This is a genomic window from Verrucomicrobiia bacterium, from assembly GCA_035946615.1.
Lineage (GTDB): Bacteria > Verrucomicrobiota > Verrucomicrobiia > Limisphaerales > UBA8199 > DASYZB01.
Window position 1 is genome coordinate 1 of record DASYZB010000108.1, and the last position, 54920, is coordinate 54920.

Here is a 54920-nt window from a genome sequence, read left to right on the forward strand (position 1 = left end):
TTTCCTTGGCTTTACTGTTCGGCGCATATTGGGTGCGCCGAGCGTGGGGAACAGGGCATTGATTATGATCTTACCAGAACGTATTGCTACTATCGTGGTTTGCTCGTTTGCGGCCCTCATGCTGGCCATTTTGGTGATGTATGGATGCACCTTTTTTGCGTGGAACTTGAGCCCCGCATTTTTGGCGCGCCTCGACACAATCCTGGAAAAAATGACGTGGGTGAATTTGCTCGTTTGCATCGCCGCAGGGATAATAATCGGGCTAATCACGCACAGGTTTAAATGGTCGTTAAGGACTGCGCCATCGTGGGTTCAAACTCTATGGGCAATTGCTTTCGTGGTCGCGATTACGCTTAATGTTGTGTTGATGTTGAAGGGCAAACCGGTAGCGGTTCGTGTTCAAGATCAAACCGTCGAAATTTCCGTGGATGGAAAATGGCAGGCCGTTAGCGCCTCGATGTTCGAGCAAACCATTCGACGAAATGCAAGGAGGCATCTTGCTGGCATCCTCTTTGGGGTTGTCCTGTGGACGGGCTTCACCGCCGCCGTATCCGCGTATGATCCGAAGCAACCGCTTCCAGGGGGGCAAGAAAGACCGCCAGTTGCTCCAGCGTGATAAAAGCCGTCATCGTCAGCGGTGCGAGCGCTCCGCCAAAGTTGAAATGTTCGTTATTGAAAATTGAAATTGAAAGGAAATTGCTTTTTGGCACGCGAATTGTTTTGTACGCTGCGCGGGGTGAGGGAGAATTGGTTTTTCTGTGTCCGGGCGCATTTTCGAGCATTTTCCGCCACTGGTGAGGAAACCATAAAGCCAACCGGCGGCAGTTGTCAAGGCAGAAGCGCACTTTAGCGTCTGAAGCGGCTCCGAAAGCGGGTGGAATTGGGGTGGCAGGACGGCAGGAGCGTGGTTGAGCGGCCAGAGGGCCCAAAAAGTGCCTGACGCAACGACACCGATTCGGAGGCTGGTGTTTCGGCAAACCCAGTTCAGTCGGTCAGGACATTTTCGTAATCGGGCGTCGGGTCCACGTCTAGGCAGGCCTCATAGGTCCAGGGGCCTGCGGACGCCGCCGGCGGAGGGCGAGCCGGCGGGTCGTGCCAAACGCCCAGGTGACGCAGGATTCTCTCGACGACGCGGGGGTCGTCAATGACGCACAGCACTCGCATTTCATGCTGGCAGACCGGACAACGGAGCGGATCGACATGCCAGACGCGCAGGATCAGGTCGCGCCACTTTTTGGAGGGCAGCTTCAAAGGCGGGGGCGGGGACAAGCCGGGCCGGCGCGCCACTGACGCGGCAGCCACCCCGCGGTGGCGGATGCCGCGCATCTTATTGCTGTACCAGCCGTAGTAGCGGACCAGTTGCACGCCTTTGTCGGGAATATGCTGCGTAATGGCCGCCAAGAAGTCGGTGGCGCTGAAGACTCGAAGTTGCGGTTGATCTTGGCGTTGAGCCGGGAGCGGTAGATGACGGTGTCGGTGGGGGATTCCAGTGTCGTCTAAACGGCACAGGTTTTTAGTGATGAAAAGTGCTACGCGACCCCGATATTACCGGCTCCGGCGCATCAGGTTCAGGCGCGAAGTCCGCTGGAAGCCGAAACCCGAAGCTAGCTTTTTTAAAGGCGCCTGGGCACACTCTTGAAACCCGCTCATGCTGCAAACATTCGAAACCACAAAGGTCCGCAATTGGTTGGCCGGCGCATTGGTTCTTGTGCTGGCCACTGCGCAACCCACCCTTTCTGCCACTTCGCCCGCCTCGGGCTCAACCAACTACGTCAGCGGTGCCCTCATCCTGCTCAATGATAATGGCGCGTGGTCCTGGTTTATGGATAAACGCGCGATTGTGGACCGTGGCCGCCTGCTGGTCGGTTCAGTGCGCGCCAACGGCAGTTTCACAAATTCGGATGCCGCCGGCTGGGGCAACGTTGAACTCTCCGTGCTGAGTCTCAAGAGCCGCACCGTTCAGCACGTCCTGCTTCATGAGCACCTCGAACAGGACGATCACGCTGCGCCGGGTTTGCTTGTCCTGCCGGACGGACGTTACCTGGCCGCTTATTCCAGGCACAACCAGGAACCGCGCTTCTGGTTCCGCATTTCCACGCGCCTGGGTGCCCCCAATGCTTGGGACCCCGAAGTCGAAATGACCACCCCCGGCGTTAAGGGCAATTGGCGCGGCGACAACTTCACCTACTGCAATCCCATGCTCTTGAGCGCCGAGGCGAACCGTATTTACCTTTTCCACCGCGGTGTCTCCGAAGACCCCAACTACCTCTTCAGCAATGACGGCGGACGCAGTTGGACTTACGGAGGAAAGCTCTTTGATGGGCGCCACGGCTACAGTCCCTATACCAAATACGCCTGCAACGGGCGCGACACCATCCACTTCGTCGCCACCGAGGACCACCCGCGCAATTTTGACAATAGCCTCTATCACGGGTTCATCCGCAGCGGAAAAATCTATCGCACCGACGGCTCCTTTGTCGCCGTGCTCTCGACTTCCACCAATACACTTGTCCATCCGTGGGACCTGACGCGCCTCTATCAGGGCGGTCCCTCGAATGTCGCCTGGATGTGCGACATCGAACTGGACAAGCACCAGCGCCCTATCGTGCTCTTCACGGTGCAGGTGGACGGGGCCGGCCTGCCTCCGGGCCGGGGCGGTATGGACCATCGCTTCCACTACGGGCGCTGGGACGGCGCCCGTTGGCGCGAATCTCAAATCGCGTTCGCGGGCAAACGCCTTTACGCGGGCGAGGACGATTACACCGGCCTGGGCTCAATCGACCCCCAAAATACCAGCACCCTCTGCATCTCCACAGACGCCGACCCGCGCACCGGAGAACCGCTCATCAGCCGGGCCGATGGATTGCGCCATCACGAGCTGTTCCTCGGCAAAACTCCTGATGGCGGCCAATCCTGGGCCTGGACTCCCATCACCGCCAATTCCACAATGGATAACCTCCGGCCACTCCTGCCCTCGTGGAAAGACGCCCGCCTTTTGGTAGTCTGGATGCGGGGCGCTTACCTTGCCAATCGCGGCCAATGGACCACCAAAGTCGTCGCTACCCTCCTCTCGCCATAGCGACGTTTAGCAATCGCAACCGATCGCAACCGCTCCCGGGAGCGGTTGACACTCGTCACGCGAAAAGCATTACTTACCGAAAGTTGCCGGCTTAAAACAGGCTGCAACAGTCCTGCGCATTTGCAATCCCGGCTTCGCTCGGCCATGTTGGGAGGGGCGGGGGCCACCGGATTCTCCCCAAACCGGCTTTGAGCGCGGCCCGCTCCGAACGAACATTGTTGCACGCATGCATATTCTTGAATGGCTCTACGTGATTGTGGCGGTCGTGCTGCTCTTCGGCGCATCCGTGTTTGTGCATGAATTTGGCCATTTCTGGGTCGCCCGCCGCCGCGGCCTGAAAGTCGAGGGCTTTTCCATCGGCTTCGGCCCCAAGCTCTTTGGCTGGAGACGCGATGGAGTCAATTATGCCTGGCGGCTCATCCCCGCAGGGGGATTTGTCGAACTGCCCCAAATGCTTACTTCGGAAATGATCGAGGGCAAAAGCGAGACAAGCGAAAAACTTCCCAACGTTTCGCCCTGGTCAAAAATCGTGGTCGCTTTGGCAGGACCGGTGATGAATGGAGTTTTTGCCTTTGTGCTGGCAACGGCGATTTATTTTGTGGGACTTCCCGTGCGCGTTAATCCCGCCATCATCGGCGGTGTCGAAGCTGGGTCACCCGAAGCGCGGCTGGGTATTCGTCCCGGTGATCGCATTGTCGCGGTGAATGGGAAAGCGGTGACCTCGTGGGAAGATGCGCAAATGACGGCGGCGATGGCGCCGACCAATGTCCTTCCGGTGACTATCGAACGCCATGGTGTGCGGACCACGTATCTGCTGACGGCGAAAATGAATCCCGAGCTGGACCTTAAAATCCTGAATCTGGAGCCAAGCGACCATCCCGTCATCGACGAGGTCATGGCCGGCAGCGCGGCCCAAGAAGCGGGATTGAAAAAGGGCGATGAAATCATTTCGTTTGCCGGGGTGCCTGTGCTGGGCCAGCAGCAATTGGTCAACCTGATTCAAAAACACCCAGGCCAGCCCACTCTTATCGAGATCAGGCGGGGGAAGCGGCGCCTGTCCATCACCGTGACGCCCAGGCTTAACTCGGAGAAAAAAGCCGGTATGCTGGGCATCCTGATCGGCCCAAACGCCCTCAGCGTTTATGACGTGCAAAAACCCGGACCGCCCCCCTGGCGGCTTGTGGCGCAGGTTTGTGGGCAGACCTTCGATACCATTGGCGCCCTGTTCCATTCCCGGCAGACGGGTGTTGGGGTCAAGGACCTCAGCGGGCCGCCCGGCATCCTGGCCATGCTCGCTATCGAATTAAAAACCGATTACCGCCTGGCCTTGAAGTTCATGGTCTTGCTCAATATCAGCCTGGCGATACTCAATCTCCTGCCTTTGCCCGTGCTCGATGGAGGCCATATCGCCATGGCCATGCTCGAAAAGCTTCGCGGACGGCCTTTAAGCCCTCAGATTCAACAATACGCCACCACCGTTTTTGCCGCGCTCCTGATTTCTTTCATGCTCTACGTTTCTTACAATGACATCGTCCGGCGCTTTTCTCTGTTTAAATCGATGTTGGACCAGCAAGTGCAGGTTGAATCCGGCGGAACCTCAAACGCGCCGCCTCAATAAGAGGCTATTTTTAAAGCAGGCTCTTAACTGTTGTCGCTGGGTTAATACCCCGATTGAGTCCCTCATCCGTTAGTGGAGGATTTGTTGAATTTCCTCTCCCGCAAAGCCGAGCTCGAAGGCGTCTAACAAACAAGCATCTCAGCGGCTCTCGGGTTGGCTCTCGGATGGCTTTTCCGGGGCCGGTTTGTCCGGCTCGCCACGGTAGCTGGCCACCACCCACTCGCTGAGTACCTTGTCCGGGTTGCCCACGGCGTCGGTGTCCAGGACGAACTCTTGTTTGCCGGAGTTTTGGGCCAGGAGCTTGAGGCCGAAGTGAAAATCTTTGAAGCGCCGGGCGCACAGGTCGCGAACGGATTGGCCTTTATCGAGCGCCTCCTGGACCAACAGGTCAGCCGCTGCGCTGGTGAAAGTGATCTTCATCCCATGATTCTCCTGGAACCGGCGCGCAAACTCCTCGACCAGTTGTTTGGCGACAATCCGTTCCTCCTGGCGCGGGTCGGACAGAATCTTGGCCAATTCGGCGGCTGGATTATCGACCAGTTCACGAGTAACAACGAAGCGCTTTACCTTCGAGGAAGGCAGCTCGAACTTGATGTCGCGAAAGGTGCGCTCGCAGACCGTCATCAACCCCCGCGCGCCGGTCTGTTCGCCCTGGGCCCGCTCGGCTATCCGGCGCAGCCCTTCATCGGAGAAGAGCACTTCAATGCCGTAGGCGGCGAAATCCTGTTCATATTGGCGGATAATGCTGCCTTCGGAATTCTTCAGGATCAGAAACAGGTCCTCGACATTCAGCGACTGGCAGACCACCCGCACAGGCAGCCTCCCAATAAACTCCGGCTCAAAGCCGAACTCGATGAAGTCACGGGTCTGCGATTGAGCCAGCACCTCGGCGGCGTTGTCCGGCGGGCGCTCTTTGGCCGCGAAGCCGATTGTCGCCTGGCGCAGGCGGTGGTGGACGATCTTCTCAAGACCCCCGAATGCGCCGCTGACGATAAAAAGGATATGTTTGGTGTTGATGGTCGCAGGGGGCTTCTTCCCGCGTTGGGTGAAGTCCATCATGGCCTGGATTTGTCCGGCGATGTCATTGGGCGACCGGGCGGGCACCTCGGTTTCTTCCATCAACTTGAGCAGGTTGGTCTGAACACCCCGGCCACTGACGTCTCGGCCACCCGCGTTGCTTGCGGCGGCGATTTTGTCGATCTCGTCAATGTAAATAATCCCATACTGGGCGCGGGCCGCATCCCCCTCCGCCAGGCGCACCAGGTCCCGGACCATATCTTCGACATCCCCTCCGACGTAGCCCGTTTCGGAGAACTTGGTCGCGTCCGCTTTCACGAAGGGCACTCCGATCAGGTCGGCTGCATTGCGGATGAGGAATGTTTTGCCCACACCGGTAGGGCCGATGAGAATGATGTTTTGCTTGGCATAATTGGGCGACTCTTTGCCTTCCAGCGCCAAGCGGACATGGTGGTAATGGTCGCAGAGCGCGACGCTCAACACCTTTTTTGCCTCATCCTGTTTGATGACAAAACGGTCCAGATAGGTTTTGATCTCCCTTGGCTTGTAGTTGAATTCGAATTGGTCCGCCTTGTGCTCCTTGTCGCCGGTCCCGGTGTCATTTGGGCCGTCGGTTGCAGCTTCCGGGGTTGGCATCGCCCTCGCCGCCTGGAGATGCTGGCGGACAAATTCCGATAGCTGCCGCTGAAACTCTTCCGGGGAAGGCGGCCCGCTCAATGGTGGCTTATTCATAAAAAGTAACTTTTGGCCCTGAGGAACCAGCCCTCCGAGGGCGTTGCACTCTGCTCGCGCGGCCAATCGCCTTGCCACCTTACCCCATTTGTGCCATAAGACCAACCATGCCCGAGGAAATTCCAACACCAAATCGCGAACGGTTTGAGGCGGCTTTGCACCGGTTCGATGAGGAAAACAGCCGCGACCCCAACATCGAGCGGGCGGGAGGGGCAGGGCATCCCCGGGAGTTGCTCTATGCGCGGCGGCTAAGCCAGTGGGTGCTGCGGTTGTGCCCCCAGGCCTCCGAGGCGCTCCGGTTAGCGGCTCGCTGCCAGCACTTGTGCCGCTGGACCATTCCGCGTGAGACCTATCCGATGACGCGCCGGGGCTATCTCCAATGGCGCGAGGCACTCAAAAAATTCCATGCTCTCGAGGCCGGCAAAATCCTCAAGGAACTCGGCTACCCTGAGGAGCTTATCGAGCGCGTTCAATCTCTGAATTTGAAGCGGGGCTTCCCACGCGATGCCGAGGGAAGGGTGCTCGAAGACGCCCTTTGCCTGGTCTTCATGGAGTATCAATTCGGGGAATTGGCCCAAAAGACCAGCCGGGACAAGATGATCAATGCGCTTCAGAAGGCCTGGAAAAAAATGACCCCCGCCGGCCAGGCCCAGGCGCTGGCGCTCTCTTATACTCCGCAGGAAAAGGACTTGCTCGATGAGGCTCTCTCAAAAGGCCCGTCAACAAAAGAAAGCGGCGACCCGCCTGAAGGCTGAATCGCCGCTCAATGTTGTAATCAGCCTGCGCCCACCTCAGTTCAGGCGAAGGCTTCAGCAGCATTCTTAACGGCCTGTAGGCTGCACTTGGCTTGCGCCACCCTGGAACCAGGCCTGCTTCCCGTAATGTTGGTAAATCTGAGAAGCGTACGCGGGGTCCGCAAAATTCGGCCAGCTACTGTTGGTGAAGTGCGGCGCCGAGGCAAGCTGTTGCTGGTTCAAGTTCGACACCAGCGTTTTTTGATTCGATGCCAAGGTCAACGCGTCGGGCGGCAGAGCGTAAAGGTTGCTGTCCAGGTTCAATCGCGACGCAGGGGCCAGAATGACGAACAAAATGCGCCCGGCAGGCAGGTCCACAATCTCTGTGCTAACCTTGCCGAGCGGCGTATTATTGACGTCTTTGACTTGAGTGCCGCTGAGCTGTGTCAACCGGTGCACGTTATGGAAAGACCCTTGGTTGACCGGCGCGCTGCCCTGCCACCAGGCCGGTTGGCCGTAGTATTGACAGACCTGGGCTACAAAACTCGCCTGACCCATTTGGTTGGGTTGGGCAATCGTGCTGGTAAACTGCGGTGCGGCATCGAGTTTCGCCTTCGTCTCGTTTACCATGAGCGACGGCCCAGTCGTTTGGGTGAATACTCCCGGCGCAACGGCTATTTTACCGTTCGATGCGCCTACGACGGCGTATAGAATATGACCAGATTCGAGATCAACTACCATCTCATCAAGCGTCCCGATTTTCTGATTGTCCGAACTCATGACCTGTTTGCCAATAATCTGATGGGCGCGCTGCGCCTGTGTTAGCGAGGTATCTTGCTGCTGCCCTATAACAGGGGTGGCGAACATCCCCAGCGCCAAAGCGGCAAGCGTCGGCCAAATTGTGAATTTTGATTTGATTTTCATAACTACTCCTCTTTCGTTAGGGAAAATATCGGATGTAACTCCGGCGTGTGCCACTGGGGTTTAGACCCAAGACCTACCTCAGGTCCACGCCGATGTGGTCTTCGACTCGGCTGACGCCAGGCACACTAGAGACGATTTGCACGATTTCGTCACGCTCATGTTCGGCGGCCACCTTGCCTCGCAACGTCACAACTCCCCCATCGACGGTTGCTTCGACCCGTCTCGATGCCCCTGCCAGGTCAGGGTCGCTTTTCAACCCAATGCTGATCGACCGGGCAATGGCGATGTCTGCGGTTTCAAGCGGTACGGGTTCGTTGTCATCCCGACGAGCGCGAACGGCAAGCGGTGCTGCAGGACCGGGATAGACACGGACCACGTCGCTTTGAGAGGTGGGCGTGGGGACAGTGACTGCTGGTGTGTAATACACAAGGGCCGGCTTGTGGCTGCTGACGCAACCGGTCATTAGCGACGCCACGACAAGGGCAGCTAAGCGAGAGATTTTCACATCACGCGATGCTTAGGGAATAAATTGATTGAACCAAAATGAGAAAGGCGGCGAGGGACAATCTCGCCGGTCGTGAAGACTTGGCGCGCAGGGGCAGTTAGATTCGCCCGAGCAAGACCAGGACAATGATGATGACCAGGATCAGCCCGACAGTGCCGCCTGGAGCATAACCCCAGGAGTTGCTGTAACCCCACGTGGGCAGCACACCGATCAATGCAAGCACCAGCAGAATGATGAGAAGTGTTCCAAGGCTCATATCTTTTCCTCCGTTCAACCGCTATTTGTTTCCATTGAGGTCCCGGTTTGCAAACCGCCGACCTCACCGGCAGTATAGATGAGCCACTCCAGATTACCATAGGGTCAAACCCCTTAAAACTCTTCCTCTAAGGCTGCTTTTGTATTGTTTCTGCGACCGGGCGCAGCCCTGCCTCGGTCTCGATGATGCCTTTGGCAATGGCGTGCCGGGTCAACCCGGCGACATCGTGAATCCCCAGTTTGTTCATCACCTGCTGGCGGTGTTTCTCGACTGTCTTGATGCTAATGCACAGTTCAGCCGCAATTTGTTTGTTCGCCCGCCCTTCGGCAATCAGTTGCAGCACCTCGGCCTCGCGCGTGGTGAGATAATCCGTTCGTCTTTTGACCGGCTGCCCTGTAACGAAGGCGTCGCGGCATTGGTCGCGCAAACGTTTGGCAATGGCCGGGCTGAAAAAGGCGTTGCCGCGGAAGGTTTCACGGATGGCTTTGAGCAAGTCATTGGCGGCGGTCTGCTTGACCAGGTAGCCCACAGCGCCCGCTTCCGTGACCTGCTGAACGTACTCATCCTCGCAATACGAGGAGAGGATGAGCACTTTGGTCGAGGGCGCGGCCCGGGTGATTTGGCGTGTAGCCTCCAGGCCATTGAGCACGGGCATGGCAATGTCGATGACCGCTACGTCGGGCACAAGCTTCTTTACCTCCTGGACAGCCTGCCGCCCATTATCGGCCTCGCCAACAATTTCGATATCCGGCTCCGCTGCCAGCAGGGCGCGGAGCCCTTGACGTACGACGATGTGGTCATCAGCTAATAAAACCTTGATTTTATGCATAAATCGCTCTCCTGGGTTCGTGAATCTTTTTAACCTCATTCGAACCTAATGCCATTTTCTTTATGCGCCACCGATTTTGCCAAAAATTTTTTGCAGACGCGTAGTCAATGAGCCAATTTAATGAACATGGGAAATTCCCGTCTGCTAACGACCGGTGTCGCGCTGATGCTGGCCCTGAATGGTTCCGGCGCGGCGCCGGATTTTGATCAAAGCCAACTGCTTAGCCTGCCTGCGGTGGGATTTTCACGGTTGCGGGTTCTTTCACCCACGACCCTTGAACTGCTGCTGGTCACCACCAAAACACCAGGCTCGCCACCCACGGTCTGGAACTTTATCGATGCCAAAGGCCAGGCGCATCTGCCCGCCCCCGGGCAATTCCTTATCTCGGCTGCGGGCAAAACGCTCGGGGTCAAAGCCGTGGGTTTTAAGCGCCGTGTGTGTTATGCTCCATTCAAGCACTGGGATTTGCGCATCGCCAATTGGCTCTACTTGCAACTCGCCGAGCCAATCCAGGAAAATCAAACCGTCTCGGTCAGCAACCCCGGAGGCGCGCTTTGGAAGGAGCCCGCCCGATTTGTGGCGCGCAACGATCCGTTCCGGTGGTCGCCGGTCCTGCACGTGAATCAAACGGGCTATCTGACCGCTTATTCGAAGAAAGCCATGGTCGGCTATTTTCTTGGGAGCTTGGGTGAACTGGAATTGCAGCCCCAGACTGTCCAGCAGACGCGAACCGATCCCATGGCCTTTGAGGTTCTCGATTCCGCTTCCAATCGAGAAGTGTTTCATGGGCTACTTGCAGCGCGGCCAGACCACGGATTTCCCTTTAACTGCTATCAGCGTGTGTTCGAGGCTGACTTTACAGCATTAAAAGCACCAGGTGACTATCGGCTGTTCGTGCGTGGCCTGGGCACTTCCTTCCCGTTTCGCATTGGGGATGAAGTGGCTGGGGCGTTCGCAAGGACGTATGCGCTGGGCATCTATCATCAGCGTTGCGGCACGAGCAACGCCCTCCCATACACACGTTTTGTCCACGGCGCCTGCCACACCGCCCCCGCCGAGGTGCCTACAATGAGCGCGCGGTTTGAGTCGGTGAATGATTCGCTGGCTAAAGAGAGCGCGAACTATAAAGACAATCCGCGCCACACGGCGCCGCAATTGAAGAACGTTGCCGCCAGCCTCTATCCCTTTGTCAATCCCGGGCCTGTGGACGTGAGTGGCGGCCATCACGATGCCGGCGACTACAGCAAGTACACCATCAACAGCGCGGCATTCATTCATCATCTTGTTTTTGCAGCCGATGTCTTTCCTGGGGTTGCCGCCCTCGACAACCTGGGCTTGCCCGAAAGCGGAGACGGCAAGAGCGATGTCTTGCAGGAGGTGAAATGGGAGGCTGATTTCCTGGCCAAAATGCAGGACGCGGATGGCGGCTTTTATTTTCTGGTTTATCCGCGAGACCGTGAATATGAGGACAACGTTCTGCCCGATCACGGCGATCCGCAGGTGGTTTTCCCAAAAACAACAGCAGTCACCGCAGCCGCCACCGCAGCCCTGGCCCAATGCGCCTCCTCGCCGAAATTCAAAGCCCTGTTTCCCGAGGCTGCCGCGCTCTACCTGAAGAAGGCGCGGCTGGGCTGGTCGTTCTTGATGAAGGCCATTGCCAAATACGGCAAGGATGGCACTTACCAGAAAATTACCCATTATGGCGATGAATTCATGCATGACGACGAGCTGGCCTGGGCGGCTTGCGAGATGTACCTGGCAACGGGCGACAAGGATTGTGAGAAAAGGCTCAGCGACTGGCTGAACCCGTCGGATCCCAACACGCGGCGATGGGGTTGGTGGCGTCTCTATGACTCCTATGGATGCGCTATCCGCAGCTACGCCTTTGCGGTAAAGAGCGGGCGGGTCAAACCCGGGCAGCTCAATCCGCTGCTGCTCGAGCAATGCCAGGATGAAATTGATGCCGACGGCCAGGACCAACTCCAGCGCGCCGAGGCCAGCGCCTATGGGACCAGTTTCCCTATCGAGACCAAGCGCGCTATGAGCGCGGGTTGGTACTTTTCAAGCGATGCGGCGTTCGATTTGGCGGTAGCCTATCAACTGGATTACCCGGTTAAGAGAGACCCACGCCCAAAACTGCTCGAGGCGCTGCTGAGCAATCTCAATTACGAAGAAGGCTGTAATCCGGTGAACGTCACCTACCTGACCGGCCTGGGATGGAAACGGCAGCGGGAAATTGTGGACCAGTATGCCCAGAACGATCGGCGGGTGCTGCCTCCCACGGGCGTTCCCTTGGGCAATATCCAGGCCGGATTCGGTTGGAATTCAACTTACAATTCCGAATTGGATGAGCTGAGCTTTCCACCCGACGGCGCCCAGGACTCCCCGTATCCGTTTTATGATCGATGGGGCGACGGGTTCAACTTAAGCCAGGAGTTTGTCATTGTGAACCAGGCGAGGGCCTTGGGTTACCTGGCGTGGCTGATGGCGCAGACCCCTTTGAAAAGCCAACCCTGGAAACCGATTCCGGGCCGCATTGCCGGCGTGCCCTCTCTCCCATCCAAGGCTGCCAAGGTCGTGGCGAGCCTTTCAGCCTCGGGGATCGATCTTTCCTCGGCTCGCATCGTATGGGAGGCCAATGATCAGCAGCCGGTCTTAGGCCAAACTTTCACTCTCCATCCTGGCCTCTCCGGTCTGCAATGGCTTGAAGCCGAGGCCCAACTGCCCGATGGCCGGCGAATCTTTGCCGTTCGCGACGCGGCGCATCCGCAATTAACACCGGGGCTTTAGCCCTTTGGGGTCTCGCGCCAGATAGCTCTGCTGTATTCACCCACTTTCTCCTGCTGTGGGCGCAGCGTACGGTCTTCATCGGCGAAAGCTTAGTTGCACCGATTTAACAAACAAAAGCCGCTCCTGGCAGGGCGGCAAAGAGGAGTGCGACCAAGCGGAGCCATCAAACGATGGAACGGAACCGAATCGGATGAATGGGAGTGGGATTAGTCCTGCAATGAAACTGCTTTTCGTTCATCAACACCTCGGCGAATTCGGGGGTGCCGAGACTAATATTCACCTGACTTCGGGTGAATTGCGCCGGCGGGGGCACTCACTCAGCCTGCTCTATGAGAGCGGCACAGGCCGCGATGAAGCGGCGTGGCGTGAGATTTTTTCTGATTGCTATGGTTTGGCCAGACCGGCCAATCGCGAAAAGATCGAGGCGGTTTTAGACCAAGTCCAGCCGGAAGTGATATACCTGCACAAAATGGCCGGGCTGGATGTTTTGGAGCTGTTGCTCGACTCTGGCATTCCCATCGTGCGGATGGTCCACGATCACTCCTTGTACTGCATGCGCGAGTACAAATACAATTACTTCACACGCAACATCTGCACTCGCCCGGTATCGGGTTTTTGTATCTTTCCCTGCCTGGGGTCGCTGGTTCGAAGCCGGGAGCGGTCCGGATTGCCGGTTGCCTGGCGCAGCTATGCCGCCAAAAAACGCGAGGTGCGCCTCAACCAGCAATGCGCCCGGTTGATCGTCTATTCCCACTATCTGAAAGGGGAATTGGTTCAAAACGGATTTGATCCGGCTAAGATCGAAGTGTGTGTTCCGATGAGAGTTCGAGTCAATGAGCGGATGACCACCAACTTCAGCGAGCGCAACCTGCTGCTGTTTGTAGGTCAGATCATCCGGGGCAAAGGGGTTGATGTCCTGTTACGGGCCTTGGCGCGGGTGCGCACGCCCTTTCAGTGCGCCATTGTCGGAGACGGCAATCATCGGCGGTCTTGCGAAAAGCTATGCGCTAAACTCGGCTTGAATGGCCGGGTCCAATTTCATGGCTATGTGCCCCCCTCCCAACTGCGGAATTATTACCTCAACGCAAGCGTGTTCCTGATGAGTTCGCTTTGGCCCGAGCCCTTCGGCATGGCCGGCCCCGAAGCGATGTGTTACGGCGTGCCAGTCGTGGGGTTTGATGCCGGCGGCATCCGGGAATGGTTAATCGATGGCCACAACGGCTATCTGGTCCCCTGGAACGATACGGCGGCCTTTACTGCGCGCATCGACGAGTTGCTTGTCAATAAAGACCGCGCCAGGCAATTGGGCAACCGGGCCAAGGACTGGGTCAAACGCTACGATGCTCCAAAGCAAATTGATATTTTGGAGAACGCCTTCCGGCGCGCCGCGCACCAGGAGCAGACCTTGTTGCCGAATTCGATGCCGGCGCCAGTTTCCCTTTGTTTATGAATGATCCGATTCAAGATTCTCTTTTGCGGCGCTACGCCGCCGCCCAAACCAGCCGTGGCCGCCTCTTGCTCAAGCTGCACCTGCTCCAGCAACGCCTGCGGGCGCAGTGGTTTATTTATGGCGCGGACCTGGTAAAGCGCGGCTTTGACGTTCTGGTTAGCGCGTTTTTCCTGCTCCTGCTTAGTCCGCTTTTTGGTCTGATCGCCCTTGCGGTTTGGGTCGAGGATGGCGGCGCCATCTTTTTCGCCCAGACGCGAGTAGGCCGGTATGGGCGCCCGTTCAAGATGTATAAAATCCGCTCGATGTGCCTCGATGCCGAGCAGCGGCTCGAGGAGGTCTGGAAGCGCAATCAGCACAAAGAAGGAATCACCTTCAAAATCAAGGATGACCCGCGCATTACGCGGGTTGGAAAGTGGTTGCGGAAATACTCCTTTGACGAGCTGCCTCAGCTTTATAATGTCCTCATTGGCGACATGTCGCTGGTCGGCCCGCGCCCGCCCGTTCCCCGCGAGGTGGCCATGTACTCGCTGGCCGACCGGCGCCGGCTCGCCGCCCGCCCGGGCATTACCTGCGTTTGGCAGATCAGTGGCCGCAGCGAAATCGATTTTTCCGGCCAGGTCAAACTCGACGTGGATTACATCGAAAAGCAAAGCTTTTGGATGGACCTACAGATTCTGGCCCGAACGGTCCCCGCAGTTATGTCAGGAAAAGGCGCTTGCTAATGAAGCCACTATTGATTTGTCCCACTCAACGTCCTCCAGTGAAGCTCCTATCGGATTCAGGTCCTCTGGCGGCCTTGCCACTGCTGGGTCAAAGCCTGCTGGAATATTGGCTTTCCTACTGGGCGCTCGCAGGAGCGCGGGAGGTGCTTCTGGTGGTCCACGAGTGTCCCGAAACAATCTGCGCTTTAGCTGGAACAGGAGCGCGTTGGGGCTTAAAGCTCAAGACAATTGTCGAATCGCGCGAGCTGACCCCAGCGCAGGCCTTATTAAAATTCGCACCCGAGTTGGACCCAGCCCCGGCGCCAAACAGCGTTGTGACCCTCGACCATTTTCCGGGGGTTCCCGAGAGGCCGTTGTTTGCGAGTTACGACAGTTGGTACAAGGCGCTGGTCGAGTGGATGCCCTGCGCGCTCACCCCGGACCGAGTCGGCGTACACCAGGCGCGCCCTGGGGTTTGGGTCAACGCCCAGGCCCATATCGCCCCCCAAGCCCAATTGCGCCCGCCGTGCTGGATCGGACGGCACGCCTTGATTGGCGCCGGAGCAACAATCGGTCCCGGCAGCATCATCGAGGACGGGGCGTTCGTCGAGCCGGGCGCTGAGATCATCCAAAGTTGGGTCGGGCCGGACACATTCGTCGGGAAGTTTGCGCGATTGGCCCATTCCTTGGCCCGGGGGAACACTTTAATTGACTGGCAGAGCGGCAGCTCGACGATGGTGCCCGACCCGTTTCTTTTGTGCGCCTTGCGTACACCCAAACAGCGGCGCACTGCCGGCTGGCTCGCCCGGCTCAACCAGCTTTACGCGCGCGGTAAAGGTGAGAGCGGTCTGGCCTGGAAAGGCCTCTTGCTCAATAGGAGAGCTGACGGATGATTATCTCCCCGCATGCACTGGGCGTGAGGCTCAGCCAGGTTGCCGAGCCGGACAGCGCCAATGTCGCAGCCTTTGAGGAGGCGATTGGCAGCTTGCTCACGGCCGCTCCTGTTCAAATCGACATCGGGCATGAACTGCAGCTCGCCCGTTCGATTCAAGAGTCGTTTCTGCCCATAAATTTTCCCCCATTGCAGAGCTTTGACCTGGCCGGCTTCTGCCGGAATGCGCATCAGGTGGGCGGTGATTTTTACGATGTGTTGCCTGTTGCTTCTGACTCCCTCCTGTTGCTCGTCGCCGATGTGATGGGCAAAGGAATCCCCGCTGCCCTTTTTGCAGCAACACTCCGCGCTTTAATCCGCTCCCTGGCCGAGTGGACCCATAGCCCCGCCGAGTTGCTGGCGCGCGCCAACCGCCTGATGTTCCAGGACCTCTCCCGGGTTGATATGTTCGTCACAGCCCAGGTTGCTCTGCTGGAAACCTCCGCGCGGCGTCTGACCATCGCCAGCGCCGGCCATTGCCCATTGTTGGTGGCAGATGCCCTGGGCGAAATCAAGGCCCTCTCGCCCGATGGCATTCCCATCGGCATCGATGCAAACGCCGCATTTAAGGAGCAGAGTCTTTTACTGACAACCGGAGGCTGCGCCCTTCTTTATAGCGACGGTGTCACTGAAGCTCAAAATCCGATGGGTGAGTTTTTCGGCCAGGCCGGCCTCGAGCAGCTTCTTCTCGAAGCCGTCGGCCAGACGCAAAGCGCGGCCAGCGTCAAAGAGAACTTGCTCTCCATGCTGACTCTGTTCCAAGCCGGAACGCAGCCAAGAGATGATCAAACCTTCCTGGTTCTGGCCGGTTGATAGCCGGAGGGCCCTTCACGGCCAATGGAGATGTTCGTGCAGGAAAGCGAAGGTCCCCTGGCCGTGAATCGTATGCGGCCCTGTAAACCACTCGATGGCGCATTGACCCTCAAGCCCCAACCGCGCCTCATACAGATACCGCACCTTGGCGAACTCGTATGCCACCGTTTCATCAGGCGCAACGCCGTCGAAATGCCCGCGTTCGACCATGAATGGGCGTGGGGCAATTAAAGCCGCCATCTCCGCATAATTGAAGGTGCGGCCGAGGTCGAACTCGAAAATCTCGTACTCGGGCAACCAAACATAACTATAGGGACTGAGAGTCGAAGCGCACTTCCATACCCAGTCGTTGAAATCACCCGCGCAGATGGATAGGCAATAGTTTGTCACCAGGGCCGGCACGCGCATCGCCGTCTTGCCGCCGTAGCTCAAGCCGTAAAATCCAATCCGGGCCGGATCGACGAATGGCTGCGTTTTGAGCCAGTCGGTGATCCGTTGATGCTGCGGCGCCATAATGGAAAACAACGTTTTGCCCAGAGGATTGGCCTTGCGTTGAAGCGTGCGAAAGCGGTCGCCAAAAATATAGAGGTTTTGCGGCGCGAAAGTCACAAAGCCTTGCTCGCATAGCCGTGCGGCGAAATCGTGATAGTAATGGCTGTCGCCGGTTATCGTGTCCTGCGGACGGCCCTCCAGACCATGCTGGCAAACCACCACTGGCCGCCGTTCACCGGGCTTGAGGTCTTTGGGCAGCAGAAGAATCCCGTAAGCGCTCACGTCCGGAAACACATCGAGCACGACTTCGTAGCCGGTCCATTTCGGCTGGTCATAGGCCAATCGCGAACGCGCATGAGCCGGCAGCAGGCGGTCGTCAAACCGGCCAATGACCTGGCGGTAAAAGAAATCGCGGTAGCCGTCGGCGCTCAGGCGGAATTTTTCCGGCGATGTCGTATCGAGCTTTGCCATGAACTCCTGGCGCACGTAAGGGCTCTGAGCCAGGAGCAACTGGCTGTGGCGGTCCAACTCATGCAACTGCGGCTCCTGCCGGGCCGCTGGGTCGAACCCGGGCCACAGGTTCTCAGGGGCCGCCTCTTGCGGGGCCAGGCGAGCCTTGCTGCTCAGCGCGCTTAAGAAAGCTTTCAAAGCGCCTTCACTGCCAAAGGGTCCCGTCCCCGCCTTGCCACTGACGACCAACTCCAATTTCGGCGAGGGCTTCAGCCCGGCGACCAGACCGCGGGCGCGCGCAAATTCCGAGCGGACATCTTCCAGCCTGGGAGACTCAAGAATTCCCGGCGCGCCCTTGACCCGTTGCGATGCGACGTACGCGCTGCCACCGGGCAGGGTCAGTTCCGGGCCACCGGCGGCCTCGACGATCAAGCTACGGGGCGCGATCATCCCCGCCACCTCTGTATCCCCAAATTCATCCAGCAGACCAAACACATTGCGGTCCACTGGTTGCCGCCAGATGACCTTGCGCCGCTCATCGAAGTATCCGCTGACGCACGCGGCCCTGATCCGCGTGTCCAGCGCTGCGGTGTAAAACGCCAGCAAACCGCCTTCCCCCCACCCGATCACCCCGATTTTGAGCGCAGAATTTGTGCTTTGCGCGCTCATCCAGTCTATTGCCGCCAGGACTTTTTCAATCTCATAACCAATGATGTGACGGCCCAGCTCGAAAGCTGAGCGATAAATGAATTCGCGATTCGAAAGCCCCCTTTGCGCGTTGATTCGCCGGTTGATCAACATCGGAACGATCACTCGGCACCCGCTCTCGACCAGGCGCCGCGCTAACTGGCTCTCGGGCGCAATGCCCCCGGCCAATCCCGCCAGTTGCTCAGGCGTCTGGTCGGCGTCCGGGAGCGCAACGACATTTGCAACGGGCGCATTGCTTGGCACGAGCAGCAGTCCTTCTCCGGTGACATCCCCGAATGCCGGCCAGTGCACGGCAAACACCTCATAACCCTGCCCGCGCCCACAAAGAGCGGGCCGGGCAGTGGTCGCGATGAGTTCAAGTTCGACTTTGCCAACTCGCTGGTCGCGCACTCCAAGGATATGAGCCAAACGCTGCCTGTTGGCGGCCAGGGACGACTCGTAAGCCTGCCATGAGGAAAAATCTCTGTGCCAAAACTGCTCCCGTCCCGCGAGCGATTCCTCAAGCTTGCGCAGTAAGAACCGGTCCACGCCCGCCACAAGGTTTGAGGCCACATCCCCCTCTATCGTCAGTGGAGCGGTGCCCGCAAGCGGTTGTAGCGGCGCGCCACAAGCCCAGGCCAAACTGGCAAGCCAGAACAGCAGAAGCCGTTGAGCAAGTCCTATCTTCATTGAACACCGGGTCATGTTCCAAGTTAAGCCGGAGTTTTGCAAGCGTGGCACGTCTTCTTCGATGAAGCTTGAGGACTTCTAATCGCAGGTGGTTTCCGGTGGTTTGGACCCAGAGCCAGCCGCGGGTTCAAGCCCCGTAGGGGTAACCTGTTCAGCCTCGGTTTTGGAACCAGCGCCCACTCACCGGCCCACCCAATTCTCCAACAACGGCCCACTGGCACCGTACACTGGGTCCATCTTCGGCAGGCGCACCCGGGCGATGTTTTTATCCGCACGCGGGCGTTCGCCGGCCCTGCCATAGTTCATGTCCCAATCTTGGCCTTCCGGATAGGCGCCGACGACCCCGAAATCAGCGCTCGAACCAAGGTTCTTGTGAGCCACTCCGGCGGGTATAATGACGACATCGCCGCCGTGAATCTCTTGTATGACGCCCGCTTCGCCGCCAAGCTGGACCTTTGCTGAGCCGCTATAGACGCCCAGCACTTCATGGGCCGTGCTGTGGTAGTGGTGATAAGGATAAATGCCATTCCGCCAAGTGGCACTCCAGCCGTGCCCGGCAAACAGTTGCTCAAAAATCGCCGCAGGCTCCTCCTCCGGCAGTACGACCGCTCCCCGATAAACCAGCAGCGGCAGTTTGCTGTTCGGAAAGACCCCGTCATCCTTCAATTCCTGCGCCACCACATCGGGTTCATGCACAAACTGCTCGAAGTGCGATGCTGTTCCCCTCGTATCCATTTTCGATCTCATGAGCCAAACTTACGCCACCGCAACCTGGGATCAAGCAACTGGCATTACCCATTAGGCGAGAAGGTTTTCCTGCGCACTTTACGGATTTTAACACACAACTGAACAAAAACGGTAAAGAGATTTCCGTTGACGTGTCGTCGATTATAGATGTAATCTACCGAAGGATTGCAGATGTAATCGACCAACAACCAATGAAAATTCCCCGTATTTCCGATGCCGAGTGGGAGGTTATGCGAGTCGTCTGGAAACAGGAGCCTTGTTCCGCCAGTGAAATCATTGCGGCGCTCGCTCAACGCGACGTTGCCTGGCATCCCAAAACCGTCAAGGCCTTCCTGAACCGGCTTGTCAAAAAGAAAGCTCTCGGTTTCAAGGTGGATGGGCGGGCGTATCTCTATTACCCGCTGGTGCGGCAAAGTGAATGCGCCGAGGCCGCGAGCGTTTCGTTCCTGGACCGGGTGTTCGGTGGCTCCTTGAAGCCGATGGTGGCGCATTTTGTGGCGCGCAAGAGGCTTTCGCGGGAAGAAATTCGCGAATTGAAAGAGCTGTTGGACAGCCAGGAGTAAGGAGACCCAATGGACCTTTTTCTTGAAAGCAATTCGTGGCGCTTGTTGCTCAAAGCTTCATGGCAGGCCACCGTGCTCATCGTGCTGGTTTTGGCCATGCAACGGCTGCTGGGCCGGCGGCTCAGACCGAGCTGGCGTTATGGGCTCTGGCTGCTGGTCGTGCTGCGGCTGGCTTTGCCTTGGACCTTTCCATCCGCAGTCAGCCTGTTCAACCTGTTGAGCCTCCCGGATGTTTCCAATTCCCTTACACGCGTTGTCAGCCGCTGGAAAATTCCCGCGGCTTCAGATTCGCAGGTCCCGAAAGCGGCCCACGTCACTGCGGTGGGGGTATCCGCTGAGGCGACCGGCGCTTCATTGGAAGCCGCTGCGCCGAGGCTTAGCGCCGAACGTTCCTGGCTGCCGCTGGCGTGGGCGGCAGGCGCATTCGTGTTTACGCTTGGCCTGACTGTTAATCATCTCCGGTTCCACCGGCGCGTGGCGCGGAGCCGCCCGCTCATTGATGAACCGGCTCTGAATCTACTCGAGGACTGCAAACAAAGGATGGGAATTCGCACGCCGATAATGCTAGTGGAAACAGCCGCAGTGGACGGGCCGTCCCTATTCGGATTTTTGCGGCCCAGGCTCTTGTTGCCGGCAGGGTTCACGCGCCAGTTTTCCCATGACGAACTGCGTTTTGTCTTCCTGCATGAGCTGGGTCACGTCAAGCGCCACGATATCCCGCTGGGCTGGCTGACCGTGCTCCTGCAAATCCTTCACTGGTTCAATCCCCTGGTTTGGCTGGCGTTTTCCCGAATGCGAGTGGACCGCGAACTGGCCTGCGACGCCCTGGCTCTTTCGTATGCGGAGGAACAAGAGGCAAAGTCGTATGGCCTCACTATTGTGAAAGTGCTCGAGAATTTTGGCGACTCGCTGCGGGCGCCTGGCTTGGCTGGAATCATTGAAGATAGACAACACCTGAAAGAAAGGATTCGTATGATCACGCAATTCCATAAATCCAATCGCGGCCTTGCTGTGGCCGCGCTACTGTTCATTGGCCTCGGGCTGATTACACTGACTGATGCCCAGTCCGGAGATACGACCGCTGCCAGTACGTATGAACAGCAACAGCAGAAGATGGCCGACGGCGGTAACAAGTGGGCTGCCTACCGGCTCTGGGACGCTTATTACCGAGGTACGCACGGAGTGAAACCCGACGCCGCGAAAGCGGATAAATGGCTCCGTGAATTCGTCCAAAACGTATGGGTAGTGAGATTTGAACCCGTCGATGACTTCAAGCCGGCCAACCCGAGAGAGTTTTTGGGGAGAATCGAACAGTACGCCCATAGTTATTCGGGTGAAACAGAGCTCGGAGAAAACGGCTTCTTTAGAACGACAAAGCAAGACGGCGATCTGGTGGCCTCGTTTCTGAGCAATTATCCCGACAAACTAAAAGCCAGCCTCGCCAAGGTGCCGGGCCTGAAGATCACTTCGGTCGAACAGATCACCCCGGAACAATTCATAAAATATGAAGAATCGCCGCAGGAATCCTTGAGTAATGCCCAGTCCGGGAACAGATCGCCCGTTTCAACAGCAGCAGCCAAGTCGGTTCCGCCCAGGATCATCGCCACCTCGCCCGCCGTTGGGGCGACGGACGTCGATCCGGGTCTGACCGAGATCACGGTCACTTTCGATCAGGATATGGGCGGCGGGATGTCATGGACGGGCGGCGGCCCGGACTTCCCCCCGATGCGCGAAGGCCAGAAAGCCGAGTGGCGCGCCAAACGCACCTGTGCCCTGCCGGTGAAATTGGAAGCAGGTCACTATTATCGTGTGGGCATCAACTCGACCGGCTATCAGAACTTCGCCAACGAGCAGGGTGTGGCTGCCCTGCCATCCGCCATTTTTTTCACCACCCACGGAGCGAGCGAAGACCTAAAGGCCAAAACTCGCGTCCCGCAGGTTGTCCAGTTCGACCCCGATAACGGAGCGCAGAATGTCAGCCCGGCGGTGACCGAATTGCGCGTTACCTTCAGCGTCCCGATGGGTGGAGGGTGTTCATGGTGCACGGCCGGCGACGACGATTCCGATTTCCCCAAGGCGCCCGAAGGGAAACGGTTTTACTGGACCGAGGATAAGAAGACCTGTGTGCTGCCCGTGGCGCTTAAGGCGCGTACGGCTTACCGGCTAAGCCTCAACGCCGAGAACTATAAGAACTTCCAGAGCGACGCTGGCGTGCCTCTGGAACCGGTGGCTTATAGCTTCAAAACCAGCGATAATCCTTAAGTTGTTTTGATTTTTGGGTCACAGTGGTTTTTCGCCGTTAACTTGGTGCGAAGTTTTTAAGGGTATGAAAATACAACCAAGAACGAGTAGGGTGCCCAGTCTGTGGGAACATTCTGACGATGCGCAAAGTGCAAACCTTATTTCCTTATAGCCGCGGCCAGTTCATGAAGGATTGGGCGACGGTTCGTACCTCAAATCCGGCTGCAATTGGCGCCGTGGCGTGCGCACCGCGTAGCGGTGCCCGCGGGTCGTTCGCTAGGCGATTTCATTGCCGGTCGGAGCTTGAGTTGGCAGGAGAAACGTTTTGATCAGCTCGCCGTCGCCGCAGACGACCAACTCGGGGAATCGCTTGAACCACCTGCCGTTGGGAACTTCGGGCTGTGTGTCCATCCACAGCAATAGAAGCCGGAGTTGGTGGGCTGAAATACTGCGTTGCTGAACGCGGTCGAGCAAATGGTCGTACAGGGCCCGAGGCAGATTCTGGCGGCGAATCTTCGGCATGGATCACTCGCCGTAGAATCCGCGCGTCATTGCAGACCTCAATCGAATGATCTCTGCCGGATCGTTGGAGGCGGCCAGGCGTTCGGCCAACTGGCCAAGCTCATCCGCGCTGAGCCGCCGGTGGCGAGCCAACTCCAACGCGTGCCGAATTACTTTGGCCTGCTCGTCCGGCGGCAGACGGTCCATTTCCTCAATCACTTTGGCCGCTGTCATAGCTGGAAGTCTAATCGGCGCGGAGTGAATTTCAAGCGCTTGCGCCAGCTGCTCGTCAACAGCGCGACTTTAACCCTTCAAAAAGGCTGTTCAAAAGTTAATGGAGGGATATGCTGCACAAAAACAATTTCTTATGCAAAGACCTCCCGCCGTAACCATTTTCGGGATTCTCAACATTGTCTTCGCCGCCTTTGGGGTGTTTGGCGTCCTTGCCGGTTTGGTGATGCTTTGTTGCTCATCTTCATGACCCGTCCCAAGGTGGTCGCCGCGTTTAGACCGCCGCCAGCCCTGCCGGTTTGAGGCCCATTTGCGCCTAAGGCGCCACCGGCTTGGAGGCCCTTTCTTCTATTTGAGATTCTGCTTCGCGCAACAGGGTATGGCCGATGATCCAGTCTATCCAACTGCCGTCGATGTCACCGCTGTCCAGCTTGGGCAACTGGTTCTCTGCAATCTGTGTGGCCTGCACCAGCGCGCGCCGGGCCTCCGCAGGTTGGTGCAACTGCCAGTGAGCCAGGGCCACAACCGCGTGGGATTCCATGTCGCGGACCGGATTCCGATCCGGGTTGGCGAGGACCTTGTCCATCCAATGCAGACTGCTGACAAAATGTCCAAGGCGATACTCGGCCAGGCCTTTGCAGAGGAAAAAGTAGGGATGACCGCCAGTCACGGCCATGTCCGCCAACCGGCCTACCGAACTCAAGTCCACGCCAGAAGAGGGCAGTATCAGGCAGTCCTTGGCCATGCGATCAGCAATGGAAGGGTCATTGGCCTGGGCGAAGTGGGTCAGGATGCGGGCGCAGAGCTGGCGGTAGCTTGTTAAGTCACCCTCGGCCGCCAGGAGCGGAGCCAGCGCGTGGTAGAACTGATGGTTTTGGGGATCGAGTTGGACGGCCCGGGACAGGTCGCTCGCCGCCGGCTGCCACAGGCCGCGACGGGCGAAGAATCCGCCGCGAATAGCGAAGATTCTTGCCGCATTCGGGTATTGCTGGACTGCCGGGGTTAGAAGTTGGTCGAGGAATTGATCGTCCACTTTGGCCTGGCGCAACGGCAACAGGATTCCAACCAGGTCGTCAAGGGCCTGCTCGGATTGCGGAAGATTGCCGGACCAAAGCCCTTTGCCATGGGGCGCCAGGGCCTGGCTAATCGAGTCCTCGGCGCCGGTTTGATTGCCCAGGTGCCACTGGTCGCACCCCAGTTGGGCCAGCGCAACGGCCAGGGCGGGATGATTCGGCCCGAGTCGGGCGCGGGCGATCTGGACATTCTGCTGCGCCAAGTCCGCTGCTTGCTTCCAGCGTCCGAGGTTCTCGTTATCCTCGATCAAGGAGGTGCGTAGTTGCATTTCGACATGCGCCTGATTGGTGAAACGCCCGGGCAGCAGTTGGGCCGTATCGTCGAGAATCTGCCGCACTACCCGTAAGTCGCCGAAAGTGCCTCCCGGGTGCGCAATGCTGAGCGCGCGTCTGAAAAAATCAGCGACTTCCTGGTTCTTTCGCGCCTCGGCGTTGGTGACTTTGCGGGCCTGCTTTTCCTTAAAGTAAAGCCGGGTCGAAACGGTTGCGCCAATAAGCAGCGCGGCCAGCACCGCAACGCTGGCGGCAAAGCCGAATTTGTGACGGCGAAAGGTCTTCTGGAGTTCGTACAGGCGGCTGGGCGGGCGGGCGACCACTGGTTGGCAGTTGAGGTGCCGCTCGATGTCCTTGGACAATCCGCTGGCGGTTTCATACCGCCGCGCGCGGTCTTTCTCGAGGCACTTCATCACGATCCAATCCAAATCAGTAGAGAACGACTTGAGGCGCGCGTTGAGAATGGGTCCGCGATGCGCAGCGCGAGCCGGGCTGGGCTCGCTTGGCAGTTGCCCAAAAGTGTCCAGGACCTTTGATGGACGCAGCGGTTCCCTCTCGCGGATGGTGCGCCGCATTTCATCCAGGCCGGCAGCGAGCAGCGCTTTTGTATCGAACGGGGTCTTGCCGGTGAGCAACTCATAGAGCAGCACCCCAAGGCTGTAGATGTCGCTGCGCGTGTCGATGTCCAGGTCCGTCAGAGCGGCCTGTTCCGGGCTCATGTAAGCTGGCGTGCCGACGAATTGTTCAAATGCCGTGAACAAGGTGTGGTCGGTGAGCCGGCCAGCGGTGGCTTTGGCGATGCCAAAATCGATTACTTTGGGCACGGGCGTCTCATCGTGGAGGGTAACGAGGATGTTCGAGGGTTTGATGTCGCGGTGAATGATACCCTTCTGGTGCGCGTGCTGGATGGCGTGGCAAATCTGAATGAATAACCGGAGCCGTTGGGTGATGTCGAGCTGGTGCTGGTCGCAGTAATCGGTGATGCGGATGCCGCGCACCAGTTCCATCACGAAGTAAGGGCGGCCAGTGTCGGTGGCGCCGGCTTCGAGCACCTTGGCGATGTTGGGATGGTCCATCAGCGCCAGGGCCTGCCGTTCGGCTTCGAACCGGGCAATGACTTGCCTGGTATCCATGCCCAGCTTGATGACCTTCAGGGCGACACGCCGGCGCACCGGCTGCTCCTGCTCGGCCATATAGACCACCCCACAGCCACCTTCCCCGATTTGTTGCAGCAGCTTGTAGTTGCCGACAATCCTGTGCACGGCTGCATCCGCGCCCACGCCAGGCCCGGCCAGCCGGAAGGGCGGGCCGGTGGGCAACATCTCCGGCGGCCCGCAATCATCGGCGGCCAGGCCCAGTTGGAGCAAGCATGCCAGACAATGGCCAACGGTGGCATTGGCAGCCAACTCCGCCCCGCAACGGGCGCAGGTCAATATTCGCATTTCGTCCATTTGTTAGCGGGCCTTTGCGGTTGTTTCACAAGGAATCCGGCAAAGATGTTACAGAAATCAAAACAGGCTCTCAGGCCGTGAAGGAGGCAAAGAGATGCCGGATTTCTTCGTCCACATCGGCGGGATGGGCAACGGTCTGCGCAATTTCCTCGCGCAGCAGTTGGCCAAAGCGCCGCCGCATCCGGTGGAGCGCCACCCGCACCGCCCCTTGGCTCAGGCCCAAAGCGCCGGCCCAATGGGCATAGCCGCCCGGTCCCGGTTCCTGCGTCAAACTGGGCTCGAGCTGCGCCAGTAATTCCGCTTTTCCTCCGGCGCGGTATTCCTCTCGCAGGCGAGCCAGAACACCATCGACCAGCGCCGCGGCCCAGTGGCGGTCAAACAGCTTCTCGGGTGAAGCCGGCACAGCCGGTTCCAGGCTGTAAAGTCCCTCGGCTGCCGGCTGGTCGAGAGAAAGGACCTGGCGCCCGCCGCCGCGTTTGGCGGTGTGCTGCTTGTCCCGTTCGTTGCTTAGGAACTTTGTCAATGAGGCGAGCAAAAAGGTGCGAAATTTGCCCTTCTGCCGGTCCGCTTTTTTCAAGGTATCCATCTCGATCAGATGGGCGAAGAAACCTTGGGTGAGGTCTTCGGCCTCCTCGTAGTCCGACCCGCGTCGCCGGATGAAGGCATAAATTGGGTACCAATACTTGCTGCAGAGCTGATCCAGGGCAAGCGTAGCGCCGGCCAGATCGTCATGTCCGGCCGTGACCACCACGCTCCAGTGCGTCGTCGAGAAGGCCGCCCCTTTGTCGTGGCTAAAGTGGGGGTAATCACCGGCCGGCGGATAGTGATCGGGCGGGTCCATTGGGTTTCCCAAATGTTTCCCAAGCCGCGCCAGAGCGCAACTTAAATCCAGCACTTAAATCCAGCAGTCTTCATTTTAAAGCCTGAAAGCAGAAAACGGAAAAAATTACCGCAATCATCCTCCATGGTCGTTAAGGGGAGCGGGCCATTTTCAAAAAAGCTCTGAATTCTTGTAACAATTCTCGATCAATCCTTGTGAATGGATGTGGTGGTCTATCTTGCCACCTTAAACGGGTAGATGAGCCGCAGAAAAGCGCAGATGAACGCAGATTTCAAAGGGGGTGGCCGGCGTAGGGCTGCTTGGCCTGCGGGTGAGGTGTTGGATACCCCGCATCCATTTGGATGGAAGCGTTCATCTGCGCGCCTGCGCATTCATCTGGTTTTTTTCAGCTTGAATTCAACGAGAACCAAAGCGGCCATGCTCGATTACTGTGTTCCATGAAGCCTCACATTTGCATCTGTTGCGGCGAACCTATGGCCCAGGCGGCCAAATCACGCTCTGCCAACCCTAACCTGTGCGCCTCCTGTTCCAGCCTGGCAGACGGCACCGAAGCGCCCGGTGACATAAAAGGTCCTCTTCTTCAGCCGGATTCCAACCAAAGCCCCGGTGCCGTCGCTGAAGCGCCAACCAGATTGGCACGTCTCTCTATCGGAAGGCCGAGTTCCACGGAGCCCTGATCGCCGGGCTACAAGAGGTCGGCGCGCCTGGGCTTCGTCCCAGCGCTGCATGGAGTGAAATGCCCGGGCCGGCCTTGTTGCACCAGTGTCCGCTCCGCCTCTATGTCTTACTCCTCCGCCTACTCCTACTCCTACTCCTGCTCTGCTCCCACTCGCCCTCCTCGTAAGCCCCCTTTGGGAGTTCGCGGCGCCGGCGCTAGAAGTCGCCCAAAAAGATATTGACCTTGCCGCCGGGTTTCTTTTTATATTCCTCCCTGGCGGCCGGGTTCACCCCTTTGCCGCCGAATCAGAAGTGAACGGCCAAAGAGTCAAATTGAGCGGCGTTGCGCGGGCGGCTGTTATTTGCGTTCTGCTTTCTGCAACGGCTTCTCCGGGGCAGGAATCTGTTCGCATGTCCCTGGCCGGGGCGGAGGCCAGTGAGGAACGGCGCAAGGCCGCCGGTGCCCTGGCTGATTCCAATCTCAGGCTAGGCCCCAGCGCGTGGTCCTTCGATGCCGGGTTTGGGTTGGAGGCCAATGACAACCTGCGCGCGACACCGGTTGAGCGTGAGCAAGACCTGGTGTTTCGTCCCGAGGTGGACGCTCGGATGCGCCTGCCGCTCTCAGAGGTCAACACGATTGCCCTGGCCATCGGCGTGGGATACGACCTCTACGCCAGCCACTCGGAGTACGACCGTCCTTTCCTGACGCCGGGGTCGGAAGTGTCATTTGATGTTTACATCCTGGATTTGTGGCTTAACGCCCACGTTCGCTGCTCGATTGTGGAAAACGCCTTTCTCGATCCGACAGTCACCGGGATCGGCGATTACGAGCGACTCGACAACGCCGCCGGTCTTTCCGCTGTTTGGGACTTGAACAAGGTCATTCCCAGCCTGCGCTACGATCACGAGACTTTTATCGCGCTGGGCGGCTTGCACGGCCAGCCGAACGGCCAGGCCGAAACCTTCTCCGGCTCCGTCGGCTATGCCCTCAAACCAGGCCTCCGGGGCGGCTTCGAGGCCGGGGGCGCTCTTATTCATTACGATGCGACGCTTGCCAACCCGGCCTTCACCGATGGCACAGAATGGAACGTTGGCCCATTCTTCGACACCCAACTCACGGAGCACCTCCGCGCCCGTGTCAGCGCCGGGTACTCCTCGTTCTCGCCTCAATCCGGCCCTGGGGCGCAGCAGGGCGGAGCGTTCAGCGGCTTCTACTTGCAGGTGGGCGGGACGCATCGAATCAATCAGTATCTCGATTACACCCTGAGCGGGGGGCGCTCGCTCAATTTCGGTTTTTACGGCGGGATGCTCGATCAGTTCTTCGCGCGACTCGAGGCGGCCTGGCATCTCTTTCGCCATAGCGCTCTGTCCACCATGCTGAGTTATCAGCACGGGACGCAACTGGGGCCCGGCGCCGAAGTGTTCGATTGGCTCAACCCCGGCATTTCTCTCAACCGCGCCTTCGGCGCAAGGCTCACAGCGACTCTGAGCTATCAATATTATTGGCGCGGGTCGGATTACTCGGGGCGGGGCTACTCGGCGAACGTCCTGATGGCCTCGCTGGTGTGGAGGCTTTAAATGGGGCGAACTGTTCATCTGATGTCTTGCATGAATCTTCAACGCGAGCCGCGTCGAGCCCATTGCGGCGGAATGGGAAACCCCCGAGCGGGTTGCCAGCCGAATTGCGGCGCTTTCCTCACGCTGCTTTTATTGTGTCTGTGCGGGCATCTCGTGGCTTTGGCCCAGAGCCCAACCGGGCCGGCGCCTGCTGCTCCCGCCATCACGTCGAGCACCAACCCGCCGGCTGACCCAGCGCAATCCAACCCGACCGGGTACGTGCCGGACGATAAGTACAAACTGCGGGCCGGCGACAAGGTCAGCCTGCAAATCCTCGAAGACCGCGAGGCCCCGAAGAGCCTGGTCATAGCCGATTCCGGCGAATTGGACGCTCCTTATGTGGGGCGCACCATGGCCGCTGACAAGACCTGCAAGCAACTTGCCGCTGAACTCAAGGCCCAGCTCGAAAAGGAATACTATTACCGGGCGACGGTGATCCTCTCGCTGGACGTGGCCAACAAGTTTCTGGGCCGCATTTATGTTTGGGGCCAGGTCCGCAACCAGGGGGCCATCGACCTCGCGATGAACGAGAACCTCACGGCCGGCAAGGCCATCTTGCGGGTGGGTGGCTTTGGCGACTTCGCAAATAAAAAGAAGGTCAAAATCATACGCGCCGGCCTAAAGGGGGCGGGCAAGCAGACATTCGAACTGAACATGGCGGAAATTCTCGAAGAGGGCAAAACCGAAAAGGACCTGGTTTTGCTGCCCGACGACCTGATAATTGTGCCTTCGCGTTTGATCAATTTCTAAAATGAACCAAGAGGACATCGCGTTTTTCGGTGGCAGGGCAGGGGACAAGGGCGCTTTTGCCGTGCGCGTGGCCCGCTACCGGGATTTGCTGGCGCGTAAGTGGTGGGTGCTGCTGGCAGGCCTCGCTCTGGGCCTGGCGTTGGCATTTGGCCTGCCGCTCCTGAGCGCGCCTGCCTTCGTATCGTCCGGGCGGATGATTGTCAGCATCAAGCTGGCCTTGCCGGAAGGCTCGGTTTACAACGAAGAACTGAGCAATTTCCTCGGCACACAAGCTTCCCTGATGCAGAGCGGGGTCGTCCTCAATCGCGCCCAGGGCCGGGTGCTGGCCCTGCGAGCCGGAATTACCAACCTGGCCGTCAATCTACGGATTTCCGTCTCCCCCAAAACCAGCATCTTCGTCCTGGAAACCGTTGGCGCCGACCCGCTGTGCGCTCAGGCATTTCTACAGGCCTGCATGGAGGAATACATCAAGCTCAAACGCGAGATGCGCGACCAAACATCCGACACCACCGTCGCCGGGCTCACCGAGCAGGTCTTGCGTCTGGAAAAGGACTTGCGCCACAGCGATGAGGACATGGTCCTGTTTCAGCAATCCAACAGCGTCGTGTTGCTCCAGGAGCAAGGCAACAGCGCCGGCGCCTATCTGGCCGCTCTCAACCACCGATTGGCCGCGCTCAAATCCGAGTTGACCCTGCTCGATTCGCTCACCCCGGACCAGGCCATCGAACCCCGCGAGACCTTGGGAACCACTCTGGCCCTTGACGACATCCCTGGAACCTCAACCGCTCCCCTCAACCCCCAGCCCTTTGGTTCCGATTATCTCCAGGCGCGCCAGCACCTCCAGCTCTTGCAGGCCGAGCAGCAGGACTTGGCGCTCTACCTCCGCCCGCGCCATCCCAAAATCATTGCCCTCGCTGAGGACATCGCCCGCGGCCAGCGTTTGCTGGAGATTTACCGCCAGCAAAACCGGCAGCAGCTTGAAAATCGCAAATCCGCCCTCGCACTCCAAATCACCAACCTCCAGAACGACATCCAGGAGTGGGACGCCAAGGCCCTGGACATCAGCCGCAAAAGCGCCGAGTTCCAGCGCCTCAAGGCCAACTCCCAACGTGTCCAAGCCCTGTACGACCGGCTCCTTGGCGCACTCCAAACCTTGGATGTTAATAAAGGCATCTCCCCGGAGACCGTCACTATCCTCGAACCCGCCTCCCTGGCCGTCCCCCGCCAGGCCAGTCTTCCCAGCCGGCTGCTTACCGCCTGCGTTATTGCCGCCGGATTCACGCTCGGCTTGTTCCTCCTGCTCGATCACCTCGATGATCGAGTCAATGGCCTCACCGACCTCCACGACTGCTTCGATGAATCCGTCCTCGTTCAGATACCGCGCCTCCAGGGCCACACAGTCGATTTGCTCCGGCCACTTGACACACGCCATGCCTTCGTCGAGGCCTTCCGCAACCTGCGCTCTTCTCTCCTCTATATGAACCGCTCAGCCCGCCGGCCCAACGTCCTCTTGCTCACCAGTTCCATACCCGGCGAAGGCAAATCCCTCATTACCGCCAACCTCGGCATCACCCTCGCTCAGGCCGGCGCCCGTGTCTTGTTGGTGGACGCCGATTTGCGCAAAGGCCTTTTGCACCACCTCTTTGACATCCAAGCAGAAGCGGGATTATGCCAGGTCCTCGGGGGCGGGCTCAATTGGGAGCAAGCCGTGCGGCGCACAAAGGTCCCCAACCTCTCCCTGCTCCCGCGCGGTCAGCTCGCCCAAGAGCCCGGCGAACTGTTTATCGGCGCCGGCGTTCAGCGCTTCCTCAAAGAAAGCGGCGCAAACTACGACTTTGTCCTGCTGGATAGTCCTCCAGTTATGGCCGCCGATGATGTCACCAGTCTGGCGCCCCATGCCCATGCCATCCTGTTTGTCCTGCGCGCCGAGCGCGCCTCCGCGCGCCTCGCTCACGCCGCCCTTGACCTCTTATATCAGCGGCAGGTTCGCGTCCTGGGCATTATTCTCAATGCCGTCCGGCCCCGAAGCGCAGATTACTTCTATTACCACAAATACAAGGATTACTTAGCGGCTCCCCGCGCCTAACTAAGCCGTAAACCATTCAGTTGAACAGGAGATAACAGGGGCATGGCGAAGCCAAACTATATCTTGCAGACTTGTGGCTGCTTACTGGGCTGTCGAGGACGAGGGCAAATAGTCGCAATTCTGTTTTTAAAAACAGGCTCTAAAACGGTGACCCCCGGGCGATGGGTCCCCTCCGAAACCGGCTCTAATCCGTCCCGCCTATCGACTGGCTTATGGTTTTGAGCGCCTTCCCCGAAGATTGCTTCTGATAGGGCGAATGCAGATTGAAATATATCCCGCACAAAGGCCGGCTCCCCTCGTTCTGGCTTAATATCACTGTTACCTGCCGATCCAGCGCTATCCCATGACGCAGTTGCGGCCCCCGGCTTTCATACGCCTTTATTGCCTTGTTCAGCAGCGACACCAATGATGCCTCGAACCCCTCGGGCACCTTGTCGATGCAAATGATATACTTCTCGTAGGCCTTGATTGCCTCGATGATTTCCGGCCTGAACGTTTCGACTGTCACACCCCCAGCCTATCTCCTTCCCAATAAAAGGAAAGACAAATTTTGCTTTCCTGGTAATGCCTCAGTGACTGCGGGGTTGCCGGCTGAAGCCGGCGTTCCGGACGCGCGGAACGCCGCCTTTAGGCGGCAGCGCCCGCCGTCACTAACCGATTACCTTTCCTGCCTAGCCCGCCCAGTCCATTTGGTCAGAACTAACCTCGCTGGCGAATGTGTTCCTCCTCGTGGAGGCGCATTCGAGCTGAAAGCAGCGCCGCCCTGCCAAGGTAGCCAATCACCCGGGTGTGGTCCTGGCGGTCCACAACCGGCAGGCGTCCGATGTCAGAGGTCAGCATCTTGGTGAGCGCTGCGTGCAGCGGTTCGTCGGGAAAAGCAACCACCAGTTCCTTGCTCCCGGCTTCCGCTACGGTCATCTCCGGCCCCTGGCCTTGGCGCAACGCTCGGACAATATCGCCTCGGGTGATGATGCCTACCAGCCGGTCTTGCTCATCCACAATTAAGGTCCCTTGGCGCCGGCTCAGGTCAGCGTCCCCCTGAGCGATGAGATCGGAAAGCTCAGAAAGTTTCATGGTCGCCGGGACCGTCGGCACGTCCACGTCCATCACCTCGCGCACGCGCGCAAGTTCAAACGGATCAATGCTGTACTCGCGTGTAATATGGTAGCCGCGGCGGGCGAGCTTTTCGGTAAGGATAGACCGGCGCATCAGCAAAACGGTCACCCCAAGAGCGGCGACCGAGCCAATCAGGAGAGCGGGAAACAGGTTGAAGTCGCGCGTCAATTCAACCGCAAAAACCATGGCCGTGAGCGGCGAGCGCATCGTCCCGGCCATCATGGCGGCCATGCCGACCAGCGCCCAGAGACCCGGGTCGCCCACGGGAAGGTGCGACCCGGCAAAAGCGCCCAGCGCCCCACCCATGATCAACAAAGGCGCCAGGACTCCACCCGAGGTGCCGGAGCCCAGAGCGATAGACCACACGAGCGCCTTGGCCACCAGCAAACCAACCACCACGGCGCCGACCAGTTCGCCGCGCAGCAAGCTATGGATGGTGTCATAACCAACCCCTAACACCCGCGGTTCAACCAACCCTCCGACGCCGATGAACACCGCGCCGATGGCCGGCCACCACATCCAATGAAGCGGCAGCTTTTGAAAAATATCCTCACAAGCATAGACCAGCATGGTCAATAACCCGGAGCCAAAGCCGGCGAGAACGCCGAGGCCGCCTGCGATGGCCAGTTCAGTGCCTGACAAGGCGGCATGGGCAACCACCGGAAAGATGGGTCCCGCGCCCAGCAGCGGCACGCGCAACACCGCGGCCACAATCGATGCCACCGCGACCGGGATGAAACTGCGCGGCTTCCATTCGAACAGCAACAGTTCAACGGCCAGCAGCACTGCCGCGACCGGCGTAGCGAACACGGCTGACATTCCCGCCGCAGCTCCAGCCACCAGCAGGGTTTTGCGCTCGGCCGCGCTCAAGTGGAACTGTTGCGCGAATATTGAGCCGAACGCGCCGCCCGTCATGATAATTGGCCCTTCTGCGCCGAAAGGGCCGCCGGTGCCAATGGAAATGGCTGCGGAAAGCGGTTTAAGAATCGCCACCTTGGATTGAATCCGGCTGCGGCTCAGCAGGATGGCCTCCAACGCTTCCGGGATGCCGTGCCCACGGATTTTTTCCGAACCGAATCGCGCCATCAATCCCACGATCAGAGCCCCCGCCACCGGCACCAGCACCACCCACCCCCCCAAATGATGGCCTTGCGGTACGGCCGGCGCGGCGGAAAAACGTTGGTAGAAGGCCAGGTTCGTAATCAGGGCAATCAACCAAATCAACGCATAGGCCACGACCGCGCCGATGGCCCCGATGACCAAAGCCATGGCCGACAACAACAAAACCCGGCGGTCGGTGCTGAAATCCGCCAGTTCGTCTTCCATCAAGGCGACAGAACCGTTGGTCTGGCGCTTCACCGGAGCCGGCATAAATGATTCACTTTGCATCAAGAGGCTTGATGGTATATCGTATCACGATATATGTCAAACCGGAGGCTGACATTCTGCAGTCATGCGCTTTAAAACCGACGATTGATGCCGAAAACCAAACCGCTCTCCAAGCCGCAGTACCAAACCCTGGCGGCGTTGCGTTACGCGCTGCGGCAGTTCCTTCATTTCAGCGAGGAGGCGGCGCACCATGCCGGCATCACACCCCAACAACATCAGGCATTGCTGGCCATTAAGGGTTTCCACGGACGGGACTCCGTCACCGTGGGTGAATTGGCTGAGCGCCTGCAACTTCGCCACCACAGCGCGGTCGGCCTGGTGGATCGGTTAGTAGCCGAGAAGTGGGTGGCGCGCGTGCCCTCAGCCGACGACCGGCGGCAGGTTTTCGTGCAGCTCACGCGTCGCGGCGAGAATGTGCTCGAAAGACTTTCCGCTGCCCACACCCGGCAATTGAAACGATTGGGGCCTGAACTTATTCTTCGGCTCAAACAACTCACCGACTGAGAAATCACGGTCACGTCAGGCTCACGTCTGGATGAGACCCGGTGCTTTCGTTAGCGCAGCCGAAGGCCTGCGGCCCGCGCGAAGCGTCCTGGACTGCGCCAGTCCTGGCGCTTTGGAGCTAACCTTGCGTTTAGTGTTTCAGTCCCGTTTCAAGCAGCGCGGAAGAGTGAATTCTGTGTACGAAAAAAGCCGTCGGGTTTCAAAAACCCCGACGGCCTTGCATGTGACATCCATGCCTGAGTCTTTTCAAGTCGAATCTGAAAAAGACGGCGGGCTATGCCAGGTTGGCCCTACTTATTTTCCAGCTCTTTGCCGCCGGCCCCTTTTTGGCTGCTCACGCCCTGTTCCTCACTGGCGCCACCGACGCCGGGCGGGAGTTTATTCGCGATGGACGAAATCGTGCTCTGGCTGACGCCAACCGCCTGGGCAGCTTGTTGGGCGGCTTGGAAATGCTTTTGGAGTTGAGGCAGCATGTTTTGAGCATACTCCTTAACATCAGGCGCCTGCAGTTCAGTCGCGGCTTTCTGGAACTTCGTAATGTCCTTCTGGTGGTCCCGCATCAGGTCCGTCGCCAATGCCTGATCAAATTTGGGACCCGCCGGCTCCTTTTGGAGTTTTGAGAGCGCGTGTTCTTTAAGCCAGCTCTGGGATTGCTCGAGGGTCACGCCGTACTTCTGCGCGATCGGCTTTAACTGCTCATTAGCTGCGGTGTGATCCTTTTGAATCATCTCGCAAAGGGACTTTAACTGTGGGTTTTGCGCCTTGTTTGCTCCCAATTCGCCCATTGCAATTTCCAGATCGTTGCCGCGCGCGGCCTCCTTGATGAATCTCGCATCGGTTTTTTCCGCGCTGGATGACTGTCCCTGGATTCCTGCTGTGCCGGAGGGGTCCTGGGCCTGTTGCCCCCGCAGCGGCAGGGCGAACATTGCCAAGCCCAATGCGGTGGTGCTAAATAATAATGTGTGTCGCTTCATAAACTTTCTCCTTTGTTTTCCTTTCTGAGTAATCTCCCCTTGCGAATGCAGCCTCACAAGTAGGTGAAAGGCCCACTCGCTCCGAAACTTACGTTTACATGTTAAACTTAGCCGCGACACCAGATCGTTGGGCCAAGCCTAAACGGGCCTTGGTGCTCGGCATGCTGCTGATAGTCTTCCTGGTCGGGACTTTCCTTCTTGTTGTCACACGGCATCAGCCAAATAAACACGCCGTAATGGATATGGCGTGGGGATTGACTTTGTTCTGGATCGTCGGCTGTGGGTTCGCCATGTGGCGGTGGCGAGACTTCTGGTGCCGGCTTGCCGCCAAGGCATCCCTGCCGTGGCCGGTTAAATTCGTTCTCGGTTGCATTCTTCTGGCGATGCTCGAAGAAGCGGTCACAACCACAATGACAAACTGCGCCCCTTTGTTCGGTGTGAAGCTCGGCGCAGCCTATATCACCGCCTCGTCGAATTACCTCGATGTTATCCTGCACCACAGTGTGGTGGTGTTTGTGCCGATGTTTATTGGCTGGGCGGTTCTGCTGAAGTACTGGCGGTTCTCGCCTTTCGAAGTTTTCCTTCTTTGGGGTATCACTGGAACCTTTATGGAATTCGGGTATTCAGGCTACCAGGGGGTCTCTAACTTCCCGTTCTGGATTCTGGTTTACGGTCCAATGGTTTGGCTTCCGGCCCATTTCCCGGCCTCGACACGCCCTGCCAAACCTCCCAGATGGTGGTGCTATCCCCTGGCGGTAATTCTCCCTCCATTATTCCTGCCGCTTGACGTGGTGCTGGCTCCCTGGCTGTGGTTGGGCGGCAAGCACCCTGATATTCATTTCCCACCCATCACGGGATAGCCCGTTGCCACCTAAAAATCCACCTCCACCTTGCGGGTAGCGGCTTGGTTCATGAATTGAACCCACAACAATCTCTGCGCGGCTGAGTATTCGAATGAATCGACCTTCTGCCCATCGAGAATGACAGAGCGTGGAGCCGCCGGAGCCTGGATGAGCACCCTTGCGGGCGTGCCGGCCACCCCTTCGACAGTCAGGGAAAGCTTTGCGCTGTCACCCTGGACCGCCAAGGCCCTGCCGGCAGAGGCGAGCAGGCGCGGAGAACCGGCGGGCATCTTGTCGAGATCGAGCAGAAAAAGCCGGGAACCAGCCGCCAAAGTCACGCTGGCGTGGAGGCGCAGTTCCGGATCGAGGAGGTTGATTAAACGCCCGCGCACAGCCATCGGCTCACCGGGAATCGACTCGTCTAAGCCAGCAGCAATCACATACGGCCCACGCCGCAGCAGCAAATAATTGGTTTCCTTCCATTCGAGCCCCAAGCGTGTCGCCGCCTCTTGGACGGCTGTTACCAAAATGGAGTCGCCATCAGTAGCGGCAGCCAATGCCGCGGGGTCCTTTCGCAGCCAGGTCACAAAACCCTTTCCGACACTGACAGGGTGTGGATCGGAACTGAAGTTGTGCCCGGCAATGCCGAGTTGCTCGAAGAGGTGCTCTCGAGGTGTCGCGAAGTGACGCGAACCGCTATTCCACCATTCGCGAACTGCGTTGAATGGGTCCGCGTCGTCATCCACCACGACGAGCGCCCCGCCCGCCCTTACCCAGTCAGCCAAAGACTTGTGCACCTCAGGTCCGAGTGGTTTTTGCCCGTGATAAGTCAGCAACAGCAACTTGAAGCCATTTAAAAAATTCGTAATAACGAGATTCTCCAGTTGGACGGGCGCGACGGGCATTCCGCGCTTGAGCAGGGGCAGGGCCAGTCCATAAACCTGGCTGAGATGCGCGTCGCTCGGGTCGGGTTCGCCGCGCTCGAACATTAACGAGTCGCTTACCAGCACGCCCAGGCCGCGCGTGCCGCAGTCCCACTTGATGCTCGATTGATTCATGTCATTGAGCGCATTCATCACGGTCTGCAACTCAGTGGCATAGCCTGGCGGAATTCCCTTCCGTTCCTCGCGTGGGGCGCGCCGGGGATATTTGCCGGCAAAGACGCGCTCAGGCCAGGGGGCGACTTCGTAACGCCACACTTCGGGTTGGAAGAGAGAAGCCACCAGCGTTGATTCCCAGTTCACGCGGTAATCGTCCCAGGTATGGTTCGGGTTATCCTCAACGGGGTCGTTCAGGTACCAGACCCGCCGGCCCGTGGCATGGACCAGGTTTTGCATCGCGCCGTATTCGAGAAATGCGGTTTCGAAGGTGCGCTCGCGCAGTTGGCCATGGTAGAGGTTGGGGGTGCGCGAGGTGCCAGTCCAGACCTGGGCAATATAACCGTCGCACCCATCAATGCGGGCGAGGCTGGATTCGGGGCTGACGATGCGCCAGTGCGCATAATTGAGCAGGCTATGCGTGGGCACATAACAGCGCACGTGCCGGCCCGAGCGGCGGTTGTAGGCCTGGACGTAATCAAACACTTGTTCCAACGCGCGGCGGTACAGGAAATATTTGAGCTTCGAAGCGCGCCATTGGGCATCCACCGAGCTGTAGGGCGGCTGCCAATCCTCGTCATAGTAACGGCGCCACTCGCGCTTGAACCCCTCGGAGTAGCCGCCACGCACCCAGAATTCGGGTTCCTCGAGATGGATGGCCTCGGTGCCCGCATCCAGGGCCCGTTGAACACCAACGCACAAGAACTTCCCGTAATTGGTTCCCGGGCACATGTAATAGACATCGCCGCCGTGGCCGATCTTTTGTCCGCTCTTCTCCGTCTGGGCTTCATCCTCGTGGTTAACGCCGTCGAACCGGCCATAGAGATAATCCTGGTAAGAGCCCCACGAAACGCCGGTCATGACGTGGATGCGGTAGCCGTGCTCGCGCCAGGTCTGGATGCGCCCGGGCAGGCCAGGGTCAATCCCATAAACAATGGCAACATCCGAGCGGAGGTCACCGGCCCCACTCCATGCCTGGCCGGTTTGAAAGCAGGTCCGTTCCAGCGCCTGCTGCGCATCCAGCGGAAACCCAGTCAGCCATAAAAGAAGGCAAAGAGCGCAAAGGAACAGGGATTTGGACCGCACACGACACAACTTAAAGACTCGAAAACAGTAAAGTCTCTTTGCGATGCTTGCGTTCTTTCGCGGCTGCTTCATTTCCTGAAAGGCATCAAACCGAAGTGCAGCACGAGCCAGATCGGCACAGCGAACAGGGTGATTGCGCCCAATCGCTCCCAGGTCCATGAAAGGTAATGCGCCTGGATGGGGTAGATGGCAATCATGAAATAATTGCTGAACCGGGTTTTACCCAGAAATGAGCAATATTTTGGGTATCGGTGACGCAGTCCGCTGATCAGGGCGACCAGCCCAAATGCCAGAACCAGGATGGTGACGAACAGGTTGATCTCGATGTGAGGGGTTGCCATTGAACCCAGCACCACGCGTTTTTCCACGCGCGGGTTGAGCGTTTGCAGGTGATAAAAATAAACCCATTGCGCGCCCGCCCACAGGAAGCTGAAGCCGGTTTGAATGGCGGTGCGGAAATTGGCTTTGGCGGAGGTCAACTCGCTTGCGAGCAGGCCGAAATAAAGCGGCACAATCCCCCAAATCAGGGTGATATGCTGGAACGGCGTGACGATCAGTTCCGCAAAAGTACTCCAGTAATCGTGACTCATGGCGCCGGAGAACCAGCATCACGGGACGCGGTTGCGGATGTCATTGAGCAATTGGGCGATGACCTCCTGCCGGGGTTTGGCGCCCAGACTGCCCTTGCCATGCACCCGGACGCTCACGGCGTTGGCGGCCATGTCCCGCGGCCCGACCACCAGCATCGTATGGACCTTCGCCTGCTCGGCTTGCCGGATTTTGCCGTTGATCTTGTCGTTCGAGTAGTCACCTTCCGCGCGCACCATTTGGGCGCGCAGTTCCTGCACCATGCTTTTGGCGTAGTTCACCAGCGGCTCCTCCTCACCAATCGTCAGTACGCGGACCTGCTCGGGCGCAAGCCAGAGCGGGAAATTGCCGGCATAATGCTCGATGAGAAAGCCGATGAACCGCTCGTGCGTGCCCAGCGGCGCGCGGTGGATGCAGAGCGGAGTCTTCTCGGTATTGTCCTTGTCCCGATAGACAAGGCCGAACCGTTTTGGCACGGCGAAATCCACCTGGTTGGTCGTGAGGGTAAACTCGCGGCCACTAACGCTCTGGACCTGCAAATCAATCTTTGGGCCGTAAAAAGCGGCTTCGTTCGCCACCTCGATGTAGTTGATGCCCGAATTCTTGAGCGTGTCGCGCACCATATCTTCGGTTTGTTTCCAGAGGTCCGGTTCATTGACGAATTTGGCGTTGTCCCCCGTCAAGCGGGAAGGGTCGTGCGTGCTGAAGCGCATAACGTAGTTGTCGATGCCGAAGATTTTGAAATACTTGAGATACATCTCGTTGACCGCGTTGAATTCCTGGGCGAATTGCTCCGTGGTGCAGTAGATATGCGCGTCGTTCATGCTGAGCGAGCGGACGCGCATCAGGCCGAAGAGTTCGCCAGACTGCTCATAGCGGTAGCAGGTGCCGTATTCGGCCAGACGCAAGGGCAGGTCCCGGTAACTGCGCGGTTCGGCCGCAAAGACGCGGTGGTGATGCGGGCAGTTCATGGCCTTGAGGTAATACTTGGTTGGAGCGTTGGAGCGTTGGAGCGTTGGAGCTTCCGGGGAACCGTCCTGCCGCACGCCCTCAGCGCCTTCGAGTATTTCCATCGGTGGGAACATTGAATCCTTGTACAGGTGCGGCAGATGGCCGGAGGTGAGATACATCTTTTCCTTGGCGATATGCGGCGTCTTCACGCGCACATAGCCGGCCTGGAACTCAGTTTCCTTGGCCAGTTTCTCCAATTCCTCCGCAATGGCCGCCCCCTTGGGCAGCCAGAGGGGCAACCCAGGGCCCGTAAACTCCGGATCAATCGTGAACAGGCCCATCTCCTGGCCAATCTTGCGGTGGTCTCGGCGCTTGGCCTCTTCGAGCATCTTAAAGTGGGCATCGAGCTCCGTTTTGTTCTTGAAGGCGGTGCCATAAATGCGCTGGAGTTGGGGGTTCCTCTCATCGCCTTTATAGTAAGCGCTGGCGACGCTGGTCAGCTTGAATGCGCCGATATTCCCGGTGCGCATCACGTGCGGCCCGGCGCATAAGTCGATGAAGTCGCCGCTCTTAAAATAGGAAATCGGTTCGCCCTCGGGAATATCCGCCAGGTTTCCCAGTTTGAATTTGCTCGGGGCGGGCCGGTCGCTCAGCGCGCCGAGCCGTCCCTTTTCTGCGTCCTTCATCGCCTGGTCGCGGGCGACAATAATCTTCTCGAAGGGATGATTGGCTTTGATCTCCTTGCTCATCTCGGCTTCGATGGCGGGGAAATCCTCCGGGGCAATCCGGTGGGGCAATTCCACATCGTAATAGAAGCCGGTTTCGACGGCGGGGCCGGAGGCGAATTGGGCCTCGGGCCAGAGCCGCAGAATGGCGGTGGCCATCACATGGGCGCAGGAATGCCGCAGCCGCTCCAAATCGGTCATCCGGTTGCGCTCGTCCAGCGATTTCCTTTCAGGCGGTTGTTTATTGGGTTCCATAGATCACATGTCGCGCGCCCGCATCGCGAGCCGGCGGCGGATTTCCTCGCGATTGCGCGCATCGTAAAACTCGACGGGATTATAATCATCCGTCAACACACGGCCATGCGCGGTTGAAATCTCCACAATACTGTCAAAAGCGATGCTGGTATCGCGGCGCGCTTCGATGTGGACAGATTCGAAATCCGGCTGGCGCAGCACCATCGGATGCGGGTGGTCGGTCGCCATGAAAAACATCGCCCCGGTCCCGCTGGTCCTCGCCACCACACCGGGAAAGACAGTTTTGAGGGTCTTGTTCAGCGAGGTCGCAAAAAAATCACGCCCCTCATCCAATTCGGCAAAGCAATTGATGACCAGCACCCCGCCCGGACGCAACACGCGCGCCATCGAGGCAAAGGCCTCACGGGTGAACAAGTGCGACGGGGAAGAATCGCCCAGAAACGCATCAAGCACCACGGCGTCATATTTTTTATGGCAGCGATTCAGATAATGCCGGGCGTCATCGAATGTAATGTGGAGTTTGTGGGGTTGCAGGTTAAAGAACCGCCGTGCCACCTCTTCGACGGGTGGATTAATCTCGACAACATCCACCCGCGCGCCCCGGCGGGCGAAGTCCATTGGGACAACCCCAATCCCCAGGCCGATGCACAGGGCGTCGTTGATGTTGGTGTTGTAAGCGGCGGCCATGTACGAAAGCATGTAGGTGAAGGTCGATTCGCTCTGGCGCAGTTTCGGATCGTAAGTATTCTGGATCAGATTGTCATCCAGATAAAAGCGGCAGTAACCATCGCGCAGATCGACCACTTGGAGTTCGCCGAAATGCGAGTTGCGCCGGAACAGCTCGACGACATTTCGGTATTCCCGTGGACGGCTTTGATAGAGGCTGGCTACCCCAGCCACGGCTAAAAGCAGCAGGCCCAGCAGAGGCGGGCCGTAGCGGCGTGCAAAGAAGCCAAAATACCCGGCGCAGGCCAACACCAGGACCACCGCTGCGGTGTACATCGCAAAGGAATTTGGCATCAGCGGAATCATTAAATAGCCAATCGCCATCGTGCCGGCGAAGCTGCCGAGAGTGCTGACAGCCGTCAATCGGCCCACATTCCCGCCCACACCTGCGACCGAGGAGGTCAGGACGCGAACCAGGAATGGCGCGGTCATGGCCAGCAACGCCAGCGGCACAAAAAAAAGAATGGTTGAAGCCAGCAGCGACCCGAACGCCAGGTTGAAATCCAGGCACCAGTACGCTACGGGTTCACAGATTAGCACCGTCAGAACCAAATAACCCGCCGCTCCCAGAATCGCCCAATAGAGCGGACTCAAGCGCTGTGTGCGGTCCGCCAGCCGGCCTCCGGCATAATAACCGCACGCCAAGGCGACCAGGGTCACCGCGATCTGTGCCGTCCAGACGAAATGGGACATGCCGACATAAGGGGAAAGCATTTTGGCGCCAAGAATCTCCACAATCATAATCACGGCGCCGGTTGTTGCGGCGGTCAAATAGAGATAACGCCGCAGCCCGTTCGACAAGGCGGGCTCCGGCGCCGGCCCCGCCGCAGGCGCAGACTTCTGTCCGAGTGCAGGTGCAGACTTCACAGCAAAAACTTGTACGCGAGCCAAGAGATTGGAGCAATCTTTTCCGGCGCCAGCCGCTCGATTCGGGCTTGCGCGGGCGTTTTTGGAGGCTACCCTGTTGAACGTGGCGTGGTTTACTGACCGGCATTTTTTTCTTCTGGCTGTACTGGTTTACGGATTAAGCATGACTTATTCCGTGTTCCTGTGGCGCAAGGGGTTTCGCCGGGATGATCACGTCAATTATGTCGTATTGCTTGCCGGGTTCATCCTGCATACGACGGCTATGGTCTTGCGCGGGTTTCGCCTGAATCATTGCCCCGTCACCAATCTCTACGAAGCAACCACCTTCGCCATGTGGACCATTGTGGCGGTGTATTTGGTCGTCGGGCTCTGGCCAAAGCTGCGGTTCCTGGGGGCATTTGCGTCGCCGGTCCTTTTTGGCATTGGCATCTTCGCTTTAATGCCCAATCTCGATGGACCCCAAGGGACGCGTCCGGACCTGCCGATGGCAGTGACCAGCGTCCATGCGGCACTGATGGCGCTCTCGTATGGGGCGTTCGGGTTGAGTTCCGTTGCGGCCCTGATGTACTTGACGCAGGAAAACAACCTCAAACTGCACAAGCTCCAGGCGGTTTTTTCGCTGCTGCCCCCAATTCAACGCCTCGAAACTTTGGTGGGGCGCCTGCTCTTGAGCGGCTTTTGCCTCCTTACACTTGGGTTGGGGCTGGGCGCTTACGGGCTGACCTGGCTCAAGAATTTCGAGACCTACCGCGGCGACCCCAAGATTGTCTGGTCGGTGGTGGTGTGGCTGCTGTACCTGGGGTTGATTATCATGCGCTGGAGGTTTGCGCAAACCGGGCGGCGTTTCGCTTTGGGCGCAATCGGAAGTTTCGTGTTTGTGTTGCTCACGTTCTGGGGCGTCAATGCGCTCTCCCCGCTGCATAACCCTTGACAGGACATGCCCATCGTTGTCATTGGTCTGAGCCATCATTCCTCTGCGGTCACCGTGCGGGAGCGATTGGCTTTTACGGAGTCGCAGATTCCCGCTGCGCTGCAAACACTGCGCGATTCGGGAAATGCCTCCGAAGCGGTCATCCTGTCCACCTGCAACCGCGTTGAGGTGTACGCTGCTACTTCTTTGGAGCCGTCCAAAGCGTTTGAGGCTTTGCAAGAGTTCCTGGTCACTTGCCACGATTACCGTGACCCGTTGAACGAAGGGTTTTATGCCTATGCCGAGCCGCAGAGCTTGCATCATCTGTTTAAGGTTGCTTGCGGCTTGGATTCGATGGTCCTTGGCGAAACCGAAATCCTGGGTCAGCTCAAGAAGGCCTACGACCTTGCGCTCCAAAGCGGCCATACCGGTGGCCGCCTCAACAAGGCCTTTCAGCGCGCATTCAACGTCGCAAAGCATATCCGCTCCTCGACCAATATTCAGCGCGGGAGCATCTCGATTGGCTCCGTGGCGGTGGAACTGGCGGAGAAAGTGTTCAGCGACCTTCGCGAGCGGCAGGTCATGGTCATCGGGGCAGGGGACACTGGTGAAAAGACGGCGCGCGCGCTGCTCTCGCGCGGGGCTCGGAGCATCATCGTCACAAACCGCTCCTACGAAAAAGCCCAGGCCCTGGCGCAGGAACTGGGCGGGCGCGCGGTGCGATTCGATGATTGGGCCACGGAGTTTGAGCAAATCGACATCGTTATCAGCAGCACCGCCGCACCGCATTGCATTCTGGACCGCCCCAAGCTCGAGCCGCTGATGAAGCTGCGCCGCAATCGGCCCTTGTTGTTGATCGATATCGCCGTGCCCCGTGATATTGCGCCGGAAGTCAACTTCATGGAGAACGTGTACCTATTCAACATCGACGACTTGCAGGCCGTTGCGGACGGTTACCTCAAGCAGCGCCAGGAAGAAGTGGCGCGTTGCGAGCAGATCATCCGCGAGAAGGCGGCGGCGTTGATAGGTTACGAGGGCAGGCCCGCTCCCGGCCCGCGCGAACCCAAGCCCGCCTTTGGAGGACGATGAGCCACGAGGAAAATTTGGGGGCAGATAAGCATCCCATTTTCATTGCCACCAGGGGCAGCGCCCTGGCGTTGGCTCAGGCCAATATGGTGCTCGCCCAATGCCGGGCGGCTTTTCCAAGACTGACTTTTGAGCTGAAAATCATCAAAACAACGGGAGACAAGCTCCAGACCGCCTCGATGGCGCAGGAAGGGATTACTCTGCCTAAGGGGCTGTTCACTAAGGAACTCGAAGTGGCCTTACTGAAGCACCGGGCAGACCTGGCGGTTCATAGCCTGAAAGATTTGCCAACCGAATTGCCCTCGGGTCTCAAACTGGGGGCGGTGGGCAACCGGGCCGATGTCCGCGACGTGCTCATCTATCGCGATGCCCAATACCTCCTCTCCGCAGAAGCCAAGCTGCAATCGACGCAATGCTCGCCTGGCCAATTCAAGCGCCGCGGGTTCAAGCCCGGCCTGCGCATCCAGGACCTTCCCGCTGGCGCGGTTGTAGCCACCAGCAGCACGCGACGCCGGGCGCAATTGCTGGCAGTCAATCGTGCACTGAAAGCTCCGGACATTCGGGGTAACGTTCTGACACGGCTGCAAAAACTCGCCGAAAAACCGGAACTCGACGCGACTCTGCTGGCATTGGCGGGCTTGACCCGGCTTAATTTTTCGGTGACAGCCGACGGACGGTTGGGGGGCGAGGCCGTTCCGGACGGGTTGCTGGCAACGGTCCTGGATACGGAGGTTATGCTTCCTTGCGTGGGCCAGGGCGCCATCGGGATTGAGATTCGGGAGCAGGACGAGCGGCTGGACGCCATCTGCGAAGGGCTGAATCATTTCAATACGCGCCAGTGCGTGACTGCTGAGCGGGCATTTCTGGCCGCAATGGGGGGCGGCTGTCAAAGCCCCGTGGCAGGATACGCGGAGGTCATCGGAGATAAACTCCGGTTGCGGGCGCTTTCCTTTGCCAACGGCCCGATGCGCATGGCCGAAGCGACGCGTCCGCTGAACGAGCCGGCCGAATTGGGCCAGCAGCTCGCTGCAGAGCTACACTAAATGTCCGGAGTTACCGAGGAGTCCCTAACATGAACTCTATCTCTAATCTGGAAAAGCTTCTCCGTCTCCCCTTCCGCCCCTTGCGCAGGGCCAATGACAAGGTTCAGTTCCAAACCTTTGTAGGAGACGACGTAAGGAGTCTCTGATCAAGAGTGTCAGTCTGGCCGCCTTTGGTTCACCCGGAAGTTGCTGATCAGAGACTCCTTACGTTGTCTCCTACACTCAGGAATGGCGGCTCTCACCATCCGAAGAACCGATACGGGTCGTCCCACTCGGTGGGGTGGGTGAGGTACAGGCCGTCAAGCCAACGACCGGCGCTTGGGTCGGGGATCGGCTCAAAACGCACATCAGCGAGCCACAGTTTGCCGGTGCCATTGAACCAGATCTGGAACTTTGTGCCTTTGGTGGCGGTGTCATTGGCTTGGAGGACGAACGAGTTGGTCTGCCATTCCGCTTTTGGCGCGAAGGTTTGATAGTCAAGCAGGGCTTGCCAATTGGCCGTATTTTGCACCGTCCAGGTGATCTCCCTGGCGGTCAGGCCCTTGGCCCTGGTGCGGAGTGATAGCCGATACCACTGGGCGCGTCGGATGGGCACGTCGTGCTGGGCAAGCATAACTTCAGGCGGCTTGGCGCCCTTCGCAATGGATGGCACGGTGATGACTTGAGTCCAGCCGCCTCCCGTCCTGTCCAATTTTTCCCGTGTACAGAGAGCGCCTTTGGGGCTCGCGCTGAACTCCCATTCGTCGGCCACTCCCTCGCCGTTGGCAGCGGCACTGAAATCCCCATTTCTGATGAGCGACGGCCCGTTGACTCCGCCCACCGGTTCACTGAACCGCTCCAGCAGTGGTGTCGAGCCATCCACCCCGAGGTTTCCCAGGAGCCGGCTGACGGCGAACGAGGCGCGCCGGAAAGTGCGGCGTTGGTTAAAGTGCTCGGGGGTCTGGTCGAAGGACCACGGCGTGAGTTGGCAGAAGACAACCTTCCCAAGGGTTGCCAGCACCCCATCGCCATACACCGTTGCACCCGCGCTCACGAGGGGTAGTTGGCGTGGGTCGCGGTTATGCACGTCGGCTGGGGAAACCCCCACCAACAGGGAATCGGCCCTGAATGGAGCAAAGGCGGCCGCGATATGCTCTGCGGATTTCATTGTCACCTTTGTTGGCAGGAACGAGTTTGCCTCGCCCTGGTCGAGTCCGAGGGCCAGAACGCGGCCTCCCGCTTGAATCCAATCCGTCGTGGCTGCGGCATTCGCAGCGAGCGCGCGGTCTCCGCCCGGCGCCACTATGAGCACTTGGTCCTCTGCTGGCGGTTCTCCTTTGAAGGGTGCGGCATCAATCCCGCAAGCTGTCAGCCATGCCTGGCCGGCAGGGTCGCCAGCATACATCGCGGTGCGTCTCGGTTCGGGGCGCCAGGCGGCCACATACCGCAGGATGTTGTTCGCCAGGGTCTCGGCGGCTGGCTCGCTCTCGGTGCGCGCGGTCACATCCATTTGGCAGAAAAGGACCATGCCGCGGCCCTCTCGGTATTCGAGCAACGGGCTGTATTGGAGGGCATAACCGCCATCAAGGATTGGCAGGAAATCGCCCCGAGTCGGTTTCTCAATCAGCACCGAGGCGACGTCACCCCAGTTGCCGCAGCGCCATAGACGGGTGACTTCCAGACCGCACCAGCGCACGGTGGGTGCGCCACTGTACCGTGGACTCAACTTGTAATCCAGGACAGGAGATAACAGCGTGGAAGCGCCGCGCCAATCGCGAAGGTTTTCAGCCTTAAGTCCGACCAGCAGCGGGCTATCCGGCACGCGCGGCCAGACCTGTCGCAGCCAGTATTCCTCGACCTTAAAGCCAAGCCGTTTTTCCAGCGCGCTGGCGGTCTGCTCGAACACGATAACCTTAAGGCCGTCGCGGACACGTTCGAGAGCGGGCGCGGGTTCGTTCACCGTGAGGGCGCCTTTGCCAATCACCAATACGTCAAAGGCCTCAAGGTCCGCCGCAGCATCCACCAAGCGAAAAGAAACCCCGAGCCCAGCCAGCCATTTGGCCGTCCGACCGGGTGGGTCAAAGAGCGCCGTTCGCGAATTCAGGCGCGGCGGCGCCGGACGCGGAATAACATCGAGCGTGAAGGCGTCGTCCTGTCTCTCGCCGGTGCTGGAACTAAACGCTGCATCGATTCGGTAATGGCCCGGCGCCTGGTTTGCGGGAAGCTTGATGATGACCGGGACACGCACCTGGTCGCCGGCAGGCACAGTGAGCTGCTGAGCGCCGGAAATTGCTGGCGCGAGATCGGTGGACCACCAGGCTTGTCCGTTGAGCGTGAGTCGGGTGTTATTGATCACGATGAGCTGCTTTTCAACCGTTTCACCGGGATAGAAAGTATGGTCCTTGGTGGTGAAATGCTCCGGTTTGCCGGCGAGCCAAGCCAGCAGTGGCATGTTATTCCGCAGCAAAGACTGGGCCGTGGGTAAGGCGATCCAGTCGGACCGCTTGTAGGCCAAATCGAACCGGGCATACGTGCGGTCAATAAAATCGGGGCTGTAGCCGGGGCGCTGGACGTTGTCCCAATCGACGGGAAGTTCCAGGCGCTGGTGCTGGAAGCCATCGCGCAATTTCCAGAAGCGATCATGCTCCCAGGGTGAATTGCCCGAAAGGCCCCAGGTGCGGAACGCGCGCCAGTTATCGGTGGTGTAGGCGGCCTGCACGGGCTGCAACTCGTCTAATCGGGCGTCGCCCACCGGGAAGGGATAGTCCCAGCGATGCCAGCCGCGCCGTTGCCGGAACTGCTGCGCCTCCCAGCGCAGGTTGCGCTTTTCCCTGTCAGTAGGCCGCATCACCCAGGAATTGAGCATTCCATTCGGCGACACAGTATTCCCAGGGCACAGCAGCGCTGCCGAACTCACGCTGGCCGTTGAACCAGCCGCGGTACATCGCCCAATCCCAGCCAAAGGGCGCGCCATACTCGACCAGCAGGAGGGGTTTGACCCCGGCGTTCGACCAGTGCTCGAACCAGTCGTCCAGCTCCTGAATGGGGACAAAGTTAGGGTAGAAATTGAGCGTGTACATCGCGCTGAGGTTGCCCGAGGAGTGGTGATAAACGACTCGAGTTGGGTCCAGCCGTTTCACAATGGCCTCACAACGCAATGCGCGAGAAGTGTTGCGCGCAGCCCACTGGTCCCGGCCATCGGTTAAACCGTCCATCGTCAGGGGGTTCATGTCCTCGTTGTAACCGGTGGCATTATGGCTCATCGCGTAAGCGACCACCGAGGGATGGCTGCCGGCGACGCCCACGTAAAACGCCGCGTGCCCCGCGTAGCCGTTGGTCTGGTCGGCCTCGGGACTTTCCCACTGATAGGCGCTGAAGTGCGGCTGGGACAAAGCCACCAGCATCCCGGTGTCATCGGCCGCGCGCAGGATTTCCTCGAAACTCAGGTGCGAGCCGGGTTCGCAGCCGTAGTTGTGGGTATAGACAAAGTTGATGCCGAAACTCTTCAAGCGCTCGAGGCTCTTTTTGGTTGCCGCATAGGTCGCCGCTGCCGCGCCAACGGCCGCGTTGTCCAGGGGGACCAGGGACAGGAACAACCGGGTGCCGTTAAGGTAGAAATCCCGGCCCCGAACCCAAAACTCACGGAATCCGAATTGAACAGGCAAGGCGGTGTCCGATGCCCGCCCGTTCGCATCGAGGAGTGACAACTCGGCGCGATATTGGTTTTGCGGGGTGTTAATGTCCCAGAGTTTGGGAGCCTTCCAGGCCGCCGAGAAACTCACGGAACCGTTTGTCACATCGATGACCCGGAAGCTCGGGCCGGTGAACTCCGCCACCTGCGCGCCCTCGTCCGTGATTCGGGCGCGCAGGCGATAGCGCCGGTCGGCGGCCAATCCAGCCAACCTGGTTTCAAAGGTGATCTGGCCCTGGCGCACCGAGGTGGCGATGCGGACATCGCCCAGGCGCGCCCCAGCCGGTTCGCTGACCAGCCACGCGTCGCCGCAGAGGCCGCGGCGTTCAACCCTGCCCTTGCGTTGCCGGGCGGTGTTGGTGTCGCTGTAGGATTCCAGCACGGCATTGAGCGGCATGGCTATAACCAGCAGGCTCAGGACATGTGTGGCCCCCGGACGCACCGCACCCGAAAGGTCCACCTGGCCTCCTGGAAAGCGGATTTCGCCCACCTGGCGGCCATCCACATATACGGCTGCGTAGGAATTCAGATACTTCAAATCGAGGCTGATGCGTCTGCCGGCCCAGTTTGTGGGAATGGTGATCGTCCGTTCGTACCAGGCGCTCCTGACTTCGGCGAGATTTGTGTTCGTCCAATCCGGATGCCGGTAGAGCGTTTGGTAATCGCTCTGCAAGTAGTCCTCGATGCCCGGCCAGCAAGCAGGGACCTTGTAGTAACCCCAAGCCGTGGCTGGCGCTTGTCGAGCGTTCTCCGTCGCTGGTTGCCAGCGCCAAAGTCCATTGATGCAAAGCCGTTCGCGAGTGGGGGTGGTCTCGCGCCAAGCCTTGTTCAGGTCCCATACCGCTTTAACTCCCGATGGCAGGTCCGCGGCTGCGCTGTCAGAGACCGCTGCCCGGCAAGTCAACGCGAACATCGCCACGAACGCGCCGACGAGAACGCCCCAGACGCGGTTAGCTGGGGTGCTATTGGATGCATGAGAGGGCAGGGTGCCGGGCGGGTCGGAGCTTGTCATAGCTGTCTGTCCTAATAAGCAGAATCGGCGTGCCAAGCAAGCATCGTTCTCGTCCTCTTCCTCGCCCCCGTGCTCGAATCTTTAAAAAAGAGATCGCCTTCCTGTTCGACCGTGAAGAGTTTGCTTTCGATCCTCGCTCCTTGCAGCCAGGGAAGCGGAGTCCGACTTTGAGGAGCGAGTGCAGCCGTCCCTCCGGCACTAATTGCAAGCCCGGATGTCACCCAACGTTAAAACGTTGGGCTATTCTCGGGTGCCCCTCCGGGACAAGGATTGCCAGCCACAAATCTATGGGCATTGACTGTGGGCATTCATATCCCCATGAACGCGGGCGATTTACCTACGGCGGGAATTCCTCGTGCTGGTGGGTAGCACAGCTATTGACACAAAGGGAATTCGGCGGCGCGAGCCCGATGCCAACGGAGCGCCTGAGAGAGCTTTTTGGCACCGACACGCCGGCGCGCGCGATGGCGAGAGCAACTTGAAGATTCCGAACACGGACGCAAGGGGCGCACACGGAGTTAACCCCAATGAAAAATCTGTTCCGGCGGAATCTGGCCTTTCCAAAAGCCGGCGGATATGCACAATGAGACAAGGTGATTGGAATGACGAGAACCTTCCCTAACCCACCTGCCCCTGTTGAAAGCAACACACAGGAGATTTATGAGCGCACTTACGGTTGAGGGGGCTAAAACTGTTCCCCCGGCTGCGGGCGCTTCGTTGCCGGGGCGTCTTGGTTCGATGGATGCCTATCGCGGGCTGGTCATGCTCCTGATGATGGGCGAGGTCCTGAGCTTTTCCCATGTGGCCCGGGCGCGACCAGACAGCCTTTTTTGGCGGTTCCTGGCCCATCACCAGAGCCATGTGGAATGGACCGGTTGCTCGCTACACGACCTCATCCAGCCCTCGTTCTCGTTCCTGGTCGGGGTGGCATTGCCTTTCTCGCTAGCCAGCCGTATCGCGCGAGGCCAATCGCGGGCGCGAATGACGATCCACGCCTTCTGGCGCGCGCTCGTCCTCATTTTGCTGGGTGTTTTCCTCCGCTCCATCGACAGATCTCAAACGTACTGGACCTTTGAAGATACCCTGACGCAGATCGGCATGGGTTATGGGATTCTGTTCCTGCTCGGGTTCCGCCCGGCGCGGGACGAGTGGATTGCTCTGGGGGTCCTCCTGGTTGGATATTGGGCCGCCTTCGCGCTCTACCCGCTGCCCTGGCCTGATTTCGATTATACGAAGGTCGGTGTTCCAAAGGACTGGCCGCACCTGATGACTGGTTTCGCCGCGCATTGGAACAAGAACAGCGACTTTGCGTGGGCGTTTGATACGTGGTTTTTGAATCTCTTTCCGCGTGAGCACCCGTTTTTGTATAATGACGGTGGGTATGCCACGTTGAGTTTCATTCCCACACTGGGCACGATGGTTCTGGGCTTAATTGCGGGCGGGGTGCTGCGCAGCCAACGCGAGCCGCTGGCCAAAGTGAGATGGCTGGCCACAGCCGGAGTCATCGGATTGGTCTTGGGCGCGGCGCTGGGCTGGCTGGGCATTTGCCCGGTAGTCAAACGTATCTGGACGCCAAGCTGGACGCTATTCAGCGGCGGTTGGTGTTTCCTGCTGCTGGCCGGATTTTATGTGGTCATGGATGTTTGGGGGCGCAAGCGGTGGGCGTTTGCCCTGGTGGTTATCGGAATGAACTCGATTGCGGCCTATTGCATCGCCCATTTGTTCGAGGGATTTGTATCGAGCAGTCTCAACACGCACCTGGGTTCGCATATTTTCCTGGCCTTCGGGTCGGCGTATGCGCCCCCCTTGCATGGGGCGGCGGTGCTGCTTGTATTCTGGCTGATGCTTTACTGGATGTACCGCCGGAAGATATTTTTGAGGATTTAGAAAATTCCGAACCGGAGAGAGAACCGTCTCCGGCCTGAGACGGCGAGCCACGCGGCGAGCACGATTAACAAAACGTTCTCGGCGAGCTTATGGCATATCCAGACCGCGCCGGCGCCGCAGCCGCAATCAAACCGGATGGCGCAAAGGGGCAATTTCTGGGCGGCAGCCAGGGCCAAGGCATGCCGGAGCACCACGGCTGTGAAAGGCGCCAGCATCATCACGAGCACCAAACTTGCCCCCCGGACTGCCACGCCGGCCAGCAACAGCAGGCCGCAAAAAACCTCGAACCAGGGGAGGGTTGCAGCGATTGAATTCAATAGGAACGGACTGGCAACCAGCTCATACTGCCGCACGAGTTTGAGGAACTCGACCGGGTGCAGCGCCTTGTTCAAGCCCAGGTAAACAAAGAGGACGCCCAGGCTCCACCGGGCCAGCACGGCGGCCACATCCCAAAGGCCATTCTTCCAGGCGCAACCTGTCGGCTCGTGCGGCGTCTGGCCAGGGGCCGCCGGACCATTTGCAAGTTTCGATGTGGAACAATCACCCTCGACCATTTTAATGGGCTTTCTGAATGTCGCCGCTATTGCGCGCCCCAACTTCAATCGGCAGGCCATTGGAAGACCATTCCGTAATCCCGCCGCCATAGACGAAGAGCTTTTCCTTTGGCACGTCGGCTGCCGCCAGGAAACTGGCCGCCTCCTTGCTGTCTTCGCACTCGCCGCCATTGCAATAGACCAGAATCTGTTGCGCCAATTGGCAGGCAGGCAGCACATCTGAAAGATATTTATCCGGGTAATACCGATCGAATTCATAAGCCCCCGGGATGTGGCCGCCACGATAATGCTCCTCATCACGGGCGTCGATAAAGAGGATCAAATTCTGATTGCGCCCCGGGTCGTGGAACAACCGCAAGGCCTCATTGCCATCGGCGAAGTGAAAGCCCAGCTCGCGGATTTGCGAGGCGAGGGCTGCTGCTGTCGATGTCGGAGCCGCAACCGCCCGGGCAGGGGATGGATTTGTGAACTCATCGGCAGGACTAAGAGCGGGATGGTCATGTGGAAAATAGTTCCTGCCCAGGCTCAGCCCTCGTGGTGAAAGGCCGTTGGCCACGAAAGACAAGGCCATGCCGAGACAGGCCACCAAAAGCCCCTCGAGCAAAACTTTCCTCACAGGGCGCTCCCTTACTGAACCGCTTTGGCTGTAGGCGCAATGGCCGTCGGGGGGTTTGGCATTGGCGGGCGGCCAAGGAACCGGGATGGGGCCAGTTGCGGCGCGCGGCCTGCCTGGAAGATCGGCACCTGGATTAAAGGGACGTGCGGATTGTTCGATTTAGCGGTGAACGCCACATGCTGGCCGGGAGGGATTTCGAATCCCGCAGGGAAGGTCAACTGGACAGCGTACAGCCGGCCCGGTTGCATCTCCTGGACCTGGACCTGGACCGGAGCCCCTGGGGCGTTGACCGTCGGGTCAGAGAGCGTCAGCGCATTGGTGCTATTGTTCTGAATGGTGAGCCGCGCGTTTGTCGGATTGCTGGAAGGGGCATTGAGGGTGAGTTGACTGGGATAAAGATTCAGCGGCGGACGCACATTAGCCCAAAAAAGGACGTCGATTGTCGGGGTGCTGGCAGAGGTCGTTTTCAAGGTGATTTTCCCACTCACGTTTCCCGGCCCCAAAGGTGGGACTGCTGTGATGGTCACTTCGTACTGCCTGCCGAACTCGTTTGTCCTGAGTTCCGCTCGAAAGGAGCGGTTATTGGACTCCGGGTCCATGACGATCAGGGGTTCAGCCATATTGTTTGTAATGCGCGCGGTGGTCGATGCAGTCGGTTCATCCGGAGAGACATTGAGCATCGGATAGGGAGGGGAAATCTCGATCGGCCTCCAAATGGTGCCTTTGAGTTGGAGCACAACTGTCGGCTGGCTTTTATCGTTTGAGGCAACGCTGATAGTCTTGAAGACCGGGCCGTTAAAATGGTCGCTGGCCATTTGAATAGGGATTTCGCCGGTCCCCCCGGGCAGGACTTTTCGGGTCCATTGGCCGGCGGTGGTGCAGCCGCAGGAGGGCTGCACATGGCTTATTTCCAGCACGCCGGTGCCGACATTGGTAAAAATATAGGTGTATTTGACTAACTCACCGGCTTTTGCTCGCCCGAAATCGTGGATGCTCGAGGCGAATTGAATCTTGGCGGCCGTGTGGTTTGTGCCGGGTATCTGGGGCGCGGGCGTGGCTGGTGTTGGCGCCAGAGGCGGATCGTGCGGAACAGCCAGGGCGGCTTGCAACCCGGCCAGCAACAGGCCGAGTACCGTGCTTTTAATTATTGTGCGCATATTACTTTTTTGCTCTTTAAATCATCTCAAAGACTGTCCGAGAAGGAAAGCTCATTCTGGGTCATGTTGGGCGCATCTTGACACTGCCACCGGAACGCCGGCTTCAGCCGGCAGCCAGTGTGTAATTCACCACCCC

44 protein-coding genes are annotated in these 54920 nt (G+C 58.8%); 20 read left to right on the plus strand and 24 right to left on the minus strand.

Annotation, left to right across the window (positions count from 1 at the left end):
• Positions 1-616: hypothetical protein (locus VG146_15395; protein ID HEV2393737.1), on the plus strand; the 616-nt coding region annotated here is incomplete at its 5' end.
• Between the two features lie 368 nt (positions 617-984).
• On the opposite strand, the gene VG146_15400 is transcribed toward VG146_15395, so the two are convergent.
• Positions 985-1521 (minus strand): transposase, encoded by a 537-nt coding sequence (locus VG146_15400; protein ID HEV2393738.1) that lies wholly within the window; start codon positions 1519-1521, stop codon positions 985-987.
• Between the two features lie 127 nt (positions 1522-1648).
• Here VG146_15400 and VG146_15405 point away from each other — a divergent pair, with 127 nt between their 5' ends.
• Together VG146_15405 and rseP are read left to right on the plus strand one after the other, a co-directional pair.
• A complete protein-coding gene (locus tag VG146_15405; GenBank protein HEV2393739.1) occupies positions 1649-3079 on the plus strand; it encodes a BNR-4 repeat-containing protein in 1431 nt (476 codons plus the stop codon).
• A gap of 226 nt (positions 3080-3305) precedes the next feature.
• Complete coding sequence (rseP, locus tag VG146_15410; protein ID HEV2393740.1) at positions 3306-4697, plus strand: RIP metalloprotease RseP; 1392 nt, start codon at positions 3306-3308, stop codon at positions 4695-4697.
• Between the two features lie 138 nt (positions 4698-4835).
• Here the strand turns inward: rseP and VG146_15415 are convergent, their stop codons facing one another.
• Complete coding sequence (locus VG146_15415) at positions 4836-6446, minus strand: AAA family ATPase (protein ID HEV2393741.1); 1611 nt, start codon at positions 6444-6446, stop codon at positions 4836-4838.
• Positions 6447-6553: 107 nt separating this feature from the next.
• Here VG146_15415 and VG146_15420 point away from each other — a divergent pair, with 107 nt between their 5' ends.
• Positions 6554-7201 carry a DUF4202 domain-containing protein gene (locus VG146_15420; GenBank protein HEV2393742.1) on the plus strand — a complete coding sequence of 216 codons (648 nt, stop codon included), beginning with the start codon at positions 6554-6556 and terminating at the stop codon, positions 7199-7201.
• Positions 7202-7267: 66 nt separating this feature from the next.
• Here the strand turns inward: VG146_15420 and VG146_15425 are convergent, their stop codons facing one another.
• The 4 genes from VG146_15425 to VG146_15440 all read right to left on the minus strand — a co-directional run bounded on the left by VG146_15425 (position 7268) and on the right by VG146_15440 (position 9694).
• The gene (locus VG146_15425; GenBank protein ID HEV2393743.1) at positions 7268-8104 is read right to left on the minus strand and encodes a PRC-barrel domain-containing protein; all 837 of its coding nucleotides are present in this window, start codon (positions 8102-8104) and stop codon (positions 7268-7270) included.
• 73 nt (positions 8105-8177) lie between these two features.
• A complete protein-coding gene (locus tag VG146_15430; GenBank protein HEV2393744.1) occupies positions 8178-8609 on the minus strand; it encodes a BON domain-containing protein in 432 nt (143 codons plus the stop codon).
• Positions 8610-8706: 97 nt separating this feature from the next.
• Positions 8707-8865, minus strand: a complete 159-nt coding sequence (locus tag VG146_15435; GenBank protein ID HEV2393745.1) for a DUF3309 family protein — start codon at positions 8863-8865, stop codon at positions 8707-8709.
• A gap of 127 nt (positions 8866-8992) precedes the next feature.
• On the minus strand, positions 8993-9694 hold the full coding sequence (locus VG146_15440) for a response regulator transcription factor (protein HEV2393746.1): 702 nt from the start codon (positions 9692-9694) through the stop codon (positions 8993-8995).
• Between the two features lie 120 nt (positions 9695-9814).
• Between VG146_15440 and VG146_15445 the strand changes: the two genes are divergently transcribed.
• The 5 genes from VG146_15445 (at position 9815) to VG146_15465 (ending at position 16379) form a co-directional block, all read left to right on the plus strand.
• The gene (locus tag VG146_15445) at positions 9815-12484 is read left to right on the plus strand and encodes a glycoside hydrolase family 9 protein (GenBank protein ID HEV2393747.1); all 2670 of its coding nucleotides are present in this window, start codon (positions 9815-9817) and stop codon (positions 12482-12484) included.
• Between the two features lie 217 nt (positions 12485-12701).
• Positions 12702-13934, plus strand: coding sequence for a glycosyltransferase family 4 protein (locus VG146_15450; GenBank protein HEV2393748.1), 1233 nt, complete (start codon positions 12702-12704; stop codon positions 13932-13934).
• Complete coding sequence (locus VG146_15455; GenBank protein ID HEV2393749.1) at positions 13931-14656, plus strand: sugar transferase; 726 nt, start codon at positions 13931-13933, stop codon at positions 14654-14656. Before VG146_15450 ends, VG146_15455 begins: the two co-directional genes overlap by 4 nt.
• Positions 14657-14694: 38 nt before the next feature.
• Positions 14695-15528 carry a hypothetical protein gene (locus VG146_15460; protein ID HEV2393750.1) on the plus strand — a complete coding sequence of 278 codons (834 nt, stop codon included), beginning with the start codon at positions 14695-14697 and terminating at the stop codon, positions 15526-15528.
• Complete coding sequence (locus VG146_15465) at positions 15525-16379, plus strand: PP2C family protein-serine/threonine phosphatase (GenBank protein ID HEV2393751.1); 855 nt, start codon at positions 15525-15527, stop codon at positions 16377-16379. Before VG146_15460 ends, VG146_15465 begins: the two co-directional genes overlap by 4 nt.
• 15 nt (positions 16380-16394) lie before the next feature.
• Here VG146_15465 and VG146_15470 read toward each other — a convergent pair whose 3' ends face one another.
• Both VG146_15470 and VG146_15475 read right to left on the minus strand, forming a co-directional pair.
• The gene (locus VG146_15470; protein ID HEV2393752.1) at positions 16395-18698 is read right to left on the minus strand and encodes a dienelactone hydrolase family protein; all 2304 of its coding nucleotides are present in this window, start codon (positions 18696-18698) and stop codon (positions 16395-16397) included.
• 180 nt (positions 18699-18878) lie between these two features.
• Entirely contained in the window at positions 18879-19445 is a 567-nt protein-coding gene (locus VG146_15475) for a cupin domain-containing protein (protein HEV2393753.1), read from the minus strand.
• A 191-nt stretch (positions 19446-19636) separates the two neighbouring features.
• Here VG146_15475 and VG146_15480 point away from each other — a divergent pair, with 191 nt between their 5' ends.
• Positions 19637-20008 (plus strand): BlaI/MecI/CopY family transcriptional regulator, encoded by a 372-nt coding sequence (locus tag VG146_15480; GenBank protein HEV2393754.1) that lies wholly within the window; start codon positions 19637-19639, stop codon positions 20006-20008.
• A 9-nt stretch (positions 20009-20017) separates the two neighbouring features.
• Positions 20018-22270 (plus strand): M56 family metallopeptidase, encoded by a 2253-nt coding sequence (locus VG146_15485; GenBank protein HEV2393755.1) that lies wholly within the window; start codon positions 20018-20020, stop codon positions 22268-22270.
• 255 nt (positions 22271-22525) lie between these two features.
• On the opposite strand, the gene VG146_15490 is transcribed toward VG146_15485, so the two are convergent.
• The 4 genes from VG146_15490 to VG146_15505 form a co-directional block, all read right to left on the minus strand.
• The gene (locus VG146_15490) at positions 22526-22771 is read right to left on the minus strand and encodes a hypothetical protein (protein HEV2393756.1); all 246 of its coding nucleotides are present in this window, start codon (positions 22769-22771) and stop codon (positions 22526-22528) included.
• A 3-nt stretch (positions 22772-22774) separates the two neighbouring features.
• On the minus strand, positions 22775-22984 hold the full coding sequence (locus VG146_15495; GenBank protein ID HEV2393757.1) for a TilS substrate-binding domain-containing protein: 210 nt from the start codon (positions 22982-22984) through the stop codon (positions 22775-22777).
• Between the two features lie 313 nt (positions 22985-23297).
• Positions 23298-25769 carry a protein kinase gene (locus tag VG146_15500; GenBank protein ID HEV2393758.1) on the minus strand — a complete coding sequence of 824 codons (2472 nt, stop codon included), beginning with the start codon at positions 25767-25769 and terminating at the stop codon, positions 23298-23300.
• A gap of 79 nt (positions 25770-25848) precedes the next feature.
• The gene (locus VG146_15505; GenBank protein ID HEV2393759.1) at positions 25849-26619 is read right to left on the minus strand and encodes a sigma-70 family RNA polymerase sigma factor; all 771 of its coding nucleotides are present in this window, start codon (positions 26617-26619) and stop codon (positions 25849-25851) included.
• Between the two features lie 969 nt (positions 26620-27588).
• On the opposite strand from VG146_15505, the gene VG146_15510 reads away from it, so the two are divergent.
• The 3 genes from VG146_15510 to VG146_15520 all read left to right on the plus strand — a co-directional run bounded on the left by VG146_15510 (position 27589) and on the right by VG146_15520 (position 31729).
• Complete coding sequence (locus tag VG146_15510; GenBank protein ID HEV2393760.1) at positions 27589-28854, plus strand: hypothetical protein; 1266 nt, start codon at positions 27589-27591, stop codon at positions 28852-28854.
• A gap of 72 nt (positions 28855-28926) precedes the next feature.
• Positions 28927-29643, plus strand: a complete 717-nt coding sequence (locus VG146_15515) for a polysaccharide biosynthesis/export family protein (protein ID HEV2393761.1) — start codon at positions 28927-28929, stop codon at positions 29641-29643.
• 1 nt (position 29644) lies between these two features.
• Positions 29645-31729, plus strand: a complete 2085-nt coding sequence (locus VG146_15520; protein ID HEV2393762.1) for a polysaccharide biosynthesis tyrosine autokinase — start codon at positions 29645-29647, stop codon at positions 31727-31729.
• Positions 31730-31913: 184 nt separating this feature from the next.
• On the opposite strand, the gene VG146_15525 is transcribed toward VG146_15520, so the two are convergent.
• A complete protein-coding gene (locus VG146_15525) occupies positions 31914-32237 on the minus strand; it encodes a hypothetical protein (protein HEV2393763.1) in 324 nt (107 codons plus the stop codon).
• 191 nt (positions 32238-32428) lie between these two features.
• Positions 32429-34216, minus strand: a complete 1788-nt coding sequence (locus VG146_15530; GenBank protein HEV2393764.1) for a chloride channel protein — start codon at positions 34214-34216, stop codon at positions 32429-32431.
• A 105-nt stretch (positions 34217-34321) separates the two neighbouring features.
• Here VG146_15530 and VG146_15535 point away from each other — a divergent pair, with 105 nt between their 5' ends.
• Positions 34322-34738, plus strand: a complete 417-nt coding sequence (locus VG146_15535; protein HEV2393765.1) for a MarR family transcriptional regulator — start codon at positions 34322-34324, stop codon at positions 34736-34738.
• A gap of 290 nt (positions 34739-35028) precedes the next feature.
• On the opposite strand, the gene VG146_15540 is transcribed toward VG146_15535, so the two are convergent.
• Complete coding sequence (locus VG146_15540; protein ID HEV2393766.1) at positions 35029-35712, minus strand: DUF4142 domain-containing protein; 684 nt, start codon at positions 35710-35712, stop codon at positions 35029-35031.
• Between the two features lie 161 nt (positions 35713-35873).
• Between VG146_15540 and VG146_15545 the strand changes: the two genes are divergently transcribed.
• Positions 35874-36572, plus strand: a complete 699-nt coding sequence (locus tag VG146_15545; GenBank protein ID HEV2393767.1) for a hypothetical protein — start codon at positions 35874-35876, stop codon at positions 36570-36572.
• Between the two features lie 11 nt (positions 36573-36583).
• Here VG146_15545 and VG146_15550 read toward each other — a convergent pair whose 3' ends face one another.
• The 4 genes from VG146_15550 to VG146_15565 all read right to left on the minus strand — a co-directional run bounded on the left by VG146_15550 (position 36584) and on the right by VG146_15565 (position 42849).
• Positions 36584-38737: a hypothetical protein gene (locus VG146_15550; GenBank protein HEV2393768.1), complete on the minus strand. Its 2154-nt coding sequence runs from the start codon at positions 38735-38737 to the stop codon at positions 36584-36586.
• Between the two features lie 68 nt (positions 38738-38805).
• Positions 38806-39327, minus strand: a complete 522-nt coding sequence (locus tag VG146_15555; GenBank protein HEV2393769.1) for a hypothetical protein — start codon at positions 39325-39327, stop codon at positions 38806-38808.
• Between the two features lie 18 nt (positions 39328-39345).
• Positions 39346-41256, minus strand: coding sequence for a threonine--tRNA ligase (thrS, locus tag VG146_15560; protein ID HEV2393770.1), 1911 nt, complete (start codon positions 41254-41256; stop codon positions 39346-39348).
• Between the two features lie 3 nt (positions 41257-41259).
• On the minus strand, positions 41260-42849 hold the full coding sequence (locus tag VG146_15565; protein HEV2393771.1) for a fused MFS/spermidine synthase: 1590 nt from the start codon (positions 42847-42849) through the stop codon (positions 41260-41262).
• A 163-nt stretch (positions 42850-43012) separates the two neighbouring features.
• On the opposite strand from VG146_15565, the gene ccsA reads away from it, so the two are divergent.
• From ccsA to VG146_15580, 3 genes are read left to right on the plus strand one after another with little or no spacing between them, the layout of a single operon-like run.
• Positions 43013-43780: a cytochrome c biogenesis protein CcsA gene (gene ccsA, locus VG146_15570; GenBank protein HEV2393772.1), complete on the plus strand. Its 768-nt coding sequence runs from the start codon at positions 43013-43015 to the stop codon at positions 43778-43780.
• 6 nt (positions 43781-43786) lie between these two features.
• The gene (gene hemA / locus VG146_15575; GenBank protein HEV2393773.1) at positions 43787-44848 is read left to right on the plus strand and encodes a glutamyl-tRNA reductase; all 1062 of its coding nucleotides are present in this window, start codon (positions 43787-43789) and stop codon (positions 44846-44848) included.
• Entirely contained in the window at positions 44845-45888 is a 1044-nt protein-coding gene (locus VG146_15580; GenBank protein ID HEV2393774.1) for a hydroxymethylbilane synthase, read from the plus strand. The genes hemA and VG146_15580 overlap by 4 nt, the downstream gene beginning before the upstream one ends.
• A gap of 238 nt (positions 45889-46126) precedes the next feature.
• Here the strand turns inward: VG146_15580 and VG146_15585 are convergent, their stop codons facing one another.
• Complete coding sequence (locus VG146_15585; GenBank protein HEV2393775.1) at positions 46127-48748, minus strand: hypothetical protein; 2622 nt, start codon at positions 48746-48748, stop codon at positions 46127-46129.
• Positions 48702-50570 (minus strand): hypothetical protein, encoded by a 1869-nt coding sequence (locus VG146_15590; protein HEV2393776.1) that lies wholly within the window; start codon positions 50568-50570, stop codon positions 48702-48704. Before VG146_15590 ends, VG146_15585 begins: the two co-directional genes overlap by 47 nt.
• Positions 50571-51230: 660 nt before the next feature.
• On the opposite strand from VG146_15590, the gene VG146_15595 reads away from it, so the two are divergent.
• The gene (locus VG146_15595) at positions 51231-52457 is read left to right on the plus strand and encodes a DUF5009 domain-containing protein (protein HEV2393777.1); all 1227 of its coding nucleotides are present in this window, start codon (positions 51231-51233) and stop codon (positions 52455-52457) included.
• Here VG146_15595 and VG146_15600 read toward each other — a convergent pair.
• The 3 genes from VG146_15600 to VG146_15610 are packed head-to-tail and all read right to left on the minus strand — an operon-like array spanning position 52454 to position 54784.
• Complete coding sequence (locus VG146_15600; GenBank protein HEV2393778.1) at positions 52454-53011, minus strand: MauE/DoxX family redox-associated membrane protein; 558 nt, start codon at positions 53009-53011, stop codon at positions 52454-52456. The genes VG146_15595 and VG146_15600 overlap by 4 nt on opposite strands.
• A 1-nt stretch (position 53012) precedes the next feature.
• Positions 53013-53627 (minus strand): rhodanese-like domain-containing protein, encoded by a 615-nt coding sequence (locus VG146_15605; protein HEV2393779.1) that lies wholly within the window; start codon positions 53625-53627, stop codon positions 53013-53015.
• A gap of 11 nt (positions 53628-53638) precedes the next feature.
• Positions 53639-54784, minus strand: a complete 1146-nt coding sequence (locus tag VG146_15610) for a DUF1573 domain-containing protein (protein HEV2393780.1) — start codon at positions 54782-54784, stop codon at positions 53639-53641.
• Between the last annotated feature and the right edge of the window lie 136 nt (positions 54785-54920).

Coding starts and splice junctions, on each gene's coding strand:
- VG146_15405 (HEV2393739.1), top strand. CDS start 1,649: ATGCTGCAAACATTCGAAACCACAAAGGTCCGCAATTGGTTGGCCGGC.
- rseP (HEV2393740.1), top strand. CDS start 3,306: ATGCATATTCTTGAATGGCTCTACGTGATTGTGGCGGTCGTGCTGCTC.
- VG146_15415 (HEV2393741.1), bottom strand. CDS start 6,446: ATGAATAAGCCACCATTGAGCGGGCCGCCTTCCCCGGAAGAGTTTCAG.
- VG146_15420 (HEV2393742.1), top strand. CDS start 6,554: ATGCCCGAGGAAATTCCAACACCAAATCGCGAACGGTTTGAGGCGGCT.
- VG146_15425 (HEV2393743.1), bottom strand. CDS start 8,104: ATGAAAATCAAATCAAAATTCACAATTTGGCCGACGCTTGCCGCTTTG.
- VG146_15435 (HEV2393745.1), bottom strand. CDS start 8,865: ATGAGCCTTGGAACACTTCTCATCATTCTGCTGGTGCTTGCATTGATC.
- VG146_15440 (HEV2393746.1), bottom strand. CDS start 9,694: ATGCATAAAATCAAGGTTTTATTAGCTGATGACCACATCGTCGTACGT.
- VG146_15445 (HEV2393747.1), top strand. CDS start 9,815: ATGAACATGGGAAATTCCCGTCTGCTAACGACCGGTGTCGCGCTGATG.
- VG146_15450 (HEV2393748.1), top strand. CDS start 12,702: ATGAAACTGCTTTTCGTTCATCAACACCTCGGCGAATTCGGGGGTGCC.
- VG146_15455 (HEV2393749.1), top strand. CDS start 13,931: ATGAATGATCCGATTCAAGATTCTCTTTTGCGGCGCTACGCCGCCGCC.
- VG146_15465 (HEV2393751.1), top strand. CDS start 15,525: ATGATTATCTCCCCGCATGCACTGGGCGTGAGGCTCAGCCAGGTTGCC.
- VG146_15470 (HEV2393752.1), bottom strand. CDS start 18,698: ATGAAGATAGGACTTGCTCAACGGCTTCTGCTGTTCTGGCTTGCCAGT.
- VG146_15475 (HEV2393753.1), bottom strand. CDS start 19,445: ATGAGATCGAAAATGGATACGAGGGGAACAGCATCGCACTTCGAGCAG.
- VG146_15480 (HEV2393754.1), top strand. CDS start 19,637: ATGAAAATTCCCCGTATTTCCGATGCCGAGTGGGAGGTTATGCGAGTC.
- VG146_15485 (HEV2393755.1), top strand. CDS start 20,018: ATGGACCTTTTTCTTGAAAGCAATTCGTGGCGCTTGTTGCTCAAAGCT.
- VG146_15490 (HEV2393756.1), bottom strand. CDS start 22,771: ATGCCGAAGATTCGCCGCCAGAATCTGCCTCGGGCCCTGTACGACCAT.
- VG146_15495 (HEV2393757.1), bottom strand. CDS start 22,984: ATGACAGCGGCCAAAGTGATTGAGGAAATGGACCGTCTGCCGCCGGAC.
- VG146_15500 (HEV2393758.1), bottom strand. CDS start 25,769: ATGCGAATATTGACCTGCGCCCGTTGCGGGGCGGAGTTGGCTGCCAAT.
- VG146_15505 (HEV2393759.1), bottom strand. CDS start 26,619: ATGGACCCGCCCGATCACTATCCGCCGGCCGGTGATTACCCCCACTTT.
- VG146_15515 (HEV2393761.1), top strand. CDS start 28,927: ATGGGAAACCCCCGAGCGGGTTGCCAGCCGAATTGCGGCGCTTTCCTC.
- VG146_15520 (HEV2393762.1), top strand. CDS start 29,645: ATGAACCAAGAGGACATCGCGTTTTTCGGTGGCAGGGCAGGGGACAAG.
- VG146_15530 (HEV2393764.1), bottom strand. CDS start 34,216: ATGCCGGCTCCGGTGAAGCGCCAGACCAACGGTTCTGTCGCCTTGATG.
- VG146_15535 (HEV2393765.1), top strand. CDS start 34,322: ATGCCGAAAACCAAACCGCTCTCCAAGCCGCAGTACCAAACCCTGGCG.
- VG146_15540 (HEV2393766.1), bottom strand. CDS start 35,712: ATGAAGCGACACACATTATTATTTAGCACCACCGCATTGGGCTTGGCA.
- VG146_15545 (HEV2393767.1), top strand. CDS start 35,874: ATGCTGCTGATAGTCTTCCTGGTCGGGACTTTCCTTCTTGTTGTCACA.
- VG146_15555 (HEV2393769.1), bottom strand. CDS start 39,327: ATGAGTCACGATTACTGGAGTACTTTTGCGGAACTGATCGTCACGCCG.
- thrS (HEV2393770.1), bottom strand. CDS start 41,256: ATGGAACCCAATAAACAACCGCCTGAAAGGAAATCGCTGGACGAGCGC.
- ccsA (HEV2393772.1), top strand. CDS start 43,013: ATGACTTATTCCGTGTTCCTGTGGCGCAAGGGGTTTCGCCGGGATGAT.
- hemA (HEV2393773.1), top strand. CDS start 43,787: ATGCCCATCGTTGTCATTGGTCTGAGCCATCATTCCTCTGCGGTCACC.
- VG146_15580 (HEV2393774.1), top strand. CDS start 44,845: ATGAGCCACGAGGAAAATTTGGGGGCAGATAAGCATCCCATTTTCATT.
- VG146_15590 (HEV2393776.1), bottom strand. CDS start 50,570: ATGACAAGCTCCGACCCGCCCGGCACCCTGCCCTCTCATGCATCCAAT.
- VG146_15595 (HEV2393777.1), top strand. CDS start 51,231: ATGAGCGCACTTACGGTTGAGGGGGCTAAAACTGTTCCCCCGGCTGCG.
- VG146_15600 (HEV2393778.1), bottom strand. CDS start 53,011: ATGGTCGAGGGTGATTGTTCCACATCGAAACTTGCAAATGGTCCGGCG.
- VG146_15610 (HEV2393780.1), bottom strand. CDS start 54,784: ATGCGCACAATAATTAAAAGCACGGTACTCGGCCTGTTGCTGGCCGGG.